The sequence below is a fragment of the Chloroflexus sp. MS-G genome, assembly GCF_000735195.1.
Classification (GTDB): domain Bacteria; phylum Chloroflexota; class Chloroflexia; order Chloroflexales; family Chloroflexaceae; genus Chloroflexus.
This window is the reverse complement of the sequence record NZ_JPIM01000013.1, coordinates 1-57,671: the sequence shown is the minus strand read 5'-3', so window position 1 is coordinate 57,671 and position 57,671 is coordinate 1. Positions and strand designations below refer to the sequence as shown.

The following is a 57,671-nucleotide window of genomic DNA, read 5'->3' as shown; positions in this document are numbered from 1 at the left end:
AGCGATGGCAACCCGCTGCTGTTCATCACTCAACCGCTTCAATTCATCGATAAATGCAGAGGCCTGACCTTTGTTAAGCGAGACCAGATCATACCCGTGCTGCTGAGCAAAGCTGGCTAATTGTTCGCCAGACCAACCCAGAGCTTGCTGGAGTGCTGCGATGAAATTGCGCTGACGTTCACTGGCCGGTGCATCAGGATCACGGACGGTAATGGCAGTCGCGACGGTATGCTGTTCGCGGATGTGGGCAATCTGTTGCTCAACTGCCTCTCGCTGACTGCGAAAAATGCGCCAACCGAGATCGACGGCCTGCTGTACCATCTGATCGTCGGCGTCAATTGGGAGAGTGATGGTTTCTTCAATCGTGATGAAATCGTCACCTAGTTTGATAGCAGTTCGATAGGTGCGTGTAACGCTGCGTTCGCTCTGGGGTTTGGCCGGCATATAAGTTCCCTCCGACTTTCCGTACCGATTCGTCCCGTAGCGCCTGTTCCCTGTCGTGATACAGTGCCGGCGCTATGGCTATTATAGCACAAATGTTCAGTTTTGCAAGTGGTTGTCAATCTTGAAATTTCCGGTTAGAATAGTAACAATATCCGATGTGCTCGCAATGTGACGTGAAGCGCTATGTACGATCTTTTAATTCAGCACGCCAATGTTCTCCAGGTCGCCAATGGCATTCCCTCAGTCTTGCCCCAACACGACATTGCGATTGTCGACCGACGTATCGCTGTCATCGCCCCTGAGATCAGTCCTGGTCTCGCCCGTGAAATCCTGAACGCCAACGGTCAACTCGCCATTCCCGGTCTGATCAACAGCCATGCCCATACTGCGATGAGCCTGTTTCGAGGTGTGGCCGAAGATGTACCGATTGAAGAGTGGTTTAACGGTTATATCTGGCCGTTGGAAACAAATCTGACCCCTGAAGACGTATACTGGGGAACGTTGCTCGGCCTGGCCGAGATGATCGAAGGTGGAGTAACGTGCGTTGCCGATCATTACTTTATGATGGATGCGATTGCCAGCGCCGTGCAAGAATCGGGAATGCGGGCACTGCTCGCGTGGACGATCTTTTCTGGCGCCGATGAGCAGCAACAGATCAGTACCGCTCGTCAGTTTGTCGAGCAGTGGCACGGAGCGGCTAACGATCGCATTCGTGTCTGGATGGGTCCGCATTCACCGTATACCTGTACTCCATCGTTGTTGCAGCGTGTCGCTCAGACGGCACGTGAGTTGGGTGTGGGAATCCATATTCATCTTTCTGAAACGGCAGCGCAGGTAGCACAAAGCATTGCCACGTATGGCCGTTCCCCGGTACTGGTAGCGCGTGATGCCGGTCTGTTTGATGTTCCGGCATTGGCTGCCCACGTAGCCCACGTGTCTGCTGACGATATTGATACCCTGGCTACCCACGGTGTTGCTGTAGCCGTTACGCCGAAGACCGAAATGAAGCTTGGGATTGGCGTAGCTCCGACGCTATCGTTACGTTCGGCAGGTGTCACCGTCGCACTCGGTAGTGATGGTGCGGCCAGCAATAATACCTATGACATCCTCGAAGCGGCTCGTCTATTAGCTTTGCTCGAAAAGCTGCGTCACCATGATGCCCGCTGTATGCCGATTGGTACTGCTCTCGAACTGGCGACGGTTGCCGGGGCGCGTGCTCTCCACTGGGATGGGATTGGCGTCTTGCAGGTTGGTGCGCATGCCGATCTAGCGCTGGTAGAATGCACAACCGCCCACACCCAACCGCTCCATAATTCGGCAGCAGCATTGCTTTACAGCGCTCAGTCGACTGATGTTACGACGGTAATCATCGACGGGCGGATTGTAATGCGTGATCGGGTGTTGCTAACTATTGATAAGCCGCGGGTATTACGAGAAGTCGCTGCACGGGTAGAACGACTGACCCGACGCCAGACTGAACGCCGAATCGCGGTGTACCCTGAATTGACTGCTGACACGTAGCGTTTGTCGGAAAGATGTCTCTTGTCTGAGAGCGACTGGCACCCTGTCTGAACTGTTGTCTGTCATACACCATCGTGTCAGGTTAGGTTGCCCAAACAGTGCTTCCAGCCCCTTTACCCTCTTTACGGAGAGCGTAAAGGGGAATTTTGGAGCAGAAAACCGCCGGCAAGGTTTGTTCAGACGCACACTCAGCGATGTTGGTTCCGAAGACAATATATAGCGCGAAGAACGATGTTGATTTTCCCGCTGCTGAGTGACAGCCTATTTGATGAATGTCGCTATGCCGCTAATAATGCTGCTGGCCAGGATAATCACCAACCCGTGCAGCCACAGCGGGCTTTCGGCCAGCATCGTTTGCATAGCAAAGGCGGTAATCCCCACGATCACACCCAGAATGATCGCTTCTCGTTCACGTGGACTAAACATACTATCGCTCACGCTCATCAACATCACGACCTTGATCAAGCGAATAGCTCCCATAATCCTGTGTGGGTGGTTCGGCAGCTTTTTGTACGATAACACCGATCTGCACTAAAAACCAGAAGATTCCTGACCCAATAAGTGCGATGACGATCAGTCCGGCAATAAGTATTACGATGAAAAATAGCGTGCTGAGCATGATTCCCTCCTTACTGCACCTACAACATTCAGGTTGCAACCAGATGAGTAAACATGTGCGGTGACGCTCGTTTGATTGACATAGAATGTACGAGGAAAGCACATACCATGTTTCATTGTACATTTCACGTCTCAGTCAATTGTTTGTTGGCGAACCATCTAGTTGTGGTATACTGTTGCCGGATATAAGCATCTAATATCACCATACCATGGGGGAGGATGGTAAAAAACCGGTGGTGCGATAGAAGGAATCGGTATGAGCGAGTTGGGCGCGCGTCTCCGACGGGCGCGAGAGGCAAACGGTATATCACTGGCTCAGGCAGCGGCTGATACTCGTATTCTCTTGCAATCGCTGCAGGCGCTGGAAGAGGGTGCATTCGAGCGGTTACCCAGTGATGTTGTTGCTCGTGGTTTCATTCGCAATTATTCACAGTACCTTGGGCTGCCCGTCGATGAAATGATCGAACTCTACCGACGCGAGCGCGGTGCTACTGACAAAATTCGGATCGTGCCTGCGACACATCCGCCCCGTACTCGCATGTATGTTCTACCCAGTTTTTTTGCCATTTTTTTCATTACCCTGGCATTGATCGGTCTGGCATACGTTGGCTTGAGCGCCCTTGGGCAAATTGGAGAGCGAGCAACACCGCCTGCTGCTGTTGCGCCATCACCAACAATTGTTCCACCCTCACCTTTACCAACGCCTGAACCACCACCAACTTCCGTAAGCATACCAACCTCTTTGCCAGCAACGCCGACCGTGCTACCTACCGTACCCACTACACCTGAGCCGACGCCAACGCTCGCAGCTCCCATTGTGGTTGAGATACGAGTACCCGCCGTTCGTGGGAACGAAAATTCCTGGGTGCGGGTACAGGTTGATGGGACAACGGTCTTTGAAGCTATCATGCGCGCTGGTGAACAACGCACGTTTACGGCTCAGCGCCGTGTCTTTATTCGGGCCGGTAATCCGACAGATGTTGAAGTAACGGTCAATGGTCTTCAGCAAGGGCCGCTCGGTACGGTGCCTGGTCAGCCGGTAAACTGGTCGTGGCCCCCGAACTAATCTCTGGAGTACGAACAATGCCAGCAGAAAATAGCTTTGATATAGTCTCAGACTTCGACCAACAAGAGTTAGTAAATGCGGTTGATCAAACGTTACGCGAAGTGCAGACTCGCTATGATCTGAAGGATGCCGGTGTAACGATAACGCTCAGTAAAACCGAACTGGTGATCGAAGCTGACAGTGAAATGAGCCTGCGTAGTGTCCGTGATGTTTTAGAGACGAAGGCACTGCGGCGTAAGTTGTCGCTCAAAATCTTCGATTACGGTAAACCAACCGATGCCAGCGGTGGTCGGGTGCGGCAGGTGGTTACTTTACGCCGTGGTATTGACAGTGAGTTAGCGAAAAAGCTGAGCAAGATGATCCGCGAACGGTTTCCCAAGGTTCAGCCCCGGATTCAAGGTGACGCACTGCGCGTGGTAGGAAAGAGCCGCGATGAATTGCAGGCAGTTATTGCGTTTCTCCGCGAACGCGAAGGTGAGATTCCGGTGCCCCTCCAAATGACAAATTACCGCTAGCGGGTGTTCGCACATGTGCGCTGTTGGCCTGGATCGCGAGTCGATGAACCGCATGGTCGGCAGCGCTCATCTTCTCCAGCGTTTTTCTGGATTCTTTAGTGGATGCCGCTATCGATTGCTCAGAACAGGACACTATCTCGTCTATGGTGTGTACATCCGAATGACAAGTCGATCTATAATGAAACGAGGTTGATGATCAACGATGTTAGCATTATTCGTGGTTATATATCGAAGAGAACGCCATAATGAAATATCATATTGTGACGCTGGGCTGCCCCAAAAATGTAGTGGATAGTGAAGGCATGGACGGCCTGCTCAGCATGCAGGGCCATCAAGCAGTTGCATCGGCTGATGAAGCTGATGTTGTTATTGTTAATACATGTAGCTTTATTGCTGCTGCTCGATCAGAGACACTTAGTGTCTTAAAAGAACTGGCCAGCCGTAAACAGCCCCATCAGCGACTCATTGCAGCCGGGTGTATGGCTCAAAGTCACCCGCAAGAAATTACGGCTGTGCAAGGAGTGGATGCAACGATTGGCACTCAACAATGGACACAGATTAACGCGCTGGTTAGCCAACTCGATCAGCCGGTGATCCCACTGACGCCGGGCCAAACGGCTGTGACCATTCCCCTCATACCGACGTCATCGAACGGTCGACCGACATCGTATGCCGATTGGCGTACCACCCAGATTCGACGTACACGCCATACACCCTCGGCGTATCTCAAAATTTCAGACGGTTGTAATCTGCGCTGTGCTTTCTGCACGATCCCCAGTTTCAAGGGCGACATGCGCTCGAAGCCGGTCGGTGCTGTATTGGCCGAGGCACAAGAGCTGGTTGCGCAGGGAACCCGCGAAATTATTCTGGTTGCCCAGCACCTGACCGATTATGGTCGCGATCTAGGTCTGAAGGACGGTCTGGCTGTGCTTCTGGATGAATTATGCCAGGTTTTACCGACAGACATCTGGATCAGGCTGATGTATGCGTACCCCCACGGCATCAGCGAGCGGCTCATCACTACGATGGCTACTCACAAACAGATTTGCCACTACCTCGATATGCCGCTCCAGCATGCCCATCCAGCCACCTTGCGGCGCATGCGACGACCACCTGATACTGACCGAACGCTCAAACTCATTGCTGAACTCCGGGCGGCGATGCCTGATATTGCTCTTCGCTCGACGTTTATTGTTGGTTACCCCGGCGAAACGACGGCTGAGTTCAATGCACTCCTCGAATTCTTGCAAACGGCCCAACTCGACCGCGTTGGTGCATTCCGCTATTCACGTGAACCGGGTACACCGGCAGCCGAACTACCCGACCAGGTGCGTCCACAGGTTATCGAGCGACGATGGCACGAATTGATGCGCCTACAACAGCAGATTTCGTTTGCCCGTAATCAGCGCTGGATCGGGCGCACATTAACGGTGTTGATCGAGGGGAACGGCAGCGCCGACGATGGCAGTCAGTTGAGCGTTGGTCGATCATTTCGTGATGCACCCGAAATTGATGGTCAGGTCTTTGTTTGGGGCCATTTTCCTATCGGGCAGATAATAACTGTGCGTATTACGCAGGCTGCTGAGTACGACTTGTGGGGTGAAGCAGTTGGATAATACATTGGTGGTGCAGATTATTGCACCACCAACGAATTGGTTGCACCGATCACTTCGTACCGTTTAATCGCCGACTAATCTCTTGTTGCAGACGGCGTAATTCAGTAGGATTGTTCTTCGCCAGATGATCAACCATGTAAGAGATGGCTGCATCACTGTAATCGTCGAGCAAGCCATCGATGACCTGCTGAACAATCATATTAACAAATTCGTCTTCGGAAATTACGGGGGTGTAGACATACGCCAACCCATCGCGCTCACGTTGTAACATACCCTTATCGGCGAGACGGCTCATTGTCGTCATGACGGTTGTGTATGCAATATCGCGCTGTTGGGCCAGTTTACGATGAACCTTCTTCACTGTGCTCGCGCCCTCTTTCCAGAGAATTTGCATAATCTCGGTCTCAAGCGGCCCCAGTACCTTGACAAGACCATCTTTCATCGGACTGAAGCGGAAGCGTAGGTTGAATGCCATAGTACACCCCTTTTCTTGAGTTAACGGTAGTAGATAGCTCATACCCTTCTGAAAGCGAGTGTACGGCGCAGCAAGCAGTTCGAGAAGAGGGAAACATTACACAGTGATGACAGGTTGGTAGTACTATAATCCGCTTTCTATACGATATTGTGTCGTATAGACAATAGAAAAACTGTAAACAATTTGCAATGTCTATGATAACAGAAAACGACGTTCGTTACCAGATTCAGGCGGAAATGCGGGCAGCATTTCCGGTGGTCGAAGGACGGCTAAGCCGGTTTTACGCGATGCAGGAATATCATCTGGGTTGGCGAAACGAAGATCTGACACCCACAACTGCCGATCCAGGGAAGCTGATCCGTCCACAGCTTGTGTTGTTGGCCTGTGCTGCTGCTGGTGGTGATCCACAACAGGCCCTACCGCTGGCAGCCGGTGTACAGTTGTTACACGATTTCTCGCTTATCCACGACGACATCGAAGACGACAGTGCCATGCGGCGGGGGCGGCGTACCCTCTGGCACATCTGGGGGTTGGCGCACGGGATCAACGCCGGTGATGCAATGTTTGTCATTGCGCACTTGGCCATTCATCGGCTGAGCGATCGTGGTCTGCCAGCCGAGCGAGTGCTGACGATCCTCCGTCGGTTTGATGAGATCATCTTACGTATCTGTGAAGGTCAGTACCTTGATCTCAGTTTCGAGGGTGATTTGAGTATCTCACCCGCTGATTATCTGACGATGATCGGTGGTAAGACCGCAGCACTTATTGCCGGTGCTGCTGAACTTGGTGCTCGCGCCGCTGGCGCTACCGAAGAGACGGTCACGGCGCTAGCCGATTTTGGTCGTGCAGTGGGGTTGGCGTTTCAGATCGAAGATGATATTTTGGGTATCTGGGGAGCGCCAGAACAGACCGGTAAGCCGTTTGCCGCTGATTTATACCGCCGTAAAGTGAGTTTACCGGTTGTGCATGCACTGAGTCATAGTCCTGATCGCGAGCGCTTGGCCGAACTCTACCGCCAGCCTGTGCTCGGTGATGATGCGGTGAGACAGGTGCTGGCCATTCTTGATGCTGCCGGATCACGATCATTCTGTGCTGTTATAGCTAACGAACACCATCAGGCCGCCTTTGCCGCCCTTGATCGCCTTTATCCACCTACCGCAACCGCCGCTGCAGCCCGCGACCGTTTACGTGCCCTTGCCCAAAGCCTGATTGGCCGTCAGTATTAGGGTGTAGGTTTTTCAAGGGTCTTTTCCTGTCTGGTAGGAGGGCAGCAGAAGGAGAAGCGAGAGAAATAGGAGCGGGGGTAGCTTTTACCCCTGCTTCCCTCTTCCCTTCCTCTTGCTCTTGCGAGGTGGAATGGGAAAAGGTGAGAGTTTTCCCTAGTAGATACTGGGGTGAAGGTGAAGGTGCAGCCGTGCTGTGGCGACGTGCGCTGACTTCCACGTGAATTTATCGGTTGGTGCATCCTCACTTGCAAGAGAGGGCGGGTAACCTAACTATCCAACGGCGCTGACGAGAATGATCGTCTTATCAACGTGGGGCCAGGAAGTTCCCTCTTTTGTGCCTGTTTCTCTTTTCTGTTTCCTCACCGAACCCCGGCCAGGTCAGGTGAAAACTTTCAAACCGCTGCTCCTCACAACCCGGCTTGACATCATTGCTCACGAGTGTTATGCTACATAATCAAAGACAACTTGTGCGTTACGATCACGGAAGATCGTCGCTCGGGATGAAATGCGGCCTGGCGTTGCACGCCGGGCGTTTTTGATCAAATATTCTTTCTGTAAACCTGCAAGCCTTTCATCAGCAACAAAGACGGCTGGATAATAACGACTGACTGCTTACTGTGCGGGAATTGGTTTCATCCGCGCCTGATCGAAAAGCTGAAAACAATGGCGCACCCTCTGTCCTGATAGGAGCGGCTCTTATGGATGATGTAGCAACTACCGCTCAGGTACTTGAGCTAACGGCAACGATACCGGATGAGTGTAAATCAGATGACCTTTCGCCACTGGCAGCCGAACTGCTTCAGCATCCGGTAATGCACATTATCGTTAAACAGCAACAAAAACGTGGCTGTCAAACATCCCTCGAAGCGGTGCAAGTAGCTTTTGTGAGAGCCTATCATTCGCCTTCAGTAGAAGCCCTGATTGCCCGCCATCGCGATTACCTCCCCTCTGCCGATTTTGATCTCATCCGCCGCTCGTATGCTCTTGCTGCAATTGCCCACGAAGGACAACGCCGACAGTCAGGTGAGCCGTATCTTGATCATCCGATTGCAGTCGCCATTATTTTGCTCGACCTCCGTCTCGACACCGAATCGATAGCTGCTGCGCTGTTGCACGATGTGGTTGAGGATAGCGAGGTGCCGATTAGCGTTATCGAACACTTCTTCGGTCAGCAGGTTGCCAGTCTGGTTGATGGAGTAACAAAACTTTCTGGTTACGAGAGCAAGAGCAAGGAAGAAGCTCAGGCAGGGACGTACCGTAAACTCATTATTGCTTCTGCCGACGATCCGCGGGTTGTGCTGATCAAGCTGGCCGACCGCTTGCATAATATGCGTACTATCCATGCTACCCCACCGCAAAAGCAGCAGCGGGTAGCCCGTGAAACACTCGACATTTATGCGCCGCTCGCCCATCGTCTTGGGATGTGGCAGATGAAATCGGAGCTAGAGGATTTGGCGTTTAAGACGCTGCATCCCGACCGCTATCAAGAGATTGCCCGTGGCCTGGCGATGCGCAAAGAGGCGCGTGACCAGATCGTGCAAAAAGTTATTGCCCAACTGAAAGAGATGTTGGCCCGCGAGGGTATTAAGGCCGAGGTGACCGGTCGCTCGAAGCACATTTACTCGATCTGGCGCAAAATGGAACGAAAAGGGGTGCCGCTCGAGCGCATCTATGATCAGCTTGCCGTGCGGATTATCGTTGACGATCCAAATAATGAGGTAGGCGCGTGTTATCAGGCGCTGGGGGTAGTACACGGCAAGATGAACTGGACGCCGGTGATGTCGGAGTTTGACGATTATATTGCTGCTCCGAAAGAGAGTTCGTATCGCTCGATCCACACAACCGTTATTTTGCCGGAAGGGCTGCACTGTGAAGTGCAGATTCGTTCAACGAAGATGCATGAAGAAGCCGAGCACGGCATTGCAGCACACTGGCGCTATAAAGAGGGTTTCAATACCCGCAGTGATCGCGATTACGAAAACAAAATTCGCTGGTTACGCGAGCTGATCTCGTGGCGCAATGAAACGACCGACCGCGAATTTGTCGATATGTTGCGCGCCGAATTTGAAGAGCGCGTCTTTGTGTTCACGCCAAAAGGTAAAATTATCGATCTCCCTGAAGGATCGACACCGGTCGATTTTGCGTATCGCATTCACTCTGAAGTGGGGCACAGTTGTATCGGTGCGAAAGTCAATGACCGCCTGGTACCACTCGATTACGAATTACGAAACGGTGAAATTGTTGAGATTCTAACCTCGAAACACCAGCGCGGCCCCAGTCGCGACTGGTTGCGTTTTGTGAAGACACCCTCGGCTCGGAACCATATTAAGCGATATTTCCGCAGGCTGGAGCGCGAAGAGAACATTGCTGCCGGGCGTGAAATGCTCGAAAAAGAGCTGAAACGTTATGGCTTAACCCAGGTCAGTTTCGAGAAACTGGTTGAGCTGGCCGGCCCAACTGTGCGCTCGATTGATGACCTCTTCTACCAGATCGGGGTTGATGACCTGAACGAGCGGACACTCGTTCAGAAGCTGTTGAGCGAACAACAGCTTTCACAGGCACAGAGCGAACAAGCGGAACTGGAACAACAACTACAACTACCGCGTGCTCCCCAACCAATAGCCCGAGTCAGCGCTAGTGGCGAGATTTACCTCGAAGGTACCGGTAAAATTGCCTCACGGCTTGCACGCTGTTGTAACCCGGTTTTTGGTGAACCGATAGTTGGTTTTACAACCCGTGGTCGGGGTGTTACCGTTCATCGCACCGATTGTCGCACGATCCAGAATCTCAGTGCTACCGAACGCAATCGTCTGATGCCAGTATGTTGGGGGAATACCATCGGATCAAATCAGTTCTTCCCGGTACCGTTGCGGATCGAAGCCTGGGATCGGGTGGGATTGTGGCGCGATATTTCAAATGTGATCGCCGATGCCGGTATCAATATTGCCGATGTGAGTCAAGGCAAGCGTTGGGCCAATGGTCGCACCATTCTTAATGTGACGGTCTCGCTGCAATCGATGGCTCAACTGTCGCCGTTGATCGAGAAAATTAACCGCATTCCCGATGTGATTGATGTCTACCGTAAGACGTAGACTACGTGTTGAGGTTTGATGATCGAGGCAATTCGTTCCAGGCTACTCCACTGGTTTGCTAAACACGGACGAGACCTGCCCTGGCGCCGAACCCGCGATCCCTACGCGATTATGGTCGCCGAAATTATGCTCCAGCAGACGCAGGTCGATCGGGTTATCCCCAAGTATCATGCGTTTTTGACGGAATTTCCCACCATAACAGCCCTGGCTACTGCTTCCACGGCGGATGTGATCAGATTGTGGGCCGGTCTTGGTTATAATCGGCGGGCGATTCATCTGCAACGTGCTGCCCAGATCATTGTAGAACAGTATGATGGTCAGGTTCCATCATCGGTAGCAGCATTGCGTAAGCTTCCCGGGATTGGCCCCTACACTGCCGGTGCTATCGCCTGCTTTGCTTTCGAGCAAGATGTGGTCTTTCTGGATACCAATATTCGCCGTGTTGTGCGGCGGTTATGTGTTGGCCCTGATCACTGGCCCGCGCCATCTGATGCAACACTTTTAGCCCATGCCGAAGCATTGTTGCCCGTGGGCAAAGGCTGGGAATGGAATCAGGCTATCATGGAATTGGGGGCATTGATTTGCACTGCCGCTGGCCCGGCTTGCTGGCGTTGCCCGTTACGCCAATACTGTCGTGCGTATACTGTTGCGGTTGCGGCTGATAGTGAGCTGGTACTGACTCCGGCCACTCCGCAGGTGAAACGAGTGGCTGAAACTCGCTCTGCAGAGCCGTTCATTGGATCAAGACGCTGGTATCGCGGTCGAATCATCGCTACGTTGCGGAATTTACCAACAGGAACAGTACTACCTTTGGCCGAATTAGGGCAACGAATACGCGCCGATTATACTGCGGAGCACGAAACCTGGTTGCAGAAACTGGTCGTCGATCTGGCTCGCGACGGTCTGCTGCTTGTAACCGAACAAGGGGTTCGTTTGCCCGACTAAGCGCATTACCTGGAGGACAGATCAGGCAACATGTGATGAACGGCTCGGCCGTTTGCCGCGCCGATTATCAATGCAGCCTGGGGAATGTCGTAACCTGGAGGGAGTGTGATTGATGCACACCATTCCATCATCTCTTCGCAATACAGTGATAGGATTGTGGATTGCTGCGCTATTGGTAGGTGTGATCTCTAGCCTGCTGGCTCCACCCGTCACGATTGATCTGGCCACATTGCTGGCTACCATCCTTTTTGCTGTGGGGCTGACCGTCTTTGAATCCCTCACGATTGTGCATCAATCTGACCGTCCTCTAGCAGTGACTCTGGCTGTGTTGATTGGGGCAATGATCATTTTGCCCTGGCCACTCTTTTTACTGGCGACGGCCATTGGTGCTGTCGCCGGGGCATTGGCGCGTCAGGCTGAATGGTGGCAGGCGCTTGTCCTGGCATCTATTCGCTGGATTGCTCTCACTGCTGGCAGCGTCGTTCTTATCATAGCTGTTCAGCAGCACACATTTGAAGCTAACGTTGCCTCACCGTTCGCCTTCTTCGGTCTGATCAGTTGTGGTCTGATCATCTACGTTATCGAGCGGCTGGCCAGTGCCAGTCTAACGGCCCCGAATACCGGTGAAGGTTTTCTCTCTGCACTGCACTGGCGATGGGATGATGCTGGCTGGTATGCGTTGATCTATGCGCCGTTTGGTGGAGTATTGGCAATTCTCTGGCAGCAGGATGTGTGGGCGTTTGTGCTGGGGATGGCGCCACTGATGATGGCGCAGATCAGTTTGCGTCATCAGCATCGGCTAGAAGAAGCTCTGAACGTTACCAACAAGCAACTGCAAGCAGTGAATGAACGTTTCCTTGCTCTCTCGCGCCAGACCGAGCATCTGCAAAGCCTGATGGTTGTGCTTCTGACCAGTCGTGATGTGCCAACAATGCTCAATTTACTCGGTGAGCGTCTAAGTGTGCTCATGGGTGCCGATAGTGCGTGGGTAACACTGTATGATGACCAGGGGACCCTTCAGTTGGTCGCTTCACATCATTTGCCGGTAGCCACAGGTGGGGTTGGTCCACAACCGATCCCGTTGCCGCACGCTTACGCAACTGCCCTGGAGCGCGGACGGGTAACTCTCTTTACAAATCAGCATGTCCAGATGCTGGCGCCGGTCGCTGCTTTGACGCAGCACTCCACCTGGCAGGCAATTATTATGTTGCCGTTACTCGATGAGCAACGTCCGCTCGGTGCAGTCTGTCTGGCGTTCGAGACGGTACGTGGTCTGAAAGAAGATGAGCAGCGTCTGCTTGCTGCCTTTGCCCGCCACGTGGCGACAGCCATTCAAAATGCCCGGCTCTTTCGGCGCTGGCAAGAATCGCAAATCGAACTGGGGCGCTCGGCGAAACTTGCAGCCGTGGGCACGTTTGCTGCCAGTATTGCTCACGAATTCAACAACCTGCTGGCAGGTATGTTAGGGTATGCTCAGTTGGGGTTGGCTGACGATAACGTTGACATAAAAAACGAAGCTCTCAAAGTCGTCCTCGACACCTGTAAGCGTGGCCGTAGTATTACCGGTAGTCTGTTGACCTTTGCCCGTCGGCGTGATTCGCGTCGTGAACTGTCAGACCTGCGCGAAGTGGTTGAAGGGACTCTCACGCTCATGGAGATTGAGCTGCGTAAACATAACATTCGGGTTGTCCGTCACATTGATATGGTTCCGCCTACCGTCTGTGATGCCGGTCAGATTTCGCAAGTATTCTTAAATCTGTTGACTAATGCCCGTGACGCGATGAAACCACAGGGTGGCACGCTGACCGTAACCCTTACTTCGGATGACAAATGGATCTGCTTGCAGGTCGAAGATACCGGTTGTGGCATCCCCGAAGCGATTCGACGGCAAATCTTCCAACCGTTTGTGACAACAAAAAACACAACCGGCAGCCAATCGGGTACCGGCCTGGGGCTGGCCGTCTCGTATGGCATTATCAACAATCACAATGGGCACTTTGAAGTCGAGAGTGAGGTTGGCAAAGGCACAAAGATGACAATTCGGCTGCCGATTGTGTCGGAAGAACCGGCTGAAGCTACGGCAGCACCTATTCCAGCACTGCGGATGCTCGTTATCGACGATGATGAAGCATCGGCACGCACGCTCACTACTATTCTTGAACAGGCCGGTCATCAGGTGACCTATTGTGCACACAGCGGTGAGGCGGTTTCGATCTACACAGCGCAACCGTTTGATATTGTGTTGAGCGACGTGGTGATGCCTGAACTCGATGGGATCAGTTTGCTGAATGTCTTGCGGAGTTATGACCCAACCGCGAGTGTTATTCTATTTACCGGTCAGATCGAACCCGACCAGGTAGCCACTATGGCTGCCAGTGGGGCCTATGCGGTACTACGCAAGCCTTTTTCGACGGATGAACTGCTAGCGACGGTACAGGCGGCCTACCATGATCGTGAGCGGGCCAAACGAGCGTTAGCAGGGGTTGCCGAAGCTATTCGCTAGCCGTTGTCAGGCCGGGAATATCCAGCCCCACGCTTATTTGACGTCAATCCCGGCAGCGTTTTCAGCGTTAACTGACCTGTGCCGTAACAGAGCGACGCCAAAGAATGTTACACCGACTAACGACGATCCCCGCTCCACGCTCTTTAAGCGTGAGGCGTGGGTTGGCGCTATGCGGTGTGCGACTGGCATCCCCTCACTTCACTCAGTCGCTTGGGGCAGGTTGAAAACCTGCCCCGCCCCATTGCTATGACCATCCTCCTACATTTACGTGCACGACCACGAACGAAAAGAGTGCAGACAACCGCTCACGAAAGCTGTGCTAACCGGCGGCTGCAATGCCCTGAATACCGCCCTCGGTCATCTTCCGCACATCAAGCAGCTCATCAACCTGTTCAGGGGTGAGCAGACCCTTCTCGACGACCACCTCCTTGATCGTCTTGCCGGTTGCCATCGCCTCTTTCGCCACTTCAGCACCGTTGAGATAACCGATAACTGGGTTCAGAGCGGTGACCAGAATAGCATTCTTGGCCAGCCAGCCAGCCGCCTTTTCCCGGTTGGCAGTGATCCCAACCACGCATTTGGTCGTGAAGGCATTGATCGCGCCGATCAGGACGTGCATCATCTCAAACAGGTTATGAGCAATGATCGGCATCATAACGTTCAGTTCGAGCTGACCGGCTTGCGCAGCCAGGGCTACTGTAAGATCACAGCCTTGCACGTGGTAGCAGGCCATATTCAGCATTTCGGCCAACACCGGATTCACCTTGCCTGGCATAATTGAGGAACCGGGTTGGACTGCCGGGAGCCGAATTTCATCCAGACCGGTAGCCGGCCCAGAGGAGAGCAGCCGGAGATCGTTGGCAATACGCCCGAGCGTAATGCAGAGGGTGCGCAGACTGGCTGAAAAGTCGGCGGGATCGGCCATGCTCTGCATCGACTCAAAGAGATTGCCTGATGAGTACAGTTCCTGGCCGGTCAATTCGCTCAACTTGGCTATCATGCGGCTGTGATATTCGGGATGCGCATTGAGACCGGTACCGGTTGCTGTACCGCCAATCCCTAACCGACGGAGCCGATTGGCAGCCGTGGCGATACGCTCACGGTCGTTGCGGACTGCTTTCGCATACGCGCCAAACTCTTGACCGAGGCGCACCGGAACGGCGTCTTGCAAGTGCGTGCGTCCTGACTTGACAACATCATCAAATTCGACCGCCTTCTGCTCAAGCGCATCGGCAAGATTATCGATGGCTGCGAGCAGTTCGGGTAAGCGCCACAGACAACCCAAACGAATAGCCGTTGGAATGGTGTCGTTGGTTGATTGTGCCATATTCACATGATCATTTGGGCTGACCGGCTTCTTTGGGTCATCAAGCCTGTAACCAAGTATCTGGTTGGCACGGTTGGCTAAGACCTCGTTAACATTCATGTTGTGAGACGTACCAGCACCGGCCTGGAATGGATCGACAACAAATTGATCGGCATGTTTCCCGGCCAATACTTCATCGGCGGCCTGAATAATCGCGTTGGCAATGTGTGGATCGAGCAGACCGAGATCGCGATTAACTTCAGCCGCCGCTCGTTTGATCATCGTTTGCGCCCAAACGAACGCCGGGTATGGACGCATTCCGCTAACCGGAAAGTTCAATACAGCTCGTTGCGTTTGTGCACCGTAGAGCGCATCAGCCGGTACTTGCATCTCGCCTAACGAGTCGCGTTCAATGCGATAGCCTTCAGCCATGAGTTCAGCTCCTTTCATGCGGCAGAAACGCATAAGATGCTCTGCCGGCAAGAATTGTGTCGCGTGCAGTGCGATTGTATCACATTCTGACCCGGTAACCGGTGCGAGGTGATTTGGGGCGATTGAGCCTTATGGCCGATCATCGGCAATCACCTACCGCAGAATTATGCAAGAGGCGGCGGCGGTTTCCGCAGGGTTGGGGCGGGCCAATGCGGACAATACCGCCGATACGGGCGATACGTATAGGACGCTTGGAACCGACAAGGGCGACTCAGGTTTACCAAAATAGCTTACAGTTTCATGAAAGCCTGTTCGCAAGCGGCTATCGGTGTGCTATAATCGAAGCGGAAGTATGCACGGTGTGGTGCAATTTATGTCTATATAAAAACAAAAAATCGACACCATCCTTATTCTTTCGGACAAATGTTTCAGATTTAGATCGCGCTTTTGCCCTTGTTCTCGTTTGTCGAGTGTAAACTGTTTTTAGAGACGAGTACGCCATGCACGACTTCGTTCATTTGCATGTCCACTCTGAATATAGCCTGCTCGATGGCTATGCTACCACCAAAGGCATCGCCCAACGTGCTGCCGAATTGGGGATGGACAGTATTGCCTTGACCGACCATGGCGTCATGTACGGCGCAATGGAGTTCTACGAGGCGGCCAAAAAGGCCGGCATTCGGCCAATTATTGGGGTTGAAGCCTACATGGCGCCGGGTTCGCTCAGCGACCCAATGACCAGAGGGAGCAAAAACTACTTCCATCTTCTGCTCCTGGCGCAAAACGAGGTTGGCTACCGCAATCTGGTCAAGCTCACCACCCGCGCCCATCTTGATGGTATGGGGAAGGGAGTCTTTGCGCGCCCCCGCATTGACCGTCAGTTGCTCGAGACCTATCACGAGGGCTTGATCGTCACCTCGGCCTGTCTGGCCGGTGAGGTACTGCACCACCTCAAGCAGGGTGACCGACGTGCAGCCGTTGAAACGGCAGCGTACTATCGCGATTTGCTTGGCCCCGACCGTTACTACCTTGAGTTGCAATTGCACGACAATACGCCCGAACTTGAAACACTCAATGAAGAGCTGGTGCGGATCGGACGCGAGCTTGGGATACCACTGGTCGCTACCAGCGATGCACATTTCGTCCGGGCGGAAGATAAAGCCACACAGCACAAGATTATGGCGATGGGTATGAACATGACCTACGCTGAGTTTTGTGCTCGCGAATACGCCATGGACGAGAGCTACCATATTATGTCGGGCGAGGAGATGTGGGCGAAATTCAAGCGGTACGGTTCTGAACCGCTCGAAAATACCCGCCGTATCGCCGATATGTGCCGACTGAAACTCGAGTTTGGCCGTGTACAGTTGCCGGTATTCGAGTTGCCGCCAGGTCACGATGCTGCTTCCTATCTGCGGCTCGTTTGCGAAGAGGGGTTGATGCGCCGTTTCAACGGTCAACCACCCGATGAATATGTGCGTCGGCTCGACTATGAGCTTGATGTTATCAACAAGACCGGCTTCCCCGACTACATGTTGATCGTGTGGGATTACGTGAAATTTGCTCGTTCACGGGGTATCCCATGTCTGCCCCGTGGCTCGGCCGGCGCTTCACTGGTGCTCTACGCCCTGGGGATTACCGACGTTGATCCGGTAAAGAATAAGCTGCTCTTCGAGCGGTTCCTCTCGCCGGAACGGCTGGAGATGCCTGATATTGATACCGACTTCGCCGATTCGCGTCGTCAGGAGATTCTGGACTATATCGCCAATAAGTACGGACGTGAGAATGTAGCCCAGATTATTACCTATGGTACGCTTGGTGCGAAGGCGGCCATTCGTGATATGGGTCGGGTACTCGGTCTCGATCCCAATGAAGTAGATCGTGTCGCGAAGCTGATTCCAGCGTTGCCGGTAGGAACGACTATTGCTCAGGCCCTTGAGCGGGTTCCCGAACTGAAGCAGATCTACGAGACGCAACCGCACTTGCGTGAATTGATCGATGAAGCACAAAAGGTCGAAGGGCGGATGCGTTCAGTCGGTACCCATGCGTGTGGTGTAGTGGTGAGCCGCACCCCTCTGGAAGAGATTGTGCCGCTCCAACGCACGACTAAAGATGAGAATGCGTTGATGGCGGCGTTTGAAGGCCCTACGCTGGCGAAGATGGGCCTGCTCAAGATGGATATTCTTGGCCTGACAAACCTTTCTGTCGTGGCCGAGGCGCTCAAGTATATCGAGCAGACAACCGGGCGACGGATGTGGCTCGATGAAATTCCGCTTGACGATCAAAAGGTTTTTGAAGCATTAGGACGCGGTGAAACAAAGAATGTCTTCCAGCTTGAATCGGCGGGTATGACCCGTTATCTGATGCAACTGAAGCCAACTCGTGTGGAAGACCTGTACGCGATGGTGGCCCTCTACCGCCCTGGTCCGCTCGAGCAGATTCCGGTCTATATTCAAAACAAGAATAATCCATCGCAGATCCGTTACCTTCACCCGGTGCTTGAACCGATCTTGTCTGACACCTACGGCGTGATCGTCTACCAGGAACAGATTATGCAACTGTTGCAGACGGTCGCCGATTATACGCTCGGTCAGGCCTATATCGTGATTAAGGCGATCAGCAAGAAGAATCGTGAGCTGATGGCCGAAAACGAAGCGATCTTTAAACAGGGCTGTCAGCGTAAAGGTATCAGCAAAGAGATCGCCGATCAGCTCTGGGAATTGATCTTGCCCTTTGCTGGTTATTCATTCAATCGTCCCCATGCCACCCTCTACGGTTTGCTCAGCTATCAGACGGCCTGGCTGAAAGTGAATTATCCGGTTGAGTATATGACGGCGGTTTTGACCGGCGCTGGAGGTGTGATTGAAGATGTCACTAAAGCGGCCATCGAGGCCCGGCGGTTGGGGGTTGCCATACTTCCGCCTGATGTCAACCGTTCGCAGAAGGGATTTACGATTGAACCACTGGCTGAGCCATTGCCACCTGGAGTCACGTATAACCGTGGCATCCGCTTCGGTCTGATGGCTATTAAAAATGTAGGTGAAGGCCCGGTAGAGGCGATTATCGCCGCTCGTGAATCAGGTGGGCCATTTCAGTCGCTCGAAGATCTCTGTGCGCGTGTAGACCGCCATGCGCTCAATAAACGAACTCTAGAAAGTCTGATCAAAGCGGGTGCACTCGATTCGCTACCCGGCACTCGTCGCCAGAAACTGGCCATCCTTGACCAGGCAGTAACTGCCGGTAGTGAAGCGCAGAAAGCGCGTGAGATCGGCCAGAGTAGCCTGTTCGACATCTTTGGTGGGATGCCCGGTAGTAACCCAACTGTGAGCCGCATTCCGCTACCGCTGATCAATGAGACTGCTGCTGATCAGAAAGAGGTTCTGCGCTGGGAAAAAGAGCTGCTGGGTCTGAACCTTTCCGATGATCCAATTGCGAAGGCGCTGGAAGGGATCGATACAACCGGCGCTACCGATCTCGGCTCGATTGAAGCTGAGCATATTGGTGAGACTCTTACCTTTGTGGGTGTGCTAAGCGGTGTGCGGCGCATCGCAACGAAAAAGGGTGAGACGATGCTGGTCGCAACGCTCGAAGACCTGACCGGCAGTATTGAGCTAGTTGTCTTTCCAAAGGTGTTGGCGAAATGTGCTGATCTGTTGCAAAACGATGCCGTCGTGCGCGTCACGGCGAAGGTTGATAATCGCCGCGATACGCCGCAACTGGTGGTCGAGAGCGTGGAAGCACCGCAAAGTATTGATCAGGCAATGTCAGTTCAACCGGTTGAAATGGACCTTGAAGGTGTCAGTGATGATCTGAACAGCGAGCTAAAGATCGAGCTGCCGTCACCCTCGGTAGTCGAACCGCAACCCGCTGTAGCTGTTGCTCCTTCGCCACCACCGTCCCTTTCACCTGCTAAACCGCCCGCTGTTCGTCCACGCCAACCGGTTAAGTTAGCCAGTCACGGGAACGGCAATGGTGATGGTTATAGCAATGGTCACTCAGCAAGCCGGTCGAGCGCACCAGGTGCAGAAGGAGGGCGGGGTGAAGGGGTATCGGCCCGCAACCTTCGTATCTACCTCCCTCGTAGCCACGATTTCGATGCCGATGTTGCCCTTATGCAGCATGTTCATCAGATTCTGAGTAACAGTCATGGCCACGACCAGGTAACACTCTATGTACCAAATGGGGTTGGGATGGTAGTACTGCAATCGCAGCATACCATCACTATTTCCGATGCCCTGATTGCCGAGCTGAAGCAGGTGCTTGGACCTGAGCGTGTTCTGGCATGAAGGCCTAGATTGCAGCGGTTCCCGTGGGCTGTGTCGTCAGCCCACGGGTTTAGCGTGAGAATGCCCCTAAAAATGTCTGCTGAGAGTGGTGACTGAAGAGCACCAGCGAGTAGTCACCAGCGGGCAAATCTTGCAGTGAGAATTGTCCACTCACCCTACCATCACCATCGGCGCGCACGGTCGTTACTGTTACCGGTGGCGCCCCACCAGGTGGGTTGTACCAAATGCCGACCGGTTCGCCGGGAGCAAAACCGTCGGCGGCATAGGTCAGTATTGGACCGGTTATGGTCATGGTTGGGGTACGCCAGAATGTGCGTTCGGAACCGGTGCCGATGAATGTTTGGGGCAGGTTACTCTGTCCTCTTCCAAACATATTGGTCGCATCACGATACCAGAAACGTGCTACGCGCCCCAGTAGAACTCCTGGAGAACTCTCCTCTCGTACCCGGAAACGGATCGTTATCGTTACCAGATCACGAACAGATGCCAGCGCACCGGTGCGAATGGTTATCAAGCCGGGCCGCACATCACTGACCCAGACATCCGGGCGACTGGTTTGGGCGTCGAGCAACACGAGTTCGTTGTCGGCAAATGGTAATTCAATCGTTGCTTCGAGTGCTGATCCCTGTCCATAATTTTCGAGCACTACATCGAGCGAAAATACCTCACCGGGCGCGACCACATCATTAACCCGTTGTGCTAGCACCAGCCTGGCCGGTCGTGCTCCCAATGCCGGGTCGACGGTATACTGCACGTCGTCGATCAGCCACGTATCCTTTGGCCCACTCACTTCAATAACCGTGATAGTCTTGCCAGCCGGAGCACTAAATGTCACCTGATCGAGGCGACCGGTGAGAATATTGGGCAGCACTTCAGCAGTAGCGATGACGGCACCATCGGAAGCTGTAGCGGTCACACAAAGGATATCTGATGTCGAGACATAGATACTGAACGAGAGCACACCTGCCGGTAAAAAAATTATTCCTGTTCCGCTTCCGCTTACCCGACCGAAGCCATAGCCGTTGATAAAAAAGGCACAGGTCCCCCCAAAATCGGGACAGGAATCTGGAAATGGTGCATTGTAGCGACCGCTACGCAGATCACCAAACCGCCAACCGGCACTGAAGCGCAGCCCCCCATATTCGCCAATATCTACGTTGTCGGGAAAACCCTCGAAGTCAAGGGTGAATGTCAACAGTGACTGCGCATTTGCCACTGCCGCAGCGCAAAGATGCCAGAGGGTAACACCGAGAACCAGCCAGCGGTACATAATGGCCTCCGTAGAACAGCGATGTTCTTATTATAGTCAAGAAGAGGCCATCGAGAAATAGGAAATTTCTCAGAATTGGCACCCACGAGCTAACAATTTTGTGAGGTTGAATCGGAACACACCATACGAAAACGCTCTCAGCGTACATCAGATTTCACTATTCGGCTCTTTCGGTGCTATAGTAAGATCACGTCGATAAAGTGTGTAACTTCCCTTCAGATCGCACGTACATGTTTACAAGCCCAATCTGAGCGGGTGGAACAGCGTTATCGTCAGTAAGGTTTTGTCGTGCTCTACATGGGGAGGTCGTATGTCTCACAACTATCGGCTCTGGTTGGTTTCGCTCGTCAGTCTATTCCTACTCGCTCTGACAGCCTGTGGTGGTGGTAGTGCAGCTCCAACTGCTGTCCCAACTACTGAACCAACGCAGGCCGTCGCACTCCCCACCCGTACTCCACGCCCGACCGTAGCTCCGGCTCGACCGACTGCAACTCCTCGTCCTTCACCGACGACAGCAGGGCAAAGCGGGCAGTTGGCGTTGGTAGACATTGGCCCGCTCAAGACCTATGATCATCCGAGCGGTGTGTTTAAGATCGACGTTCCCAACAATTGGACGTTGCAGGATAACAGTTCTAGTGCAGAGCTGTTATTGATCTGGACAGACCCAACAGGCAATGGTGCAATTCTGGTTAATATCTTTGAGGATAATCGCAATTATTCTGATAGCCAGCTCGTAAAGCTGCTCACCGATTTCCTCGAAGAGCGTTTTGGTCAACAACCAGATTTCTCCTACGAAGACGCAAAACCGCAAAGTGACGGTAGTCAACTGGTTGTCTGGTCTTATACCGCCAGCGCTGACAACAATATCCAAACCACGTTGTTAGGAAATAGCTTCGTCGAGCAACGAGGGAACAAAGTCTCGATCCTGACTACCCTGGTGCCTCAAGAGCAATTCGAGATGCTAGTGAGTCAGACTGACGAGATTATCAATACCTATCGCATCAATCCCAGCGCTGCGATTGGTGGTGGGAGTAATACGCCTGCTACCGGTGGCACCGTCCTCGCACCGGTTCAGGTCGGTCGCCTCCGAACCTTCAATCATCCCTCTGGTGTATTCCGAATCGACATCCCTGAGAACTGGTCATTGACTGACAATAGTCGTCCCGGCGAGTTGATACTCGTCTGGAATGATCCCGCCAATAACGCAGCGATTATCGTGGACGTTTTGGAAGATAGTGCAACGTACAGCGATGATCAGTTAGTCGATAAGATGATTAGTTTCCTGCAATCATCTTTTGGCAACCAGCCCGATTTCTTTTACGAAGACCCTAAACCACAAAGTGACGGCAGTATCCTGATCGTCTGGGGGTTCACAGCAACTGCATCAAACAATGTCCAGGCCTCGATGTTGGGGAACAGTTTTATCGAGCAGCGTGGGAACAAGATTTCGGTATTGACCACACTGGTACCGGCGGATCAATTTGACACGCTCGTGAGCCGGACAGACGAAATTATCAATACCTATCGCCTCGATCCCGATGCCAGGGTGCCGTAGATACACTGGGATAGTGGGTATCTAAGCGCGATCCGAAATATCTCATTGCGGGCGATGCAGTTCGTTGCTTGTCGCCCCTTGTCAGATTGGTGGGTGAGCGAAAGGGGCATATCCCACAAGCCGCAACCTCGGTCACCGGTAGGTATTGTTGGTATGCGACAACCGTTGGTATCGACTTCTAGGGGCGAGGTACCACCGCGCCCTTTGGTCTTACGAAAGACTGGGTTGCGTTCGTGCATATCAACAGGCGGGCCAGCGGCCCGCGCACCTGCGTGCACATATCAAAGGGCGAGCCAGAGGCTCGCGCACCTGAGCGTAACCCTGCGCGTGCATATCAACAGGCGGGCCAGCGGCCCGCGCACCTGAGTGTAACCCTGCGCGTGCACATTAAAAGGCGATCCAGAGGCTCGCGCACCTGAGCGTAACCCTGCGCGTGCCCAACAACAGGCGGGCCAGAGGCCAGCGCACCTGCGTGTAACCCTGCGCCTGCACAACGAAAGGCGGGCCGGAGGCCCGCGCACCTGAGCGCGCAGATCGAAAGGCGGGCCAGAGGCTGGCGTACCTGAGCGCGCAGATCGAAAGGCGGGCCAGAGGCTGGCGTACCTGAGCGCGTAGATCGAAAGGCGGGCCGGAGGCCCGCGCACCTGAGCGTGCAGATCGAAAGGCGGGCCGGAGGCTGGCGCACCCGAGCGCGTAGATCGAAAGGCGGGCCGGAGGCTGGCGCACCTGAGCGCGCAGATCGAAAGGCGGGCCAGAGGCTGGCGTACCTGAGCGCGTAGATCGAAAGGCGGGCCGGAGGCCCGCGCACCTGAGCGTGCAGATCGAAAGGCGGGCCGGAGGCTGGCGTACCTGAGCGCGTAGATCGAAAGGCGGGCCGGAGGCCCGCGCACCTGAGCGCAATCCTGAGCGCGTAGATCGAAAGGCGAGCCAGAGGCCCGCGCACCTGAGCGCAATCCTGAGCGCGTAGATCGAAAGGCGGGCCAGAGGCCCGCGCACCTGAGGAAAGGCAACCTATTCTTCAGACACTCTCTGAGAGGAACATGGGTTCTTCCAGTTCACTCACAGCAGAGATATACGATAGCGTTATACCCCTCTATCAAGCACTAGCCCTTCGCAGCAGCGTAATGCTCAGCAACCTTCGCCCAATTTACCACGTTCCACCAGGCATCAACATAGGCTGCACGCTTGTACTGATATTTCAGATAGTAGGCGTGTTCCCACACGTCGATGCCGAGGATTGCCGTCTTCCCCTCCATCAACGGATTATCCTGATTGGGTGTGCTCATAATGCTCAGGCTGCCATCTTTTGCGGCTACCAGCCAGGCCCATCCCGACCCGAATCGGCCCAGGGCTGCTGCTTTAAACTTCTCCTTGAAGGCATCGAAGCTACCAAAGGCAGCATCAATTGCCGCAGCCAGCTCACCATCGGGCGCACCACCGGCATTGGGGGCCATAATTTCCCAGAAAAAGGTGTGATTCCAGTGCCCGCCGCCGTTGTTGCGTACCGCGGTCCGAATGGCTTCAGGAATAGCGTCAAGGTTGCTCAACAGCTCCTCAATCGTCTTACTCTGTAACTCAGGATAATTTGCCAGCGCGTTATTCAGGTTGGTCACATAGGTCTGATGGTGATTATCGTGGTGAAAGTGCATCGTTGCTTCATCGATGTACGGTTCGAGAGCGTTGTAGGCGTAGGGTAACGGTGGAACTTCAAAGGCCATGTGAAACCTCCATATATTTCGAGCAGCGACGGCCACCTTTGGCCGTCATCGTGGGTACACATCTATTGTACCGCGAAGCCAGAGAAGATTGCTAGCCTGGAATCCGGTAGCGACAACAATGACCACCGCTGGCAATCGTCGTATCGCGTTCGATAGTCGTTGCTAGCAGCTCTTCGTACAGACGTAACTCTTGTGCGCAGATTTGTGGATAGCGACGGGCGACACAGTCAAATGGACAGTTGTACTGGATGAGCAACCAATCCCCTTGCTCGCCTTGCTCACATTCGCACATATATCCCTGGTCGACTAGCGCCTCGGTGAGCGCAGTGATTTGGGCTGCTCGAGGTTTATCAGCCAGTTGTGGGGCCAGTCGTGTGAAGAGGGTTTTACGACGCTGTTCGAGGATTTCAGTGACTCCCGCTTCACCACCCACAGCGGCGACGCTCTCAATCAGCTCACAAACGAGACGCTCGTAGTGCTTGGGAAAGAAGGATTCTGCGCGTTCGGTAAGGGCATAAAGATGCGCCGGGCGACCAATATTGCGCCGTAGACCGCAAATGTATACCAGCCCTTCCTGCTGTAAAGCGGTGAGATGCTGACGAATACCGACTGCACCGATTTCCAGTGCCTCGCTCAGCTCAATCGCACTCATTTGGCCGTGACGCCGCAGTAGTTGCAAGATACTGCGCCGGGTTGCTCCCTGCTCTTTGCGCTCAACTTTCATCGGCGTTATACCACTTTACGAGTTTGTATCTATTGAATATGCTTAATGCGAGTATATCAATCGCGATACGCGCTGTCAAGCAAAATAATCACAGACAGAGGCAGCGTTCTCAGCCTTGGGTGACGCAACAGAGGAACTCCGGCGGACACCTAGGTGCGCGGTCCTTCAGTCTACGTTTAGCGTGCGATTGGAGGGCATTAGCGTCTCCTGCCCACCGGTAAGATGGAATGTGCCAATCGATTTCTCCACAGGGCGAGGAAGGGGAGTGAAGCAGGTTTAGGAACGTACCTTGATCGCGACAACAATGGGTATAATAGGAAAGAGTGCTTGTTTCCCCGCTAGTTGTGAATGACCAAGACGTGCAATCTTAACGCGATAACGCTTTATTGTTGGCGACTTTAGTAACATTCTTCTTTTCTTATTCTCTGGTATAATGCAAAAAGATACCGACAAAACATGGAGTAGATACATGGGGCGCTTATCAAATCATCAATCGGCTACGGTGAGCGAAGAGCAGATTCTGGCCGCTCTTCGCCATGTACAAGAGCCAGAGTTGGGGGGTGATCTGGTCTCCCGGCAGATGGTCAAGCATATTGCCATCTGTGACGGGATTGTTCGTTGTACGATTGAACTGACAACCCCGGCGTGTCCATTGAAAGATCAGATTCGTGCCGAAGCTGAAGCCGCAGTACAGGCTGTACCAGGCGTCAAAGAGGTACACATTGATTTCACGGCCAATGTACGGCGTCCAGCCGGTATTCCTGAACAGGCTGCTATTCCTGGTGTAGCCAATGTTATTGCAGTGGCTGCCGGTAAGGGTGGGGTCGGGAAAAGTACAGTAGCGGCCAACCTGGCGGTCGCTCTGGCGCAGATTGGTGCACAGGTTGGTCTGCTCGATGCTGATGTGTTTGGGCCGAGCTTACCGCTGATGTTGGGGGTGCGCGGACAACCGATGGCTGTCAGTGATGCTAGTGGTCAACCGATGATGTTGCCACTTACCGGCTATGGGGTTAAAGTGATGTCGGTTGGCTTCTTAATCGACGAGTCACAGCCGGTGATCTGGCGTGGACCGATGGTCAGCCAGTTGTTGCGCCAGTTTCTGTATCAGGTTGCCTGGGCACCGCTCGATTACTTGATCATCGATATGCCACCTGGCACCGGTGATGTTGCATTGACACTGGCTCAGAGCTTGCCATTATCCGGTGCGCTGATCGTGACCACGCCGCAACAAGTGGCGACCATTGATGTGGTCAAAGCCATGGAGATGTTTCGCAAAGTTAATGTCCCGCTGCTGGGCATTGTTGAGAACATGGCTTACTTTATTGCACCTGATACTGGCAAACGGTATGACATTTTTGGCACCGGTGGCGCTCAGCGATTGGCGCAGCAATTAGGAGTACCGGTGCTGGGTCAGATTCCACTCGGTATCAGTGTGCGTGAGGGGGGCGATAGTGGCCAACCGGCAGTGATCAGCGATGCCCCCGATGCGTATGCCGATATATTCCGTGAATTGGCCCGCCAGGTTGCGGCCCGTATTTCAGTGTTACAGTACGCCACAGCATGATTGCTCGGTCTGGTCGGTAGGCATCACGGTCTGCCGACCAGTACTCTCTTCCCAATCGGTTGTTCGCTCGTCGTTTGATGATCACAATGAGGTGAGGCTATGGCCGCTCATCAGCTCGCTGGTACGACTCCCATTATCTTCTACGACCCAACCCGTCATCCGCGTTATGCCACCGATGCACCGGCACTCGATCAATATGGCCGGCGAATTGATTATCTGAGGGTTTCGCTTACCGATCGCTGCAATATGCGTTGCATCTACTGCATGCCGGCAGTTGGTGTGCAGTTTGCTCCTCGTCCTGAGCTGCTGACTAATGATGAACTCTTATTGGTGATCAATGCAGCCGCCCGTGCCGGTTTCCGCAAGTTGCGCCTGACCGGTGGTGAACCGACGCTCCGCCACGATCTGGTCAATCTGGTACGCGAACTCAAGCGGATACCCGGCATCGAGCACATTGCAATGACGACGAATGCACTGCGTTTGCGTAAACTTGCCCAACCGTTGCGTGATGCCGGTCTTGATCGAGTTAACATTAGTATTGATACTCTCGACCCGGTGAAGTTTCGCATCATAACTCGTGGTGGCAGTCTCGATGAAGTGTGGGCCGGGATCGAAGCGGCTGATGCTGCCGGTTTGCATCCGATCAAACTGAATGCGGTGGTCGTGCGCGGGATGAATGATGAAGAAGTGGTGCGGCTGGCCGGATTAACGCTGGAACGACCGTGGGAATTTCGTTTTATCGAAGTGATGCCACTTACCGGTGTTGCCGGTTTGGCCGAAGAGGGAATCGTCGCGAGCGCCGAATTGATCGCCCGTCTCGAACAGCACTACGGTCCGCTGGAGGAGATTGGTCACGCACCAAGTGATCCTGCCCGTACCTACCGCATTCCTGGGGCTAAAGGCGTTATTGGCTTTATTTCGAGCGTCAGTGATCCCTTCTGCGCAACCTGTAACCGCATGCGTCTCACCGCCGATGGCCGCCTGCATCTCTGTTTGTTACGTGACGATGAAGTGGATTTACGGGCGGCAGTGCGTGCCGGTGCCACTGTGGAAGAGGTTGAACAGATTATTCGTCACGCAGTGTATATTAAACCGTGGGGGCATGGCCTTCCGGTCGGTGTCAAACCGACACTGCGTGGTATGTCAGAGCTGGGTGGATAACGCAAGGTTGCCTTCAAGTATCAGACAGGATAGTGGTTGTATCTGTTGACTGATTGTAACGCAGCCTATGCAACTTCCGCCATCTTTGCAGCATACGCTTGAGCGGGTTATTGCCGAACAACCGCTGACGGCACTCGAACGAGCGGCGCTTGAACTCTCTACACGTTACCGTGAGCAGGGAACCGGCAGCATACCGGTGATCAATACTCCGCTTGACGCAGTTGCCTATGCCGCGTGGCGAATGCCGGCCACCTATGCAGCCCTACGGTCTGTCTTTCGACGGTTGGCCGAGAGTCAACCCGATTTTGCACCCAAACGGATGCTCGATATTGGCGCCGGTAGCGGCGCAGCAATCTGGGCTGCTGCCGAGCAATGGCCTTCTCTCCAGCACGTTGTGGCAATTGAGCGACAGCCAGCTATGGTCCGGCTTGGCAAGCAATTGACGATTAGCACCAATTTGCCGACAGTGGTGTGGCAGCAGCAAGATGTCATGACACTTGATCGTCTCCCTGAAAGCGATCTGGTTGTCGCCGGGTATGTGTACGGTGAGATTGAAGCCACGGCGCGCAACCTGTTCTTGAGTCGGCTGTGGAAAGCAACCAGCGGGGCACTGGTATTGGTCGAACCAGGTACACCTGCCGGGCACACCACTATTTTGCATGCCCGCGGCGAGCTGATCAAGCGCGATGCCTATTTATTAGCACCATGCCCTCATACTGCTTCCTGTCCGCTAGCTGAACGTAACGACTGGTGTCATTTTAGTCAGCGTATTGCTCGTCCGGCCTTTCAGCGCCGGTTGAAAGGTGCTTCTGCACCGTTTGAAGATGAGAAATTCGCATACCTGATTGTTAGCCGACGCCCGGCGCTGCCGGTGAACGGACGGATCGTGCGCCATCCAAAAATCTACAGTGGTCGCATCGAGTTACAGGTCTGTACTGCCGATGGGTTGCAATTGATAACCGTCACTCGTAGCCAGGGAACTATCTGGCGTCAGGCTCGTGATAAAGAGTGGGGCGATAGCTGGTCGGACAGAGGGTAGGGTCCCAGCACCGCTATGTTCCTCTCTGTGGAGTGGGCAACGTGGGCACAGGCGATGCGCCGGGCGGGGCAGGGTATCGGTAGGTACACGTCGCCGTCGTTCCCTTCCCCGGAATTCCGTCGGCGCCAGGCCAGTCGTCCATCGTGTGGGTGCTATGGATTAGGGTGCATCCGTGGTGGACATAACGATAGGATATTCCGGATAGACACCAAGACAGGTTTTCTTTGTCTGTGCATCAGCACACCATTCCCAAAGCGGGGGTTGAGAACCTTCCATCCGCACGCTTCTTTTCTCAACTCATCAAAACTCTTTGTCTATCTTCAGACGTAAGCACTCTTGGTAACGGAGTGCTATAATAGTAGATGCCCGGTGCGATCCGTCGCCTCGGCTACAGATTTTTAAGGATACCATTATGGCTGACGCTCGCACCCACCTCCTCCTCTTTGCAATTGACGATCTGCGTGAGCTGATTACCCAAATGCTTGCGCCGTTTCATCACATTACGTATGCGTTTGTGACTGACTTCCCCGAACTAATCCAACTGGTTGATGATCAACCTCCAACGTTCATCCTCTGCCGACCGGAGGTTCGGTATCTGATGCCGGTCAGTACTTCCTTAATCTTGATTTGCGATCCTGAAGATCTTGCCCTTGATCGGTTTATTGCCGAGCCAGGGGTTGTTGATCTCTTGTTTGCCGACGATTTCCGTCGTCTCCCGTTCATTCTCCACCGTTCAGTTCATTATCGGCAACCGACTGCTCGTGAAATATATCGACTACGGGCAATCATTGATTACATCCCCTACGGGATCATCGAAGTTGATATGAACAGTCGGGCCATTCAGTGGTCCAATTCGGCCATGAGTCAACTTTTTGGTTATTCCACAGCGGAACTGATCGATTTACACTTTGAAGATTTTTATCCGATGGATGTTCGCGCCCAAATCGTGACGTTGTTTCAGCGTATGCTAACCGGTGATTCCTCATCACTCGCGAACATTCTCTGTCAACGTCGTGATGGTACTACTTTTTACTGCAACATTGTACCAGGTGGCATGTATGGTAACGGGCAGCGACTCATTTTTATCTTTTTTGCCGATGTGACAACCGAATATCAGAGTTTGCAAACCCTTCAAATCAATGCTCAGCGGCTAGAATTAGCTTTACGTGCCGCCAATCAGGGCCTTTACGATATTGACCTCCAAAGTGGAGCAACAACGGTAACTGACGCATACGCTACGATGTTGGGTTACGATCCCGCAGCTTTTATCGAGACTAACCAGAGCTGGCGTGAACGAATTCATCCTGCTGACGTAGATCGGGCGTATCAAGCCTACCTTGACTATCTCGCCGGACGCATTCCCGAATATAGAGTGGAATTCCGCTCACGGATGCGGCAAGGCGGCTGGAAGTGGATACTATCGGTAGGTGCAATTGTTGAACGCGATGAACAGGGTCATCCGCTCCGAATGATGGGTACGCACACCGATATTAGTGCACTGAAACGTCTGGAGTTTCAAGAGCGATTACGGGTGCAGCTCTTCACCAGCCTGCTAGGAGGTGGAGATTTGAATACCTTGATGAACATTTTGTTACAAGCTTTTGAGGATGAACAGCCTGATACCCGGTGTGCAGTTGTGCTATTCGATCCCGGTGGCTATCAAGTAACACAAGTTATCGCACCACACCTGCCGCAACCCCTGATTGAAGCGCTGAAACAGCCGGAGCCACACCTGACTAATCCACTCTGGCAGTTACTGATCACTCAACAGCGAGTAATGATACCTGACTTGCAAGTCGATCCATTGTGGGCAGTTTATGCCAAACCGGCCCGAGAGCACGGTTTGGTGACCCTATGGGCCGAGGCGATTTTCGGGACGGGCGGTGTTATAATCGGTGCATTTACCGTCTGGTCGGCACGTGTGGCTGTGGCCGAAAACGAAGAGCTGGCGCTTTTACAGTTTGCCGGGCATCTGGCCGGGCCGGTAATAGAACAACATGTGATTGCCGAACGGTTACGTCTGAGCGAAGAGCGATACGCGCTGGCTGAACGGGCTGTGCAAGACGGGGTATGGGATTGGGATATTACGAATGGTGTGACCTATCTCTCGCCGCAGTGGAAGGCTATGTTCGGTTTCACCGAGGATGAGTTGCCGAATACAATCACTACCTTTTTCGAGCGTATTCATCCAGATGACTGGCCAGCAGTGACGAAGGCGCTTGATCGTCACTTTGCAGGTCAGGAACCGTTTCACATGGAATTTCGCATGCGCTACCGTGACGACAAATATCGTTGGGTTTTGGCGCGCGGTGAAGTGTTGCGCAATGAAGATGGTCATGTCGTGCGCATGGTCGGTGCGTTGAGCGACATCACCGAGCGTAAGCACCTGGATGAGCGCATCCGTGAAACACAGAAGTTGGAAGCATTAGGTCTACTTACCGGCGGCCTTGCACACGATTTCAATAATCTGCTCGGTATTATCATTGGGAATCTCGATCTGTCGCTCTTTGACTGGCAGGGAGATGAAGAAACCAGAAAATCGTTAGAAGCGGCGCTGCAAGCTGCACTACGCGGTGCTGAATTGACGAAAAGTTTGCTGGCTGTTGCTCGTCGGCAACCGCTCGCGCCAACCACGATCGATGTTTGCCAGATTGTGCGCGAATTCCTGCCCTTGATACAGGTGACGGTTGGTTCGGCTATTAAGGTGGAGCTGATCGAGCAGACGACAGTCACAGTACGGGCGGATCGAGCCGGATTAGAGGCTGCACTCCTCAACCTGGTGATCAATAGCCGAGACGCGATGCCCCATGGAGGCAGTTTGATCGTTAGAGTACGCGAACAGCGGGTGACAGACGAAGATACGATGCTATTGGCAATTCTGTCACCTGGTTGCTATGTCAGTATTGACGTTGTAGACACCGGTACCGGTATGACGCCAGAGGTGGCTGAACGGGCATTTGAACCGTTCTTCACCACAAAGGAACGTGGGCGCGGCACCGGTCTGGGGCTGGCAATGGTCTACGGCTTTGCCCGTCAATCGGGCGGCACTGCCCAAATTTATTCAACATCGGGTTTGGGAACGACAATCCGGTTGTACCTGCCATGTGCGGGAGAGTTGCCGTCTGAAGAAGTACCATCCGTTCCAATTACCGAACGTCGCGGTGCCCGTATTTTAGTCGTTGATGACGATACAGCACTCCTTCAGATCACCGTGAAGACGTTGCTCGCACTCGGCTATACGGTTGCTGCGACCAGCGATGGGCAAACAGCGCTGGCCCGATTACAGGCTGAACCGTTCGATTTGTTGCTGACCGATGTGGTGATGCCTGGGATGGATGGGCCGACGTTAGCTGCACGGGCCCGACAGGTTGATCCCAAGCTCAAGGTGCTCTACATAAGCGGTTTTGCTGCCCTGCAAGGGATAGACTTGAACGACGAGCACGTGCTTGAGAAACCGTTTCGTTCCAGTACACTTGAAGTGGCCGTGCAACAGGCACTAAGTGATTGATCGCTGTGTCACCGCAGCATCCAGCACACGCAATACCTCGGCAGCCAGACGCTGGCGATCAAAGCACCGTTCGGCCAGCAGACGTGCGTTTTGTCCGGCCTGGTGGGTGAAGGTCGGATGATCGCGGAAGAAGACGATCTGCGCTGCTAGATCCGCAGGATCGCCAGCTCGTGCATAACGACCACACTGGTGTTCGGTTACCAGTTGGCGGAGCCAGCCAGGAGTGTTGACAATAACCGGTTTTCCGGCAGCCAGGGTGTCGAACAGTTTATTGGGAGAACAGGTTGCCAACACCGGTACCGCTTTGAAGATCGTCAGACAAACGTCTGCCGCAGCGACCAGATCGGCAATCTCGGTTTTAGGCAATGGATCGATAAACCGCACGTTGTTCAAACTGTAACGCCGACTCTGTTCTTCTAACCACGGCCGTTGACGGCCCTGACCGGCCAGCGCGATCAGGATGTCGCTCCGTCCTTGCTGCTGCAAGACATGTGCTGCCTCAATCACCTGGCCCAGATCGTTTGCTTCTCCCATCGTACCGAAATAAAGCACGAGAAACGGTGGTTCACCGAGTTGTTCACGCCAGTGTCGACCATCACGTTGTGGATGAAACAGATCAAGGTCGGCTGCATTCGGGATGACACTCACCTTTGTTGGTGAGATACCGGCATCGATCACTCCCTGTCGCATGCCGGGTGAGAGGGCGATAATGTGGTACGAATAACGGTAAATCGCTCGCTCAAGCCAGCGTGCCGCCAGGATGAGCAGTGGATGGCGAAGTGCTCCCATCTGAATCGGCGCTTCGGGCCACAGATCACGTACTTCAAACACTAGTGGCACCCGATGCCAGCGACTGGCCAGCATCCCCGGAATCCCGATCGTTAACGGTGTGCTGGTAGCGAAGACGACATCGGGCCGCTTAACACGCAACACGACGAGCAGGCTGACCATGGCAAAGAAGATAAAGGCGATGATCCGCCAACCGTAGCCAATCGCCGTTCCTCGATGATAATCGGCATAGCCGGCCCGCACCTCAATGACCTTGATACCGTCAACAGTGGATTCGCGCCACCATCCGCCTGACCACGGGTGCTGCTGATTGGCTGCTGTCACTATCGTCACTTGATGGCCTTGGCAGACGAAAAAACGGGCAAACTCGTATGACCGTGTGCCCCCTACCCCAGAGCGAGTTGTAAAGTATTGATGCAGATAGAGGATGTGCATTGGGTTACACCTCGATCTCGCGTACCACGTGACGTAACTTTCCGGCCCGTGTCCGTGGCAGGCGCTCGACTAGTTCCCACTCGATCTGCATAGTTGGGCCAAGATAGCGACGAGCCACTTCGATGACGGCTGTCATTGAAGCGGGTACAAAATCGGCTGCCGGTACGACACGAATGACGATACGATCACGGGCAACCTGAGCAATCTGGCTCTCTTTGATTCCTATTCCCGGTTTAGTTACATGACTGAGCCGACCGATCCAACGTCCATCTGGTGTCTTAATCCGATCGTCGATGCGGCCTTCAATCGCTACCCACGAAGGGCTGTGCCGTCCACATGGGCAATCATCAGGAGCTAGCGTTGCCAGATCACCTGTTTGATAGCGAATAAATGGCGTTCCTGAGCTGGCAAAGCTCGTGACGACGATCTGACCGGTTTCACCCGGTGCAACCGGACGACCATCGTCATCGACGACTTCAGCGATCGCAGCCCGGCTCAGAATATGATACCGGCGGTGTTCACACTGCCAGGCAATTTGACCAACTTCACCGGTACCGTAGGTCTGTACAACCGGACAGCCAAACGCCCGTTCAACCACCATCTGTTGTTCGATGCTGATTCCCTCGCTGTCGGTAATGATTGCACGCAACGTCGGCGGACGATCTCCAGTCTCTAGCAGATACGTTGCCAGCAAATGCCACGCTGTCGGGTAGCCGGTACCGTAGATCACTCCGCTCTCACGTAACACCCGTATGTAATGCGGGTAAAACTCTGGGGCCAGGTGATAAGCCGAACATTGCAACTGGTGGTAGAGATCAATCCATATCCAAAACGGGGGCTGAGAACGGGTATAGGGAGCGACATACGCACCAGAAAAGCGAGCACGTGGCAGACCAAATTGGCATCCCAATGTTGCCAGCATGGCATCGGCCGGCGCCTGGTGATTGCGCGTTGCCTCACGGTCGAGGTAGAAGGTCAAGGGAGTACCGGTTGAGCCACTAGTCTTACGCGGCCAGAGCGTGCGGCGGTCGAGGTCATCGGCTACCAGAGCAAGTGGATTTTGCCGGATCTGCTCTTTGTGCAACATCGGGATGTTCGACAAGTCGGCCAGGCTGGTCAGTGGTTGATCGGGCAGGATGTCACGATAAAATGGTACTCGCCGACGCACTGCCGCTAGCAAGCGGTTCAACTGCATCAGTTGCCAGTTCTCTTGTTCGTCACGCGAGCGATAGTACCAGGATGGATCGTGCGAGGCGACCAATTGCCGATAATCGCCATGGCGACGAAACCATTCACGACGTACTGCTTCGGCGTTCACCAAAATCCGCTGCAACCAGTGCGGTGAGTGATCATAGATTTGCTGTTGCGAGGGGAAAGCAAAGAGACGCATCACAACACCTCGAAACCGACAGGCTGAACCCCTATCGCTGTCAGACGGCTGACCAATTCCGGATCGCGAAAGACTTCGTACTCACGTAAACGTGATTCGGTCAGGCTGCCGAAGAGATCGGTAACGACACCCGTTGCCGGATGTATCACTAGTTCAGCCGGGGCGTTCTTTGGCCAGGGCACTCGTAGCACGATTTGTTCGACAGCCGCCTTTCCTGGCCCATACCCTGGAGTGCTGACCACGCCAGCCGGCATTCGCATCCCCTGCCTAGCTGCGGTGGTGGCCCAGTGGGCAATCACCTGCCCCTTAAGCCAGTACAGAGGATTGCGCAGGTAGTATTGCAACGCCGATCCACGACGCGGCGCCGTGATCCGACGGTGTGAGCGCATCGCTGCGATACCGAGCTGTCGGGCCAGATCGACGATCAGCTCGAACAGACCGGGTAGTACGTGCACATTCTGATGCGTATTCCAGAAGGCGGGTTGACCAGCCAAAGCCACAAACCGTTCGTACTGGGTCTGTAGTTCAAGCCGTATGTGATCAGGCGAAATGTGGCGAGTCAGCCAGCGCCGCCGAAATTCTGGTGCTGACCAGAACTGACCATTGGGTGCAACGAGATCGGCGACGTGCGATGGAGGTGCAGCCGGCATACCTAGCGTCAATGTCCAGTGGATGCCAATTGAGACCTGGGGAAAGTCATGCCGTAGGCGTATCAGGTCGGTGTAAGCCGACATATTGGTCATCACACAGGTTGCCCGTAGGGCGCCTGCGGCAAGACATTCTTCGATGGCCCGATTCACTTCGGGACACATTCCGTAATCGTCAGCCGTAATGATCAGTTGGTGGGTCGTACCATTATGCTTCATAAGAGTTCTGCATATAACGATAACAAATATTGTGACTCGCGTTGCCAGTTAAACTGGTTAATCACCCGTGCGCGTCCTTCAGCGCCCATAGTGCGTCGCAACTCCGGGTTATCAAGTAGGCGAATGATAGCGTCGGCATACGCCTCGTGATCATTGGCCGGTACCATCAATGCACACCGACCATCGCCGACAAATGGTCGACTCGGCGGGAGATCACTTAACACGACCGGCATCCCCAATGCCATGAATTCAAACAGTTTTGTCGGAATGTTATGCTGGAACTTAGGCAGATCGGGTAGTGGAATAAATCCAATCTGCCCCTGACGCACGCGAACTGCCACTTGCTCGTGTGGTATGGGGTGAGGGTCAATCACGATATTGTCCTGAAGGCCACGCCGTACCAGCTCGGCTTGCGCCCAGACTATTTCAGGGCACTTCCCGAAAAAAAGCCATCGTGCACGTCTTCCCCGGCGTTGCAATGCTTCGGCAACAGCAAAGGTCGTTTCAAGATGGTAACGAGGGATCGTTCCATGATAGACCAAATCAAACGGTGCGTCATCTGCTGGTGGTGGCTGATTCAGGAACAGATCGAGTTGCGGAAAATTGTGCACGACCACCACTCGGCGGGCGCGAAATTGACGCAGGTAGAGATCGGCAACTCCTTGGTCGGCAGTGATGATCGCGTCAAACGTTCGGGCAGCCAGGTGTTCAAGCGTCGCCATGCCAAGCTCTAGCCCGCCTCGCAACAGCGAGTTGAGATAGTGCTTTTGGCGAAGATAAGCGATATTATTTTCGTGGCAATCGAAAATTACTCGCCGTCGTGTTGTTGCCTTTAACCATAATCCGAGAGGAATCAGCTCGGGATCGTGCAGGTGATAGAGATCGGCCCGTAACTGACGAGCAAGGATTGCTGCCCGCTGTATGCGTTGCCAGCGCCGCTTCAATCCTAATCCCAACCGCTGTTCACCCACCACACCTACGCTATGCAGATGGACTGCCTGCCGCTCAAGTTCAACTACCGGTAACGGTGTGAGCAAATGTGTCTCGTAACCAGACGCCGCCAGACTAACACATTCGCGGTAGAAGATACGTTGATCGAATGGCGGATGAACGGTTGAGATATGAACGACCCGATACGGTCGTGCTATAGTCCGCTGAGCCGGGCGCGCCATCGTTCGGGTAGCAGCGGGATCATCGGGTAAATAAGCGTGCGGTTGAGACATCGCATCCCTCCAAAGATGCTCGCGTAGAGACGCAATTCCCACGGCGCGTACACCGTCGCCAATGCACGCGCACGCTCGGCTTCACGGCGCGGTGAAGGACGGCTACTAATGCCACCACCATCAAAAATTGCTACTTCCTGTGCAAGGTGCTGATACCGAACACGGCGTCGGAGCACCATATCAAGCAGGTAGGCGTAATCGGCCAGGATGCGGTAATCGGTGGCGAATGGCTGCTCGAGATAGATTTCGCGGCGTACAAACCAGACCTGTTGACAGATCATTTTGCGGTACAGCCAGAAACGGTTCAGGCGGTCTGGATAGCGGATCAAGCGTCCGCTTCCGTTGCTGCCGGCACCGAGATAGGGATGGTTCACCAGGGAACGAACATCACCGTACAGAAAATCTGGTTCGTTGTAGCGTTCGATGGCCGTCGCCACGTCACGCAAGACATGTGGCCCGGTAAAGCGATCACCAGCATTGAGAAAACAGATGTAACGTCCAGAAGCGTGCGCAACACCTTGATTCATCGCATCGTAGATACCTGTATCCGGTGCAACGATGACGCGAACCCCCAACTCGGTCAGTCGTTCTGCTGTACCGTCGGTTGAACAGCCATCTTTTACCAGGTACTCAACCGCTGGAAAATCCTGCGACAGCACACTACGCGCTGTCTCTACTGCCTCACCGGCACAGTTAAGCGTGACTGTAATAACACTAAACAATGGCTGGTTCACACCATATCTCCTGAACGGATCGATTGCTGATAACGGGCGAGCTGTTCTTGATAGCGGCGGCGGTGTTCCGGAATGAACTTACGTTGCAAGGCAGGCGGCAAGTGCTTGATCAGTGCTGAAGGAGTCTGTTCACGCACCAATTGCACCAATCGCTGACGGTGACGCCACCATAGCAGATAGATCAGATGTTCTCGCCAAGCTCGTAAGCGCTCTTGACGCGCAGCCGCTCGCACCATCGCAGCGTAACGCGGATCGGCCAGTAACCGCTCAATATCATCAGTTCGTCGCGTTTCAACTTTAACCCGACCTGCCGCTAAGTCGGCACGCAACGCTTCGATCTGCGTTGGGTGTTGACCCTGAAAGCGGGTAAGCCAATTGCGTGTACCGTACTGATCCATAATCTGCAACCCGTTTTGCAAATTGACTTCGTGCAACAAAGCCAGATTCTTCTGTAACCGACCACGTTCCCGTTCCCAGGGTTGATTTTGATAGTAGGCGCCTTTTACCGCAAACTGGTGTGGAAAGACCATGTAGTAATGGTACATCCGCACACCCAGCGCATCGGCGTAGCGCATTCGTCGGCGTGTCACATCCCGGCCCCGCTCATCAACAATGGTCGGCGGGCGATGGCTATCGTAGCGATACCCTGGCCGCCAGCGGAAGACGCGCCGATACCGGCCCCACGGTTCGCCCTGGTACTGCCGATTCCAGAACAAACCTCCATCGGCCAGATAATCGAAGCCACCCCAAAAGTGGTATGCCCGAAAGCAGAGGCATGTCGTGTCAGGATGCTGTTGCAAGAAATCAATAACCCGTTCTATATCCGTCGGATGATAAAACTCATCGACATCAACTTGCCATAACCAGTCACCTGTGGCCCGTTCGGCATACGCACGGCTCTGTTCATCTTTCTCACCCGGCCAGAAGCCGTCTCGATGCCCGCACATCTCAGCAGTGACGATCACCAATTTGTTGTCAGGGTCTTCTTCAGCTTTAAAACGGTAGAGTGCCTGCAAGGTGCCATCCAGCGAGTGCCCGTCGGCGGTTGCGGCATGGGCAGCACGCGGACTGGCTCCCTCGGCAACGATGATCTGGTGCGCATAGGGGTAGATTGCGCGCAGGTTGTAACGCAGAAACGGCTCGCCGTTCAGCACAATCATGCCAAATGTGATTCGTGCCTTGCTCATTGCTGTACTCCTGCGGCAATGGTTTGCAGCCGTGTACGTGCTGGTAATGGTAAGGGTTTTCGGGTGGGAATCATTACCACCCCCGTACTGAGTGCCCACACTGCCCAGAGTGGCCAGTGTAGATGCGCGGTTGACATCGTATTTCCAGAAGCCTGACCGTGAACAACTGCAAAGACAAAGAGGGCAAAGAAGACCACTCGCCAGACGGCGCGATCATCAGTCGGGGTTTGTACCCACACCGCTGGCAATCGGCGGAGTGCCCATATTAGATAGCCGATCAGAAAGCTCATGCCAACCAGCCCCTGATCGGCGAGGGTACCGATAAAGATATTGTGTGACCAGAGTTTTTGTTCAAATCCCCAGCCCCATACCGGCGAAGCGAGAAAGTAGTTCCAGCCGATCAGCCACAGCCAGCCCCGATCTTCAAAGATGTTGAACGATTCGCCAAGGTCACTCTCTCCTTCACGCACAACCAGGTGGGGAGCCACCTGATAGATCAGGATCACAATGATGACAATAGCAGCGATTGCCAGTGGCACCCGCCATGGTTTCTTTCCTTGCCGCGTCAATGCCCACGTAAAGATCAGCGCCGCAGCTATTCCCGCTCCACTCAACGACTGACGGGCGCCGGTGAGAAAAATGCCGTAGCCACAAAAGAGTGTGAGCGCAAGAATTGCTGCCATTGACCATAGGCGACGGGTCTGCAAGAACAGACCAAGCCCTAACAGAAAAGCAATACTCAGGTGGTGTGAGAAATAGTTGTATTCGCGAATACCCAGATTGCGGTAAGGGAGAGAGGAAAGGCCCGGATCGCTCAACAGATAACTGAGCGGCACATCGATAAAACGCAACGCTGCATACAGACCATAGGCACTGGTAAGTATGTACGTGATTGCAAACCGCCGCGCTGCTGCCGCATCACGGATGGCAATCAGCATGACGAGGGAAGCTACGATAATGTAGAGTATTAATGGACGGGCAATCGACATTTTGTTCGGCAAATCAAACTGGAAGAGAACGCACAGCGCCCATCCCCACCATAACCCCATCCAGGGCAGGATCCACGTATCAGTCGCCGGTACGATCTGCCGGGTTGTCGCATCAAGACGCTGCGGTAACAACGACCATCGCCGCACGATGTGCAAATACCGAATGAGGGCCAGCATGATCATAGCAAGCAACGGCCAGGTCGCTGCACTCGGCCCGACAAAGACTGTTCGCGTCCATAAAGAGACCGACAGATAGATCGCTAACGGAATCTCTGGTCGACCACGCCAGACCGCATAAAAACACACCAGTCCGAGCACGGCTAATTCGAGCGGGTTGAGGATGATCGGCCCGGTAACAATCATCGTGTCCTCTTCCTAGCATTCAATGCCATAAGCGTGATAAAGCCGATTGCGAAAACTAGCGTGTTTTTGCCAGAGCCACCAGACCACCCGCAACCCTGCATAGCGATAAGCATCCATTGGTTGGGCATAACGACGCTGTAACAGCGCATGTTCTCGTTGCCAGACGGTCTGTAAGGTGGCAGTTTTGGCCTCTTCGTGCAGACGAAAATCACCCAACGGCGGCCCAGGGATACGGCGGCTGGGGCCAGCACTACTCAGGCGAATGAACAGGTCACGATCCATACAGAAGCGCAATCGTCGATCAATACCTCCCACCTTTTCGTAAACACTGCGCCGCCAGAAACACCCTTGCTGGGGCCAGCGGTGTACACCCAACTGAGCAGTCAGCGTTGCATTAGGCGGTAAAGCGAAGATACGAGCCGTCACTCGTCCGTCAGCGTCGATAAAGTTGACATCACCATTCGCGAAGGCCAGCCAGGGCCGACGGGCAAAGAAGCGACCGACACGCTGTAATGCACTAGGCTGTAACCGGTCATCCGAATTGATCCAGGCCAGAATCTCCCCGGTTGCACGGGCAAAGCCATCGGCCAGGGCTGCTGATTGCCCGCCGTCAGGTTGTGACTGCCAGTAGCTTAGCCACGGTGCGTAGCGCTGAATAATCTCAACACTGCCGTCCCGACTACCGCCATCCATCACGATATACTCAAGATTCGGATAGCCCTGTAGCAACACTGAACGCATCGCTTCTTCGAGATAAGCTGCCTGTTGGTATGAAGGGGTGACAATCGTAATACGCGGCCAAGGCCGCCCATCAGGCAGAGTTGGTGCTGCCGGTGGTGTAGCCACCGTCCAGGGCCAACCGACTCGATCAGGCGGGGGTGGTGGCAGATCGGTAATTGTTGGTAACGAACGAGATACTACCGACATATCAGTGTGCCTCACCGACTGCACGCATTGCGGCTACCGGCTCACGATGAGCACGGTACCACTCGATCGTTGCCCGCAACCCATCGGTAAAAGTTGTCTCGGCCCGGAACCCAAACCGCTCCCATGCCCGGCTTACGTCTAGCTTGCGCCGTGGCTGACCGTTTGGTTTGGTTGTATCCCACACAATCCGCCCGCGAAAACCGGTCAGATCAGCGATGAGCATTACCAGATCGCGGATACTGATCTCGTAGCTACTCCCAATATTCACCGGATCGGGATCGTTGTAGCGTTCAGTTGCTAGCAGAATACCTTCGGCGGCATCAGCGGCGTAAATAAACTCGCGGGTTGGGGAACCATCACCCCAGACGATAATCTCATCGTCGCCACGCTCAGTTGCCTCGATACACTTCCGAATCAGTGCTGGAATCACGTGCGAGGTTTCCAGATCGAAGTTGTCACGCGGGCCGTAGAGATTCACCGGTAGCAAAAAGATAGAGTTGAAGCCGTACTGTTGGTGATACGCTTCGCCTTGCACGAGCAGCATCTTTTTAGCCAGTCCGTAAGGTGCATTTGTCTCCTCCGGGTAGCCGTTCCAGAGATCGTCTTCTTTGAACGGTACCGGTGTATGCTTAGGATAAGCACAAACCGTTCCGATCGTGACAAACTTTTTCACTCCGAACTGCCAGCTCTCGTGCAGCAACTGAACTCCCATCATGAGGTTATCGTAGAAAAACTCTGCCGGATGGTCACGATTAGCGCCGATACCACCTACTCGTGCGGCCATGTGGATAACAATATCTGGCCGGGCATCGTGCAAGAGCTGGCGGATCGCCTCGCGTTGGCGCAAGTCGTAGACCCGTGAACGTGGGACAACGACCCGACGTGCACCGCGTTCGTGGAGCTTTTCAACCACGTAGGAACCGAGGAAGCCGGCCCCACCGGTAACCACGACACATTTATCCTGCCAGAACTGATGGCTATCAGGCCAGGGACGTTGATCGAGTTGCATAGGTACCTCACGCAGCGGGGATTACTGAATGATAAACTGAGCGTTGCGATACTGACTGTCGAGTGCATCTTTGATGACACCCTTGAGCAATACACCGGCTACCTCGCGAATGCCCTGTTCGACACTGATCCGTGGTCGAAAGCCAAGCCGCTCGCGAATCTTGGCAAACGACACCCGAATATCACGCATATCACCACCGAAGGTCAGGTCTTTGTATTCAACAACCGTTCCTTCAACGTGACGTTGGACCAGGGCTACAATCTCATCTTTGGTGTAGTTACCTTCGTCACCACCGACATTGAAAATCTCGCGATTCACAGTCGCTTTCGGTGCTTCTAAACCAAGCAAAATTGCATCACACACATCACGCACATGCACGAACGAACGTGCGTACCCTCGCTGATAAATGATCAATTTACGGCGCGTAATCGCTTCAAGGACAAACTGATTGATTATCAGATCGAAACGGGTGCGTGGTGATACGCCAAACAGGGTCGCGAAGCGGAAGAGGATCGGCGTTGTCACTGAACCGGTCGTTTGATCGCGTAAATATTGCTCAGCGGCAATTTTCGTTTCGGCGTAGAGTGATTGTGGATTCAGTGGCGATTCTTCGGTTACCGGCGACCCGTCAGGCGAGAGGCCGTAATTGCTGTAGGTCGAGGCAAAAATGAATCGTTCAACTCGTCCGGCATCGGCAGCCGCGAAGACTCGCTTCGTTCCTTCAAAGTTATAGCGCCAGGCCACCTGCGGCCCTACCATCTGACAGGCTGGGAAGCCAACAATTGCCGCTAAATGAATAACCGCATCGAAGTGTGTTGCCGGTAAATCACCGACTGCAATACCTTCGACACTGGCGCGCAAGGTTGCCGGATCGCAAATGTCTCCCTTAGCAAAGCGGAATCGTGGGTGGTACCAGTATCCCAAGAGTGAAGTACCGCCAAAAAGAAGGTCATCGACAACTGTAACCGACCATCCCTGGTTTAAGAGTACACCGGTCAACAGTGAGCCGATATAGCCAGCACCACCGGTGATGAGCGCATGGGGGGTTCTTGTGTCCGTCATTCGTTACCTCCTTTAGGATGGTTATTTACTGGTTGCAAAGACGACCTGAGCGTTCATGTTCCACCGGAGACGTTGATCCCAACTGTCAGGGATAATCCGTACCGTGTAAGTCGTGCCGATGCCTGTCTCTAAACCGACCGGTTCGATATACTTCACCCTGCCGCTCAGGAGCACATCGGGCAAGGCAATAAACTTGATTGTCACCGGATCATTTTCTTGTACCAGACTGACGTGTAACTCGCTCAGGTTGGTCACCACAATTTGCCACTGATCGAGGGTTGCCAGGGTGATCACCCGTTGATTGGCCTCAACCGTTTGGCCTGGTTGTACATTCACGGTGACAACGGTGGCATCAATCGGTGCCCTAATTTGGTAGCGCTCGCGATTGAGTTCGGCTCGTCGTAGCTCAATCTCGGCTCGTTCAATACGGGCCTGGGCAATCGCAAGTTGGGCACTGGTCGGGTCGGCGGTCAGACGAGCCAAATCAGCTTCTGCCTTACGCAACTCCGCCTCGTATACCGCTACTTCGTTGGGATGGTTGATCGTTAATTGTGCTAGGCGGGCCTGAGCCTGCAAAATGCGCTTTTCGGCAGCCGCGATCTGATCAGGTGTCGCCGGACGTAATGCGTCAGCCAACAGCGCTTCCGACTGTTCTACCTCAGCTCGGTAAGCTGCGATTTCGCTGAACTCGTTTTGACGGACTGTTTCCAGGGCTACTCGTGCTTCCTGTAATCGGCGTTCAGCATTTTCGACGGCTCGCAGCAGGCGTGTCTCATTGTCAATTTGAGCCTGGGTTAGTTGACCACCACCAGCAACAATCTGCTGATTCGTCCAGGCGACTCGCGAATAGTCGTCTTGGGCATTGCGTAACTCATTCGCCAGCCGCTCAATCTGTGATTCGAGCTGCGTCTTTTCACCGGCCAGCGTGTTAATGCGAGTTTGCAGACGGGCCTTGTTCTCGGCTATCGCAGCTTCTAATCGGGCACGAACTTCAGGTGTGATGCCCTTTTGCAAACGCTCTAACACAGCGCGTGCCTCACGCAATTCGGCCTGAACAGCGGCTATATCACTCTGAGTCACGTTTGTTTGGGCATCGGCCAGACGTGCCCGTGCTCGCTCGATTTCAGCCTCGGCTTGTGCGATCTGCTCTGGAGTTGCCCCACTACGTAACTGCTCGTAATTCGCCTGGGCCTCCGCAAGCGCAACTTTTGCCTCAGCAATCGTGAGATTCAATAAACGCACATCGAGACTAGCCATCACGTCGCCAGCGCGCACCCGATCACCTGGTCGTACCAACACTTCACTGACCGATCCACCATTAACAAAGCTGAGATCGATCACGGTCATCGGTTGGACACGCCCATGCGCAATCAAGGTTCCATCCACAATTGCTGGGGCGGTAGAAGGTGATTCAGCCGACGTTGACGCTGATGTTGGTGCCACGACAGTCGGTGCTGGTTCTGTATCTGGTGTTACTTGCTGAGCGCATCCGCTCAAGATCAACCCCAGCGCTGTGATGACAATGAGCCAAAAGCGTGGCATGGTTCAATCTCCTGCATCACCAACGATCTCACTCCGGTTGGCAACTACCACAGGAGTAGCCGGTTGGGTTGGTCGCATATTGGGAAGGAACAGACGACGTCGGCGTCTGGCAACTCCATTGAGCACAATACCCAGGCAGGCAATTTGAGTCTGGCGTAAGAGTTCGAGCATCTGGCGCAGACGATCTTCTGTCGTTTGACCAGAACGCACAACCGCTAGCGTGGTATCTACCGACCGCAAGAGCAATGTTGTATCAGCAAAGATCAGCAACGGCGCGGTGTCAATAATGATAACCTCGGCATACTGCCGTAGCGCCTTTAAAGTCTTGTCCAGGTGGTGACTCCCCAATAACTGAGCCGGTAGACCGGCGACGTTCCCGGCTGTAAGCAGGTAAAGGTTCGATTGAGCGGTTATGCGCAGAAACGGCTCAATAGCCTGAGCTGTGCCGCTAAGTAAATTGGCGAAACCGCCCTGGTTGGGGATGTCGAACAGTGTATGTAACGTTGGCGCACGGAGATTCGCATCAACCAACAGTACCCGCCGTCCGGTTTGGGCCAGCCCTACCGCCAGGTTAGCCGCCGTCAGACTACGACCTTCGCCGCTGTCGGCACTGATGACGGCGATCACGTGTGGACGTTCATCGGCAGGTAATGTATCGAGGTACAGCCGGAACATTCTGTAGGATTCTGCATCGAGTGAAGTAGGGTCATGTAACGTGACTAGTTGCGCAGTTGGTGTTGTGCCTTTGAGTTTCCCAACCGTCAGCAATGGGCGTCCCCCACCACGGCGGTCGAGATCGTTTTCGTCGCGGATCCGGGTATTGAAATAGTCATACAGAAAGCCAATGACAATTGCGATCAAAACCGCAATGAATGCGCTGAGGATCATATTGCGGGTGTAATCAGGACTGACCGGAGTACGTTTGGCATACGCCGGATCAACGACGATAAGTGTGGATGCTTGTGCATAGGGGTTATCAAGCAAATCACGTTCCAGAGCCTGGAATGAAGCTACAATTGCATCGGCTAACTTGATAGCCCGTTGCCGATCAGTATCGCGCACTGAAAGGAGGAACAGTTCAGTCTTACCAACCTCTTTAGTACTGCTACGAACTGCCAATTGTGCAGGTGTTACTCCTTCCACCATTCCCGCAGCCCGTTCGAGCACTGGCCGAACTAAAAGCAATTCTCGTACCGTTAGAGCGTAACGTTCACGGGCCCGTAAATCTTCGAGAGTTGGTGAAGGACGGGCGAAGATGCCCTGATCCTGATTGACCATCAGCATTGTTGAGGCTTCGTATAACCTTGGCTGCGTTTGTGAATAGGCGTAGCCGATACCAACACCAACTAATGCGAACAACGTGATTAACCACGCCCAACGCCACGCGAAAAGAAGATAGTTCTTGAGTTCCAAATGTCCCTCCACGTTATGAGACCGCTTGATAGTGGCCTTGCAAATATGTTTTGGTCTGTAAGCGTGGATGCGTGTCTGGAAGAGGCGACAGACCTTGCTTTAGTATTGTATAGACACCGAACCATATCGCACAATAGTTGTAACCGGGACACGTGACATTGTAATGTCATGGGTAAGAAATCGCTATGACAAAACGTTCATAACCTGCGCCGCTGATCACAACCTCACTCCCTGTAAAGGCGGTTCGCGAACCGCTCCTGCTTTGACAACGGGATGTTTCAGATAGGCTTTCAGGGGTCTGTGACTGCCGCCTGTTGTCTTACCACTGATGCCCGTCACCACACGGTAGGGGGACCAAGTTCGCTGCTGCGGGCCGGATGCCCGCGCACTTAGTGCCTATTCGGAATACTCTGTCGCAGAAGAAGATCGGTTGGGGCACAGCGCACCTGTGCCCGTACGTCCAGGTTTCATCCGCCGTACCGTGAGACGATTATTCGGATAGGCTCTAAATGTCTTATCCGTGAAGTGACTATGTTGCTGAAACACGCTCAGCAGTAACCTGATGGTAGAGTTCTAGATAGCGCTGTGCCTGTATGTCCTGGCGGTATTCGGCTACGGCTATTGAACGACACCGACGGCTCATATACAAACGCTCATCAGGGTTGTCTAAGAGACGCTGTATCGCTGCACGGAGGGCGTCAACATCACCGACCGGTGCTAGCCAGCCGGTTTGTCCAGGCCGCACAAGCTCGCCTATCCCACCGGTATCAAAACCCACGACCGGTGTGCCACACGCCAGCGCTTCCAGTACTGTACCCGGCATATTATCTTGCAGCGAGGGGATGACAAAAAGATCAGCAGCGCTATAGACGAGGGCCAGGCGTGTATCATCGTTAATCACGCCGAGGGGATGGTGCGCAATCGCTGCTGCGATTGGTGGTGGATTTCGACCGATTGAAACAAGGAGCAGATTCGGTGCATCACTCATGCTGGCCAGAGCTGCGGTTAACTCAGCAAAACCTTTTCGCCGGTTGTTTACTGACATTGCCACGAAGAGCACAATGCGCGCCTGTTGTGGCAAACCCAGTGTTGCCCGTGCGTAAGCCTGGTCGTAGGGCATAAAAACCGTTGTATCAAGGCCGTTAGGAATGATGTGTACTGGCAACTGACCAAACAGCGAACTCCGCTGTACTTCGGTTGCCATCCAGCGATTGAGCGCTACAATGTGTAGTCGGCCTGGTGGTACTGCGGCCAGGGCATCCCGTTTACGTACCCAAATCTGGCGCGAAAGGTCGTGTTCGTTTTGTGAACCAAGCTGTGGACACGATCCACAAGCTGCCGTATAACGATCGCAACCCTCGTCGTAATGACATCCTCCCGTGAATGGTTGCTGATCGGATAATCGCCAGACAATCGGTACCCGGCGCGGTACAGTACGAAAGAATGTGGTGTAGTCAACAAACCCGGCTACCCAGTGCAAATTGACAACATCACACGGCGGCAATGCCCGTACCAACTCTGCGCCATAACGACTGCGATCATCGCTGAATGGCTCAAGCCCTGCCGGACGTGTCTGCTGATAGGGTTGCATTGCCCGCCGGATGCGCCAGCTCCGCCAGCTTCGTTGTAACTTCGTGATCAGGTTGGTTGCGGCGGGGATTGCCTGCACAGTTGGGTCATCGCTCCGTCGGTTTGCCACCAGCATACGCGATTGGCAACCTATTGCCAGCAACGCCCGGTGGAGACGGTATGCAGCTCGTGCTGCTCCACCGCTAATATCGTTAGTGCTGAGATGCACAACCCGCATACGCTCACCGCATTGCCAGACGCCGACGCGCTAATGGCCCAATTGCCGGTAATGAATAGAACATTTCCGGCAATGCCCGTCGATAGTAGGCCGGGATAAACGGCAGGGCAAAACCGGCTTTCAACCAATCAATGTACCGTTCCCGCCCCCGATAGAGTTGACGCCAGCGTCCGTAATACGTCGTCCAGATCACGTGCGTAATGGCCTCACGGCAGACGACCCAGTCTTGTGGATGCTGTTGGGCATACGCCCGTAATACCGGATGTTGGTCAAGAAATGCGAGAAACTGGCGTGAAGCACGGGCCAGGCTCTGGACACCAACCGATTTCCCGAAGCTGGTATCGTAAATCCGGTGTCGGAAAATCGCATCATCGCAATAGATAATACTCCGGTTGATGCTCAGTACCACGAGCAGGGCATTATCCACACCATTTCCACCATCGAAATCAGGATACCCGCCAACTGCCCGTAGATCAGCCGTGCGTGCCAGATTGGTTGTGAAGCAAACAAACTTGTGTTGGTTATACCCCCATCGGCGAATCCAGTCTGGACCACTCATCAGTCGCGGCGGCAGTGGGCGGTCGGCAGTTGAGCCGATGACCTGGTTCTGTTCATCGATCACTTCTACTCGTGAGATGACTGCTGCCGCGTCGGAATGGGTTTCAAACGCCCTGACCATTGCCGTAATGTAGCCGGGAGCCAGCTCGTCATCATCGCTCAACAGGATGAAGTAATGACCCGTTGCTGCTGCCAATAATTGATTAAAGTGTGGCACGATAGGCACGGGAGTTTCGTTTTGGCGGAAGACGAAAGGACGCGGATAGTTCGCTCGCACCAGATTGATAACCGCATCACCGTTACAACCGTTGTCAGAGACGATGAGTTCAATCGCCGGATAGTCCTGAGCCGCTACCGATTGAATTGCCTGCGCAACGTATGTCAGACGTTTATAGACCGGGATCGCTACCGTTACCGTCGCTCCCATGCTTCACCTCGGGTAATCAATATCTTGGGCGGTACGTTCACGGATAATCCGCGCCGGTACACCCACCGCGATGACGCCGGCCGGCAGGCTGCGCGTAACGACACTGCCGGCGCCAACTACCGTACCGGTACCAATCGTCACACCTGATAGCACCACCACACCGTAGCCTAGCCAGACATCATCCTCAAGCACAATTGGTCCGCGACTGGTCAGCGGTTGATTGTGAATGGGTTGACCGGCAGCGGTACCGTGATCGTAGGGGTAAAATGCGCATTGGGGGGCAATCTGACATCTACGCCCGATAATGATCTGTTCAACATACGCCGATAATTGACAGTGTGGCTGGATCCCGGTTCGTTCGCCGATGGTCAGGCTCCCACCACGACCACATTCAATGATCGTATCCCGATGTAACTCAACGAAGTCACCGAGTTCGATCTGACCACCATCGTGACGCTGGTATATGACAACACCATCGCCGATAAAGGTATGGCGACCGCGTTTGATGCGGCGACCACTGATCTGGGCCGATGGCGCAATGTATCCCTGAGCGTAGCGATGAGCCAGTGCGACACGTGCCTTGTAAGGTGCATACGGCCAGGCAGCCAGCCAGGTTGCTACTTTCCCCCGTCGATCAGGCCCGGCCCATCGCATCCACACATCAGTCCAAAGTTGTAGTAATTTTTGCCGCATACCGGTTTTCAAAGTTCCCATCAAGAGATGGTCTGCATGCACAGATAGCGAAAGATTCGGTACCAGTGCCTCTGGCAGTTGCGCTGGTTCATCGAATGCGGTGCGTGTTGCTCGCTACACGCTCACGACACCCGATCACCGTATCCGGCAGCGATCATGCCCGCACGATGGTATTGCCAGAACAGCTCTTCATCAGCCGGTGAAAAGAGGTTTCGCCAATCACCAGAGCCACCTTTGCGGACAAACAGTGGTGTTTCTGCTCCCTGAGCAGCTTTTTCTTTGGCTCGCATGCGCTCAAACGATGAAGCTGCGACTGCGGCAGCGATCTGTTCCTCGCTTGCCTGCAAGTGACAGAAATCGAGAATACGACGCAACTGCCCGGCTGTATCGGCGTAGAGATCCTCGTACCTCACGACGAGCAACTTACAGTCGCTGTTGAGCCAACCCAGCACGTGATCCGACCAACGTCCCCAGTAAGTTTCACCGACGATAATCTCACGCAGACTAACCGGTTTACCGGATCGTCGGTTACGCCAGTGGTAAAACGAGGTCATTGCATCACGGCCATCACGCACAATGTAGATCGCACGGCGAAAGATTGGTCGGTAATGCAGATGAGTCTTCACGAAGCGCGGCCGCATCTGGTTGAACGGTGTAGTCGGATCGGCCATGTATGCCAGATCGCCTTTGATATGGCTATCGGGGACATAGCGGCCAAATCCCTGCAACTCCAGTTCTCTGCCGGCAAGGAGATTGGCTAGTAAGAATCGTACCCACGTATTGCCCGATTTGGGAAACGAGGCCAGGTAGTAGAAATCGGGTTGTGGTCTAAAACCGAGATCGGCATGCGGGCCTTTCAACCACTGACGTAGCGTGCGCCGTACTTTCGTGAAGACAGTGCTCATTTATGCCTCCAGAAATCCCTTCTCTTCCAGATACCGAATGATTTTGCGCGCATTCTCTTCTGGGGTCACATCGATTGTAGATAAGGTCAATTCAGGGTTTACCGGTGGTTCATACGGATCATCGATACCGGTAAATCCGCGTATTTCGCCACGCCGGGCCTTGGCGTAGAGACCCTTGACATCCCGTTGCTCACATACTTCGAGCGGTGTGTTAACAAAAACCTCAATGAATTGATCACTGCCAATCATCGCTCGACATTCGTTACGAGCGGCCCGATACGGACTAACCGCTGCACAGATCACGGCACCACCGGCTTTTACCACAGCGCTGGCGACAAAACCAATGCGTAAGATGTTGGTATCACGATCTTCACGTGAAAAACCTAACCCTTTCGAGAGATGGGTACGGACAACGTCTCCGTCAAGAACGGTTGGTGTTCGACCACGCTCAAGCAACAACACATTGAGAATGGCAGCAATGGTTGACTTACCGGCGCCGCTCAGACCGGTGAACCAGACACAAAAGCCCTGGCGGTGTCGTGGTGGGTACATCTGCCGCAGAATCTCTGCCGTCTCTGGACGTGTAAACCATTCTGGCAACAAACGTCCTTTAGCCAGGTACTCATCACGCACTTGCGAACCGGAAATAGTTGCAATTTCAGCTCCGGGTGGAACTTCATCAATCGGTACGTAGCGACCTTCACGTTTGAGATAGACAAGCTCGGTGAAGGGGATCATCTTCACCCCGATTTCCGCTGCGTGATGTGCCAACAGCTCTTGTGCTGCATAGGGTTCATAGAACGGTTTTCCGTTACTGTCATTGCCAGGTCCTGCATGGTCGCGGCCAACGATGAAATGATTGGCGCCGTAGTTGCGGCGAATAATCGCGTGCCAGACTGCTTCGCGGGGGCCAGCCATACGCATCGCCAACGGCAGTAAACTTAATAGGGTACGGCCAGGATCGTAATATTTATCGACCAATAGCCGATAGCTGCGCACACGAGTGAAATGATCAACGTCGCCGGGCTTGGTCATCCCTACAACGGGATGGATAAGCAGGCTGCCATCGATCTGCGCGGCGGCGCGCTTAGTGAGTTCTTCGTGAATACGGTGCATCGGGTTGCGGGTTTGAAAGGCCACCACGTTTGGCCGTCCCATCGCCTGTAACAAACGACGGACTTCAGCCGGTGTGCGCCGTAGATCGGTGAAGTCATAGTAGCGCGGCAGATTGAAGACGCGCAAACGGCCAGCGGCATAGAACTTCCCCCAGCGCGCCATTTCGGCTACCAGTGGGTGGCGCGGATCGGTTGTTCCGGCTACGGCCAGGGCTTCCCGTTCAGCGTCCCAGCGGTATATTTCACTGACTTCCATAATTGCCAGCGGATTATTGTGCACATCGCGCAAGACGATGCGGTCACTGCCAAAATGACTCTGCTCGACCGGAAGTGTTACCGGTATCGGCCAGAGGGTGCCGTCGGCCAGGCGCATTTCTTCGAGCACACGCTCATAATCAGCCCGTCCCATGAAGCCGGTCAGTGGCGAAAAGCCACCGGTGGCGAGGAGTTCCAGATCACACAGACTGCGCATCGAGATTTGTATCGAGGGTAAGTGTGAGGCTTCGGCGAGTAGTTCTTCTCGCTCCTCAGCCGATACAACTAGATTGATCAGGCGACCACCATACGGTGGAATTAGAAACGTGTCATTGTGCATAGAGAGATGTGTCCTTCCTTAAAAACTATTGTTTGCCCGTTACAGCGCCGGACGAAACCATGGTACGCGCACCGGCTTACCGGCGTGGATCAATTCGGGAATAGTAACGAAACGGTATTTGCGGCTCAAGGTGGGGAGTACCATAGCTAACGCTGATACCAGATTGGAACGATCGGCAGCGTTTGGATCACGTGGGTTGACCAGCCGATCATGTAACAGAACAATACTCCCCGGACGTATCTGCTCTACCAGCCGGGTCGCTAATTGCTCTGCCGGTTGGTGTACCCAATCTTCAATGTGGAACGTCCAGGCAACCACTTCATAACCAAAAAGGAGTGTATCGAAACGTGAACCATAAGACTGACCACCATACGGCGGTCGAAACAAGCGTACACGATAGGGCAACAGTACCTGCTGCGTCTGCCACAATTCCTGCCAGCGCCGCCAGCGTTGGGTTTGTGGCATGCGGATGTGGGTGAACGTGTGATTGCCAATCGCGTGCCCCTCAGCTCCGATCCGCCTAACGATGTCGCGGTGCGCAACCGCATGTTTCCCAATCACGAAGAAGGTTGCCCGGGCTTGAGCAACGTTACATAGTTCAAGAATCTGCGATGTATAAACAGGGTGTGGCCCATCGTCAAAAGTCAGGGCAACCAGAGGTTCTGTCGTCTCAACTCGTACCAGTGTTCCGAACAACCGTCGTCCTATCGATGCCAGCAAGCGTCGGAATGACCAAATGCCGGGTGATATGTCCATTTGTGATCGAGATGTCAATGCTTCCTCTTTATCAACGTGGATCGGCAAGATTAAATGGCCAGCGGTGGGCAACGGTATTGCAGACTGCCCTGAAGTAATCCGATCAGCCATGCATTCATTCGTAACCATTCGGCAAACTGCTCACGCTGCCGTATCTTTGTCAGGCGCCCCAACTGACGCAGCCAGCGCCGTGCATATGAGAGCCAGGGCGAGAGTGAACGTTTGCTCTCACCCTGTTGTTGGCTGTAACGACGGGCTAACGCTACGTTGGCAATTGCCCGTTCACGAGTCTGCCGTAACATCCCACGCAGGGTATCGCGATAGCGCACATACACGAGCGCTTCAGGCACAAATGTCAGCGGTACCTGACATTGCAACTGAACACGGAAGCAGTAATCGGTATCCATCAGGCGCGGTAATGTTTCGTCGAAACCGCCAACCTGCTCGTGCAGCTTTCGTTCGATAGCCAGCCCTGAACCACCAGCGTGGGGCAGGTACGGCGGATAACTCACGCACTGTAAACCGTCTGCCTGTGGATTGCGTCGCGTCCGGCTCAGCCATGAATGCTGGTTGAGCCGTTCAATATCGAACCGTGAAGCGACAAACGGATACCGGTCGAGAGCCTGACCAATTGCGGCGACCCAGCCAGGGGCGACTACGTCATCTGCGTCAACAAATGCCAGCACCGTCCCTCGTGCATGTCGGACGCCCTCGTTGCGAGCGAATGCGCCTCCCCGGCGAGCACCGGCATCGACGATGCGGAGGTTGGGTATTCGCAAGAGAAAATCGGCTGCTACCCGGCGTGAGTCGTCGTGAGAACCGTTATCGGCCACGATAACTTCCCACGGTCGTTCCCACGTTTGATTGGCAAGTGCTGCCAACTGTTCACCCAGGGTTGTGGCAGCGTTATAGCACGGAATGATGATACTGAGCCGAACTTCTCGCTGCACGGTCTCCTCCCCATCACTCATCGTTTGTTATCTGTTATGCCAACCCTGGGTGAATCTATGATGATTGGTCATACGGAATACAGGCTACAATACTGTAATCTTTGCTCGCAATTCACCCTGAATGTGGCGGGTTGCATTGCGAGTATCAACCACTGCCGGAGCCAGGGTTGCAATTCGTTCGTAATCAAAAGTGCTGTGATTGGTGATAATGACTGCACAATCGCACTGTTGCAGCAACTCATCGCTCAGGGGTATTGTTTGCATCCGACGACCATCGTGCAATTCGAACTCTGTGATATGGGGATCGCAGGGAATGACCGTCGCGCCATCGGCTGTCAGCAGGTCATAGACTTTGAAAGCCGGAGACTCGCGGTAATCATTTACATCGGGCTTGTACGCAATCCCTAACAACAGGATTGTGCTGCCGTTCAGCGGTTTGCGGGCACGGTTGAGTGTCCGCACGACCAGATCGTGAACGTGACGGGGCATCTGGCTGTTAATCTCACCGGCCAGCTCGATAAATCGGGTCGTCAAATCATACGCACGTGCTTTCCAGGTCAGATAAAAAGGATCAATCGGAATGCAGTGCCCACCCAAGCCAGGGCCTGGAGTAAACTTCATAAAGCCGTAGGGTTTGGTTGCTGCGGCGTCGATGACCTCCCAAACGTTGATCCCCATTCGATCACAGAGCAGTGCTAATTCATTGACCAACGCAATATTCACGGCCCGAAAGATGTTCTCGAACAGTTTTGTCAACTCGGCTACATCGGGTGAACTTACCGGCACCACACGAGTCGTAATGTAGCCGTAGAAGGCACTGGCTAATTCAGTGCAGGCGGGTGTCACGCCACCCACAACTTTGGGGGTATTTTCGACACTATATCCTTTACTACTCGTCTGACCGGGATCAATCCGTTCTGGTGAAAAGGCCAGGAAAATTTGCTCACCGACGCGCAGTCCAGATCGCTCGATACGGGGCATGACCAGTTCGCGAGTCGTACCAGGATAGGTAGTACTCTCCAGAATGACCAGTTGACCAGGACGAATGCTGGCAGCAATATTCTCACTTGCCGCTTCGACATAACGTATATCCGGATCACGAGTCGCGTTGAGGGGCGTTGGTACGCAGATCACCAGCAGATCACACTCTTCCATGCGCTTGACATCGGTTGTTGCTTCGATCCGCCCCGACTGACGCAACGCCGCCAGGGCTGCGCTGGAAACATCGCCAATGTAGCTTTCGCCTCGGTTGACCTGTGCAACCCGCTCGGTGCTGACATCGAATCCCAAGACTCGAAAACCAACCCGACCGGCACGTTCAGCCAGCGGCAATCCAACATAGCCAAGCCCGATCACGCCGATGACTGCGGTGCGGTCATGGATGCGATTCATCAATTCGTGAAACATAACGTGTTATCTCCATCTCCGTGCTGCATCCAAAAACGTTGTTCGGTGGGCATTATACGCGAGCGCGACGTTTCCAGAGCCACCCACCTATCCCAGCCACTGCAATCCCTCCAATCAGACCAACACCAAAGGAAAGCCAGGCCAGTCGTGAACGTAACACCGTGTTTATGCGGTTGATCCATCCGCTATCAGCAGGAGGTGCCAATAGATAGTCAGCGACAATCGCTGCCTCTGCTGGTGTTACCCCGAGGTTCGGCATCTGCGATCCGCGATTATCCCAACGCGGTTCGACAATCTGGTTAATAATCCACTGCCGTACTGCTGCTTCACCTTCCAGGGCAAGTACTGCCGCTCGCGCCGAGCGAGTAGAAACCCATGGCTCTTCCTCAAGTTGATCCAAATCGGCCAGAAGCTGGCGGTACTGTTGATTGTTCAGCCGAGCCTGGACATTGGCGATCAGCAATTCTCGATTGAGTGGCGGGCCGGCTGCACCACCGAAACCGCCATCTCCTCTAATTTAATGACACCCGAGACAACCTCGTTCGCGAATAATCTGGCGGGGGTCTTCGACTTGCAGCGGACGGTAGGGATAGCTGTTGGTTGGGTCGGGAACAATCTTATACACCGATGTTTGATCGGCCTGATTCGCGTACAAGGGTGCAAAGTAAAGCCCATCAGGACCTATAGCCACCGCAACCACCATCTGCTCTTGTTTGCCGCGGAAGCGCAAGAAGTAGTCGGGTACCGCCATCACCCGACTCTGCTCCATATTATAAGTAATTCGCACGATACCTGGCATTTTGCCACGTCGCACCGATCCGGCCATACCGAGAAAGAACTTACCGGCGTTATCCGCACCGAGTAGCATGTTGTCGGGTGGCAGATATTGTAACGTTGTTGGGGCCAGGCTTGGTACCCAGACATACGCTGCCCGTAGGTGAATACTGTTTTCCTGACCATTCCAACCGTAATCCTCACCCCGCTGCACTTCGACAAAGCGATCGGTACCTACACCGTTGTCACCGACGAAGACCCGCCCATTTACGATTTGCATCGCGTAGGGATTACGGAAACCGCTAGCCCAAACATAATTGCGTGCTTTCGTGACATCATCATCAATGTAAAAGGGATTGTCGGGAAGCGGTTTGCCGTCAAGGCTCATGCGGTAGATTTTCCCTACCATTTGATCAACTTCGTGCGCCAGATGGGGTTGCCAGGCTTCGCCTATGCCCACAAATAGCTGATCGCCTACCACCTGACAAGCGCCAATATGGTGCGCTAAGCCCGATTCGTAATTGGCGAAGACTTCCGTGAACGCGGTAAAACTCTCTGGCTGGAGGCTGAATGTACCTGGTTTCGATTGATAGCGCACAATATTGTTGCGCATCCGACCATTTGCGTCGGTGTAGAGGAAGGTGACAAAGATGTACCCATGCGCTGGATCAAGACAGATGCCTCCCATGCCACCTTGTCCCTGACCCGACGGTAACTCCTCTGTCGGTTTGAATTGAAAAACGTTTTCGGCAAAGGTGAAGATGCTGCGATCATTGGTGACGACCTTGAGCGTTCCGCGTAGTTCGGTTACAAAATAGAGCGGATCCTTCGGATCAGGACCGGGTTCCGGCACGAACGCTATCGCACTTGGAAAGTGGTAGCCCGTCGTATCCTCCACAATCGTGAACCCATCGGCAACCGCCCAGTCACTGCGCCAGTCAAACGTGGTTTGCGCCGAGACTACTGCTCCCAAGGAAAGAAAACAGTACAGTACCGGTTAACAACATCTTTAGCCAGAGCTTCATTGTTACCTCTTTCTAGCCAGTGGTTGAGTGAGCCAGAAAAGCAGGAGAGTGCTTATCACAATACTGATCAGGTTGGCTATTAAGATACTGCTGGCAAGCGAGGGTGTTACCACGTATGCCGCTAGACTGACCCACCCGCCGACCAA

At 53.9% G+C, this 57,671-nt stretch carries 44 protein-coding genes (1 of these 44 running past the window's edge); 14 read left to right on the top strand and 30 right to left on the bottom strand.

Going from position 1 to position 57,671, the window contains the following annotated elements:
* A protein-coding gene (locus tag JE47_RS0104065) for a hypothetical protein (RefSeq protein WP_031458519.1) crosses the window boundary here: on the bottom strand, positions 1 to 444 show its 5' portion. Its footprint begins 219 nt before the window's first position; the window shows 444 of its 663 coding nt (coding positions 1–444); it begins with the start codon at positions 442 to 444; the stop codon falls past the left edge of the window.
* 183 nt (positions 445 to 627) lie between these two features.
* On the opposite strand from JE47_RS0104065, the gene JE47_RS0104060 reads away from it, so the two are divergent.
* Positions 628 to 1,965, top strand: a complete 1,338-nt coding sequence (locus JE47_RS0104060) for an amidohydrolase (protein WP_031458518.1) — start codon at positions 628 to 630, stop codon at positions 1,963 to 1,965.
* Between the two features lie 261 nt (positions 1,966 to 2,226).
* On the opposite strand, the gene JE47_RS21925 is transcribed toward JE47_RS0104060, so the two are convergent.
* Positions 2,227 to 2,391 carry a hypothetical protein gene (locus JE47_RS21925; RefSeq protein WP_173424541.1) on the bottom strand — a complete coding sequence of 55 codons (165 nt, stop codon included), beginning with the start codon at positions 2,389 to 2,391 and terminating at the stop codon, positions 2,227 to 2,229.
* A gap of 1 nt (position 2,392) precedes the next feature.
* Positions 2,393 to 2,584: a hypothetical protein gene (locus JE47_RS0104050; RefSeq protein WP_031458517.1), complete on the bottom strand. Its 192-nt coding sequence runs from the start codon at positions 2,582 to 2,584 to the stop codon at positions 2,393 to 2,395.
* A 255-nt stretch (positions 2,585 to 2,839) separates the two neighbouring features.
* On the opposite strand from JE47_RS0104050, the gene JE47_RS0104045 reads away from it, so the two are divergent.
* From JE47_RS0104045 to rimO, 3 genes are all read left to right on the top strand, one after another.
* On the top strand, positions 2,840 to 3,649 hold the full coding sequence (locus tag JE47_RS0104045) for a helix-turn-helix domain-containing protein (protein WP_031458516.1): 810 nt from the start codon (positions 2,840 to 2,842) through the stop codon (positions 3,647 to 3,649).
* Positions 3,650 to 3,666: 17 nt separating this feature from the next.
* Complete coding sequence (locus tag JE47_RS0104040; protein ID WP_031458515.1) at positions 3,667 to 4,164, top strand: YajQ family cyclic di-GMP-binding protein; 498 nt, start codon at positions 3,667 to 3,669, stop codon at positions 4,162 to 4,164.
* Between the two features lie 245 nt (positions 4,165 to 4,409).
* Positions 4,410 to 5,780 carry a 30S ribosomal protein S12 methylthiotransferase RimO gene (rimO, locus tag JE47_RS0104035; protein ID WP_031458514.1) on the top strand — a complete coding sequence of 457 codons (1,371 nt, stop codon included), beginning with the start codon at positions 4,410 to 4,412 and terminating at the stop codon, positions 5,778 to 5,780.
* A 49-nt stretch (positions 5,781 to 5,829) separates the two neighbouring features.
* Here the strand turns inward: rimO and JE47_RS0104030 are convergent, their stop codons facing one another.
* A complete protein-coding gene (locus JE47_RS0104030) occupies positions 5,830 to 6,255 on the bottom strand; it encodes a BlaI/MecI/CopY family transcriptional regulator (RefSeq protein ID WP_031458513.1) in 426 nt (141 codons plus the stop codon).
* A gap of 188 nt (positions 6,256 to 6,443) precedes the next feature.
* Between JE47_RS0104030 and JE47_RS0104025 the strand changes: the two genes are divergently transcribed.
* From JE47_RS0104025 to JE47_RS0104010, 4 genes are all read left to right on the top strand, one after another.
* Positions 6,444 to 7,481, top strand: coding sequence for a polyprenyl synthetase family protein (locus JE47_RS0104025; protein ID WP_031458512.1), 1,038 nt, complete (start codon positions 6,444 to 6,446; stop codon positions 7,479 to 7,481).
* Positions 7,482 to 8,179: 698 nt separating this feature from the next.
* Positions 8,180 to 10,573, top strand: coding sequence for a RelA/SpoT family protein (locus JE47_RS0104020; RefSeq protein ID WP_031458511.1), 2,394 nt, complete (start codon positions 8,180 to 8,182; stop codon positions 10,571 to 10,573).
* Positions 10,574 to 10,591: 18 nt separating this feature from the next.
* Positions 10,592 to 11,518 carry an A/G-specific adenine glycosylase gene (locus JE47_RS0104015; RefSeq protein WP_031458510.1) on the top strand — a complete coding sequence of 309 codons (927 nt, stop codon included), beginning with the start codon at positions 10,592 to 10,594 and terminating at the stop codon, positions 11,516 to 11,518.
* 112 nt (positions 11,519 to 11,630) lie between these two features.
* Positions 11,631 to 14,021 (top strand): hybrid sensor histidine kinase/response regulator, encoded by a 2,391-nt coding sequence (locus tag JE47_RS0104010; protein WP_031458509.1) that lies wholly within the window; start codon positions 11,631 to 11,633, stop codon positions 14,019 to 14,021.
* 319 nt (positions 14,022 to 14,340) lie between these two features.
* Here the strand turns inward: JE47_RS0104010 and JE47_RS0104005 are convergent, their stop codons facing one another.
* Positions 14,341 to 15,759 (bottom strand): aspartate ammonia-lyase, encoded by a 1,419-nt coding sequence (locus tag JE47_RS0104005; protein WP_031458508.1) that lies wholly within the window; start codon positions 15,757 to 15,759, stop codon positions 14,341 to 14,343.
* A 500-nt stretch (positions 15,760 to 16,259) separates the two neighbouring features.
* Between JE47_RS0104005 and dnaE the strand changes: the two genes are divergently transcribed.
* A complete protein-coding gene (gene dnaE / locus JE47_RS0104000; protein ID WP_031458507.1) occupies positions 16,260 to 20,045 on the top strand; it encodes a DNA polymerase III subunit alpha in 3,786 nt (1,261 codons plus the stop codon).
* A 49-nt stretch (positions 20,046 to 20,094) separates the two neighbouring features.
* Here dnaE and JE47_RS0103995 read toward each other — a convergent pair whose 3' ends face one another.
* Positions 20,095 to 21,315, bottom strand: coding sequence for a hypothetical protein (locus JE47_RS0103995; protein WP_031458506.1), 1,221 nt, complete (start codon positions 21,313 to 21,315; stop codon positions 20,095 to 20,097).
* 310 nt (positions 21,316 to 21,625) lie between these two features.
* On the opposite strand from JE47_RS0103995, the gene JE47_RS0103990 reads away from it, so the two are divergent.
* Positions 21,626 to 22,870: a hypothetical protein gene (locus JE47_RS0103990; RefSeq protein WP_031458505.1), complete on the top strand. Its 1,245-nt coding sequence runs from the start codon at positions 21,626 to 21,628 to the stop codon at positions 22,868 to 22,870.
* Between the two features lie 1,103 nt (positions 22,871 to 23,973).
* On the opposite strand, the gene JE47_RS0103985 is transcribed toward JE47_RS0103990, so the two are convergent.
* Complete coding sequence (locus JE47_RS0103985) at positions 23,974 to 24,588, bottom strand: superoxide dismutase (protein ID WP_031458504.1); 615 nt, start codon at positions 24,586 to 24,588, stop codon at positions 23,974 to 23,976.
* 91 nt (positions 24,589 to 24,679) lie between these two features.
* Positions 24,680 to 25,312: a helix-turn-helix transcriptional regulator gene (locus JE47_RS0103980; protein WP_031458503.1), complete on the bottom strand. Its 633-nt coding sequence runs from the start codon at positions 25,310 to 25,312 to the stop codon at positions 24,680 to 24,682.
* Between the two features lie 469 nt (positions 25,313 to 25,781).
* On the opposite strand from JE47_RS0103980, the gene apbC reads away from it, so the two are divergent.
* The 4 genes from apbC (at position 25,782) to JE47_RS0103960 (ending at position 32,584) form a co-directional block, all read left to right on the top strand.
* On the top strand, positions 25,782 to 26,876 hold the full coding sequence (gene apbC / locus JE47_RS0103975) for an iron-sulfur cluster carrier protein ApbC (protein WP_031458502.1): 1,095 nt from the start codon (positions 25,782 to 25,784) through the stop codon (positions 26,874 to 26,876).
* 99 nt (positions 26,877 to 26,975) lie between these two features.
* Positions 26,976 to 28,037, top strand: coding sequence for a GTP 3',8-cyclase MoaA (gene moaA / locus JE47_RS0103970; RefSeq protein WP_031458501.1), 1,062 nt, complete (start codon positions 26,976 to 26,978; stop codon positions 28,035 to 28,037).
* Between the two features lie 67 nt (positions 28,038 to 28,104).
* Entirely contained in the window at positions 28,105 to 29,076 is a 972-nt protein-coding gene (locus JE47_RS0103965; protein WP_031458500.1) for a small ribosomal subunit Rsm22 family protein, read from the top strand.
* Positions 29,077 to 29,488: 412 nt separating this feature from the next.
* Positions 29,489 to 32,584, top strand: a complete 3,096-nt coding sequence (locus tag JE47_RS0103960; RefSeq protein ID WP_031458499.1) for a PAS domain-containing protein — start codon at positions 29,489 to 29,491, stop codon at positions 32,582 to 32,584.
* Here the strand turns inward: JE47_RS0103960 and JE47_RS0103955 are convergent.
* The 22 genes from JE47_RS0103955 to JE47_RS20325 form a co-directional block, all read right to left on the bottom strand.
* Entirely contained in the window at positions 32,573 to 33,808 is a 1,236-nt protein-coding gene (locus JE47_RS0103955) for a glycosyltransferase family 4 protein (protein WP_031458498.1), read from the bottom strand. The two genes, JE47_RS0103960 and JE47_RS0103955, sit on opposite strands and share 12 nt — an antisense overlap.
* Positions 33,809 to 33,812: 4 nt before the next feature.
* The gene (locus JE47_RS0103950) at positions 33,813 to 35,198 is read right to left on the bottom strand and encodes a phenylacetate--CoA ligase family protein (RefSeq protein WP_031458497.1); all 1,386 of its coding nucleotides are present in this window, start codon (positions 35,196 to 35,198) and stop codon (positions 33,813 to 33,815) included.
* A complete protein-coding gene (locus JE47_RS0103945; protein WP_031458496.1) occupies positions 35,198 to 36,064 on the bottom strand; it encodes a carbohydrate deacetylase in 867 nt (288 codons plus the stop codon). The genes JE47_RS0103950 and JE47_RS0103945 overlap by 1 nt, the downstream gene beginning before the upstream one ends.
* Positions 36,061 to 37,287 (bottom strand): glycosyltransferase family 4 protein, encoded by a 1,227-nt coding sequence (locus tag JE47_RS0103940; RefSeq protein WP_236631129.1) that lies wholly within the window; start codon positions 37,285 to 37,287, stop codon positions 36,061 to 36,063. The genes JE47_RS0103945 and JE47_RS0103940 overlap by 4 nt, the downstream gene beginning before the upstream one ends.
* Positions 37,209 to 38,021, bottom strand: coding sequence for a glycosyltransferase family 2 protein (locus JE47_RS0103935; protein WP_031458494.1), 813 nt, complete (start codon positions 38,019 to 38,021; stop codon positions 37,209 to 37,211). Before JE47_RS0103935 ends, JE47_RS0103940 begins: the two co-directional genes overlap by 79 nt.
* Positions 38,018 to 39,208 (bottom strand): glycosyltransferase family A protein, encoded by a 1,191-nt coding sequence (locus JE47_RS0103930; protein ID WP_031458493.1) that lies wholly within the window; start codon positions 39,206 to 39,208, stop codon positions 38,018 to 38,020. Before JE47_RS0103930 ends, JE47_RS0103935 begins: the two co-directional genes overlap by 4 nt.
* Positions 39,205 to 40,560: an O-antigen ligase family protein gene (locus JE47_RS0103925; protein WP_031458492.1), complete on the bottom strand. Its 1,356-nt coding sequence runs from the start codon at positions 40,558 to 40,560 to the stop codon at positions 39,205 to 39,207. The genes JE47_RS0103930 and JE47_RS0103925 overlap by 4 nt, the downstream gene beginning before the upstream one ends.
* Positions 40,561 to 40,572: 12 nt before the next feature.
* Positions 40,573 to 41,487: a glycosyltransferase family 2 protein gene (locus tag JE47_RS0103920; RefSeq protein WP_031458491.1), complete on the bottom strand. Its 915-nt coding sequence runs from the start codon at positions 41,485 to 41,487 to the stop codon at positions 40,573 to 40,575.
* A gap of 1 nt (position 41,488) precedes the next feature.
* Complete coding sequence (locus JE47_RS0103915) at positions 41,489 to 42,496, bottom strand: GDP-L-fucose synthase family protein (protein WP_031458490.1); 1,008 nt, start codon at positions 42,494 to 42,496, stop codon at positions 41,489 to 41,491.
* Between the two features lie 21 nt (positions 42,497 to 42,517).
* Complete coding sequence (locus JE47_RS0103910; protein ID WP_031458489.1) at positions 42,518 to 43,558, bottom strand: NAD-dependent epimerase/dehydratase family protein; 1,041 nt, start codon at positions 43,556 to 43,558, stop codon at positions 42,518 to 42,520.
* Positions 43,559 to 43,579: 21 nt separating this feature from the next.
* On the bottom strand, positions 43,580 to 45,100 hold the full coding sequence (locus JE47_RS0103905) for an efflux RND transporter periplasmic adaptor subunit (RefSeq protein ID WP_031458488.1): 1,521 nt from the start codon (positions 45,098 to 45,100) through the stop codon (positions 43,580 to 43,582).
* 3 nt (positions 45,101 to 45,103) lie between these two features.
* Positions 45,104 to 46,513, bottom strand: coding sequence for a polysaccharide biosynthesis tyrosine autokinase (locus tag JE47_RS0103900; protein WP_031458487.1), 1,410 nt, complete (start codon positions 46,511 to 46,513; stop codon positions 45,104 to 45,106).
* A gap of 529 nt (positions 46,514 to 47,042) precedes the next feature.
* On the bottom strand, positions 47,043 to 48,320 hold the full coding sequence (locus JE47_RS0103895) for a glycosyltransferase family 4 protein (protein ID WP_031458486.1): 1,278 nt from the start codon (positions 48,318 to 48,320) through the stop codon (positions 47,043 to 47,045).
* A 4-nt stretch (positions 48,321 to 48,324) separates the two neighbouring features.
* A complete protein-coding gene (locus JE47_RS0103890) occupies positions 48,325 to 49,305 on the bottom strand; it encodes a glycosyltransferase family 2 protein (RefSeq protein WP_031458485.1) in 981 nt (326 codons plus the stop codon).
* 3 nt (positions 49,306 to 49,308) lie between these two features.
* Positions 49,309 to 50,019, bottom strand: coding sequence for an acyltransferase (locus JE47_RS0103885; protein ID WP_236631128.1), 711 nt, complete (start codon positions 50,017 to 50,019; stop codon positions 49,309 to 49,311).
* A 101-nt stretch (positions 50,020 to 50,120) separates the two neighbouring features.
* A complete protein-coding gene (locus JE47_RS0103880; protein ID WP_031458483.1) occupies positions 50,121 to 50,903 on the bottom strand; it encodes a sulfotransferase domain-containing protein in 783 nt (260 codons plus the stop codon).
* Positions 50,904 to 52,613 (bottom strand): bifunctional sulfate adenylyltransferase/adenylylsulfate kinase, encoded by a 1,710-nt coding sequence (locus JE47_RS0103875; protein WP_031458482.1) that lies wholly within the window; start codon positions 52,611 to 52,613, stop codon positions 50,904 to 50,906. It abuts the gene before it with no gap.
* A 39-nt stretch (positions 52,614 to 52,652) separates the two neighbouring features.
* Positions 52,653 to 53,387: a polysaccharide deacetylase family protein gene (locus JE47_RS0103870; RefSeq protein ID WP_236631127.1), complete on the bottom strand. Its 735-nt coding sequence runs from the start codon at positions 53,385 to 53,387 to the stop codon at positions 52,653 to 52,655.
* A 32-nt stretch (positions 53,388 to 53,419) separates the two neighbouring features.
* Positions 53,420 to 54,319: a glycosyltransferase family 2 protein gene (locus JE47_RS0103865; protein ID WP_035418958.1), complete on the bottom strand. Its 900-nt coding sequence runs from the start codon at positions 54,317 to 54,319 to the stop codon at positions 53,420 to 53,422.
* A gap of 84 nt (positions 54,320 to 54,403) precedes the next feature.
* Entirely contained in the window at positions 54,404 to 55,726 is a 1,323-nt protein-coding gene (locus JE47_RS0103860; RefSeq protein WP_031458479.1) for a nucleotide sugar dehydrogenase, read from the bottom strand.
* A gap of 52 nt (positions 55,727 to 55,778) precedes the next feature.
* Positions 55,779 to 56,189: a hypothetical protein gene (locus JE47_RS22090; RefSeq protein ID WP_236631126.1), complete on the bottom strand. Its 411-nt coding sequence runs from the start codon at positions 56,187 to 56,189 to the stop codon at positions 55,779 to 55,781.
* Positions 56,190 to 56,243: 54 nt separating this feature from the next.
* Entirely contained in the window at positions 56,244 to 57,473 is a 1,230-nt protein-coding gene (locus JE47_RS20325; RefSeq protein ID WP_236631125.1) for a PQQ-dependent sugar dehydrogenase, read from the bottom strand.
* Positions 57,474 to 57,671: the final 198 nt, after the last annotated feature.

What these genes read in the sequence shown, in the direction of transcription:
- JE47_RS0104010 (WP_031458509.1), top strand. Translation starts at nt 11,631, where the DNA reads ATGCACACCATTCCATCATCTCTTCGCAATACAGTGATAGGATTGTGG.
- JE47_RS0103990 (WP_031458505.1), top strand. Translation starts at nt 21,626, where the DNA reads ATGTCTCACAACTATCGGCTCTGGTTGGTTTCGCTCGTCAGTCTATTC.
- JE47_RS0103905 (WP_031458488.1), bottom strand. Translation starts at nt 45,100, where the DNA reads ATGCCACGCTTTTGGCTCATTGTCATCACAGCGCTGGGGTTGATCTTG.
- dnaE (WP_031458507.1), top strand. Translation starts at nt 16,260, where the DNA reads ATGCACGACTTCGTTCATTTGCATGTCCACTCTGAATATAGCCTGCTC.
- JE47_RS0103985 (WP_031458504.1), bottom strand. Translation starts at nt 24,588, where the DNA reads ATGGCCTTTGAAGTTCCACCGTTACCCTACGCCTACAACGCTCTCGAA.
- JE47_RS0103880 (WP_031458483.1), bottom strand. Translation starts at nt 50,903, where the DNA reads ATGAGCACTGTCTTCACGAAAGTACGGCGCACGCTACGTCAGTGGTTG.
- JE47_RS0103920 (WP_031458491.1), bottom strand. Translation starts at nt 41,487, where the DNA reads ATGTCGGTAGTATCTCGTTCGTTACCAACAATTACCGATCTGCCACCA.
- JE47_RS0104015 (WP_031458510.1), top strand. Translation starts at nt 10,592, where the DNA reads ATGATCGAGGCAATTCGTTCCAGGCTACTCCACTGGTTTGCTAAACAC.
- JE47_RS0103910 (WP_031458489.1), bottom strand. Translation starts at nt 43,558, where the DNA reads ATGACGGACACAAGAACCCCCCATGCGCTCATCACCGGTGGTGCTGGC.
- apbC (WP_031458502.1), top strand. Translation starts at nt 25,782, where the DNA reads ATGGGGCGCTTATCAAATCATCAATCGGCTACGGTGAGCGAAGAGCAG.
- JE47_RS0104005 (WP_031458508.1), bottom strand. Translation starts at nt 15,759, where the DNA reads ATGGCTGAAGGCTATCGCATTGAACGCGACTCGTTAGGCGAGATGCAA.
- JE47_RS0104060 (WP_031458518.1), top strand. Translation starts at nt 628, where the DNA reads ATGTACGATCTTTTAATTCAGCACGCCAATGTTCTCCAGGTCGCCAAT.
- JE47_RS0104025 (WP_031458512.1), top strand. Translation starts at nt 6,444, where the DNA reads ATGTCTATGATAACAGAAAACGACGTTCGTTACCAGATTCAGGCGGAA.
- JE47_RS0103960 (WP_031458499.1), top strand. Translation starts at nt 29,489, where the DNA reads ATGGCTGACGCTCGCACCCACCTCCTCCTCTTTGCAATTGACGATCTG.
- JE47_RS0103940 (WP_236631129.1), bottom strand. Translation starts at nt 37,287, where the DNA reads ATGTCTCAACCGCACGCTTATTTACCCGATGATCCCGCTGCTACCCGA.
- JE47_RS0103890 (WP_031458485.1), bottom strand. Translation starts at nt 49,305, where the DNA reads ATGGGAGCGACGGTAACGGTAGCGATCCCGGTCTATAAACGTCTGACA.
- rimO (WP_031458514.1), top strand. Translation starts at nt 4,410, where the DNA reads ATGAAATATCATATTGTGACGCTGGGCTGCCCCAAAAATGTAGTGGAT.
- JE47_RS0103950 (WP_031458497.1), bottom strand. Translation starts at nt 35,198, where the DNA reads ATGCGTCTCTTTGCTTTCCCCTCGCAACAGCAAATCTATGATCACTCA.
- JE47_RS0103930 (WP_031458493.1), bottom strand. Translation starts at nt 39,208, where the DNA reads ATGAGCAAGGCACGAATCACATTTGGCATGATTGTGCTGAACGGCGAG.
- JE47_RS0103860 (WP_031458479.1), bottom strand. Translation starts at nt 55,726, where the DNA reads ATGTTTCACGAATTGATGAATCGCATCCATGACCGCACCGCAGTCATC.
- JE47_RS0104050 (WP_031458517.1), bottom strand. Translation starts at nt 2,584, where the DNA reads ATGCTCAGCACGCTATTTTTCATCGTAATACTTATTGCCGGACTGATC.
- JE47_RS0103895 (WP_031458486.1), bottom strand. Translation starts at nt 48,320, where the DNA reads ATGCGGGTTGTGCATCTCAGCACTAACGATATTAGCGGTGGAGCAGCA.
- JE47_RS0104045 (WP_031458516.1), top strand. Translation starts at nt 2,840, where the DNA reads ATGAGCGAGTTGGGCGCGCGTCTCCGACGGGCGCGAGAGGCAAACGGT.
- JE47_RS0103980 (WP_031458503.1), bottom strand. Translation starts at nt 25,312, where the DNA reads ATGAAAGTTGAGCGCAAAGAGCAGGGAGCAACCCGGCGCAGTATCTTG.
- JE47_RS0103875 (WP_031458482.1), bottom strand. Translation starts at nt 52,613, where the DNA reads ATGCACAATGACACGTTTCTAATTCCACCGTATGGTGGTCGCCTGATC.
- JE47_RS0103885 (WP_236631128.1), bottom strand. Translation starts at nt 50,019, where the DNA reads ATGGGAACTTTGAAAACCGGTATGCGGCAAAAATTACTACAACTTTGG.
- JE47_RS0103945 (WP_031458496.1), bottom strand. Translation starts at nt 36,064, where the DNA reads ATGAAGCATAATGGTACGACCCACCAACTGATCATTACGGCTGACGAT.
- JE47_RS21925 (WP_173424541.1), bottom strand. Translation starts at nt 2,391, where the DNA reads ATGTTTAGTCCACGTGAACGAGAAGCGATCATTCTGGGTGTGATCGTG.
- JE47_RS0104030 (WP_031458513.1), bottom strand. Translation starts at nt 6,255, where the DNA reads ATGGCATTCAACCTACGCTTCCGCTTCAGTCCGATGAAAGATGGTCTT.
- JE47_RS0103955 (WP_031458498.1), bottom strand. Translation starts at nt 33,808, where the DNA reads ATGCACATCCTCTATCTGCATCAATACTTTACAACTCGCTCTGGGGTA.
- JE47_RS0104040 (WP_031458515.1), top strand. Translation starts at nt 3,667, where the DNA reads ATGCCAGCAGAAAATAGCTTTGATATAGTCTCAGACTTCGACCAACAA.
- JE47_RS0103915 (WP_031458490.1), bottom strand. Translation starts at nt 42,496, where the DNA reads ATGCAACTCGATCAACGTCCCTGGCCTGATAGCCATCAGTTCTGGCAG.
- JE47_RS0104020 (WP_031458511.1), top strand. Translation starts at nt 8,180, where the DNA reads ATGGATGATGTAGCAACTACCGCTCAGGTACTTGAGCTAACGGCAACG.
- JE47_RS0103965 (WP_031458500.1), top strand. Translation starts at nt 28,105, where the DNA reads ATGCAACTTCCGCCATCTTTGCAGCATACGCTTGAGCGGGTTATTGCC.
- JE47_RS0103925 (WP_031458492.1), bottom strand. Translation starts at nt 40,560, where the DNA reads ATGATTGTTACCGGGCCGATCATCCTCAACCCGCTCGAATTAGCCGTG.
- JE47_RS0103995 (WP_031458506.1), bottom strand. Translation starts at nt 21,315, where the DNA reads ATGTACCGCTGGCTGGTTCTCGGTGTTACCCTCTGGCATCTTTGCGCT.
- moaA (WP_031458501.1), top strand. Translation starts at nt 26,976, where the DNA reads ATGGCCGCTCATCAGCTCGCTGGTACGACTCCCATTATCTTCTACGAC.